Annotated in this window: 65 protein-coding genes and 3 pseudogenes (1 of these 68 cut by a window edge); 32 read left to right on the forward strand and 36 right to left on the reverse strand. The window is 40.2% G+C overall.

Features of this window, described 5'->3' with window-relative positions:
• Position 1 precedes the first annotated feature (1 nt).
• The 3 genes and pseudogenes from C6Y03_RS00495 to C6Y03_RS00505 all read left to right on the forward strand — a co-directional run.
• The gene (locus C6Y03_RS00495) at positions 2-928 is read left to right on the forward strand and encodes an alpha/beta hydrolase fold domain-containing protein (protein WP_106038655.1); all 927 of its coding nucleotides are present in this window, start codon (positions 2-4) and stop codon (positions 926-928) included.
• Positions 929-1,150: 222 nt separating this feature from the next.
• A complete protein-coding gene (locus C6Y03_RS00500) occupies positions 1,151-1,423 on the forward strand; it encodes a DUF2651 family protein (protein WP_106038656.1) in 273 nt (90 codons plus the stop codon).
• Between the two features lie 17 nt (positions 1,424-1,440).
• Positions 1,441-1,677 (forward strand): annotated as a pseudogene (locus C6Y03_RS00505) (cytidine/deoxycytidylate deaminase family protein); the annotation flags it as partial.
• Between the two features lie 41 nt (positions 1,678-1,718).
• Here the strand turns inward: C6Y03_RS00505 and C6Y03_RS00510 are convergent.
• Positions 1,719-2,486, reverse strand: coding sequence for a pentapeptide repeat-containing protein (locus C6Y03_RS00510; RefSeq protein ID WP_106038657.1), 768 nt, complete (start codon positions 2,484-2,486; stop codon positions 1,719-1,721).
• Positions 2,487-2,787: 301 nt separating this feature from the next.
• Here C6Y03_RS00510 and C6Y03_RS19255 point away from each other — a divergent pair, with 301 nt between their 5' ends.
• From C6Y03_RS19255 to C6Y03_RS00525, 4 genes and pseudogenes are all read left to right on the forward strand, one after another.
• Positions 2,788-2,997: a TetR/AcrR family transcriptional regulator gene (locus tag C6Y03_RS19255; protein WP_223260719.1), complete on the forward strand. Its 210-nt coding sequence runs from the start codon at positions 2,788-2,790 to the stop codon at positions 2,995-2,997.
• Positions 2,998-3,030: 33 nt separating this feature from the next.
• Complete coding sequence (locus C6Y03_RS19260) at positions 3,031-3,384, forward strand: hypothetical protein (RefSeq protein ID WP_223260708.1); 354 nt, start codon at positions 3,031-3,033, stop codon at positions 3,382-3,384.
• A gap of 104 nt (positions 3,385-3,488) precedes the next feature.
• Entirely contained in the window at positions 3,489-4,634 is a 1,146-nt protein-coding gene (locus C6Y03_RS00520; protein ID WP_106038658.1) for an alpha/beta hydrolase, read from the forward strand.
• Between the two features lie 397 nt (positions 4,635-5,031).
• Positions 5,032-5,124: pseudogene (locus C6Y03_RS00525) on the forward strand (arsenate reductase); the annotation flags it as partial.
• A gap of 242 nt (positions 5,125-5,366) precedes the next feature.
• Here the strand turns inward: C6Y03_RS00525 and C6Y03_RS00530 are convergent.
• A complete protein-coding gene (locus C6Y03_RS00530) occupies positions 5,367-5,567 on the reverse strand; it encodes a hypothetical protein (RefSeq protein ID WP_106038659.1) in 201 nt (66 codons plus the stop codon).
• Positions 5,568-5,834: 267 nt separating this feature from the next.
• Between C6Y03_RS00530 and C6Y03_RS00535 the strand changes: the two genes are divergently transcribed.
• From C6Y03_RS00535 to C6Y03_RS00585, 10 genes are all read left to right on the forward strand, one after another.
• A complete protein-coding gene (locus C6Y03_RS00535) occupies positions 5,835-7,004 on the forward strand; it encodes an FAD-dependent oxidoreductase (RefSeq protein ID WP_106038660.1) in 1,170 nt (389 codons plus the stop codon).
• A 42-nt stretch (positions 7,005-7,046) separates the two neighbouring features.
• The gene (locus tag C6Y03_RS00540) at positions 7,047-7,727 is read left to right on the forward strand and encodes a TetR/AcrR family transcriptional regulator (protein WP_189318300.1); all 681 of its coding nucleotides are present in this window, start codon (positions 7,047-7,049) and stop codon (positions 7,725-7,727) included.
• A 162-nt stretch (positions 7,728-7,889) separates the two neighbouring features.
• Complete coding sequence (locus C6Y03_RS00545; RefSeq protein WP_106038661.1) at positions 7,890-8,540, forward strand: helix-turn-helix transcriptional regulator; 651 nt, start codon at positions 7,890-7,892, stop codon at positions 8,538-8,540.
• Positions 8,541-8,551: 11 nt separating this feature from the next.
• Entirely contained in the window at positions 8,552-8,926 is a 375-nt protein-coding gene (locus C6Y03_RS00550; protein ID WP_041109273.1) for a RidA family protein, read from the forward strand.
• A gap of 72 nt (positions 8,927-8,998) precedes the next feature.
• Positions 8,999-10,102, forward strand: coding sequence for a threonine synthase (locus tag C6Y03_RS00555; RefSeq protein WP_060596447.1), 1,104 nt, complete (start codon positions 8,999-9,001; stop codon positions 10,100-10,102).
• Positions 10,103-10,659: 557 nt separating this feature from the next.
• Positions 10,660-11,007, forward strand: coding sequence for an ArsR/SmtB family transcription factor (locus C6Y03_RS00560; protein ID WP_034660794.1), 348 nt, complete (start codon positions 10,660-10,662; stop codon positions 11,005-11,007).
• Positions 11,008-11,013: 6 nt separating this feature from the next.
• Complete coding sequence (locus C6Y03_RS00565; RefSeq protein WP_411266082.1) at positions 11,014-12,318, forward strand: arsenic transporter; 1,305 nt, start codon at positions 11,014-11,016, stop codon at positions 12,316-12,318.
• Positions 12,319-12,332: 14 nt separating this feature from the next.
• On the forward strand, positions 12,333-12,752 hold the full coding sequence (arsC, locus tag C6Y03_RS00570) for an arsenate reductase (thioredoxin) (protein ID WP_034660792.1): 420 nt from the start codon (positions 12,333-12,335) through the stop codon (positions 12,750-12,752).
• A gap of 215 nt (positions 12,753-12,967) precedes the next feature.
• Positions 12,968-13,276 (forward strand): ParB N-terminal domain-containing protein, encoded by a 309-nt coding sequence (locus C6Y03_RS00580; RefSeq protein ID WP_095285219.1) that lies wholly within the window; start codon positions 12,968-12,970, stop codon positions 13,274-13,276.
• A gap of 110 nt (positions 13,277-13,386) precedes the next feature.
• Positions 13,387-13,968 (forward strand): GNAT family N-acetyltransferase, encoded by a 582-nt coding sequence (locus C6Y03_RS00585; protein ID WP_189318301.1) that lies wholly within the window; start codon positions 13,387-13,389, stop codon positions 13,966-13,968.
• 353 nt (positions 13,969-14,321) lie between these two features.
• On the opposite strand, the pseudogene C6Y03_RS19265 reads toward C6Y03_RS00585, so the two are convergent.
• A pseudogene (locus C6Y03_RS19265) lies at positions 14,322-14,856 on the reverse strand (sugar O-acetyltransferase).
• A 319-nt stretch (positions 14,857-15,175) separates the two neighbouring features.
• On the opposite strand from C6Y03_RS19265, the gene C6Y03_RS00595 reads away from it, so the two are divergent.
• The 3 genes from C6Y03_RS00595 (at position 15,176) to C6Y03_RS19455 (ending at position 17,047) form a co-directional block, all read left to right on the forward strand.
• Complete coding sequence (locus C6Y03_RS00595; RefSeq protein WP_106038664.1) at positions 15,176-16,348, forward strand: MFS transporter; 1,173 nt, start codon at positions 15,176-15,178, stop codon at positions 16,346-16,348.
• Between the two features lie 194 nt (positions 16,349-16,542).
• Positions 16,543-16,878: a hypothetical protein gene (locus tag C6Y03_RS00600; RefSeq protein WP_034660789.1), complete on the forward strand. Its 336-nt coding sequence runs from the start codon at positions 16,543-16,545 to the stop codon at positions 16,876-16,878.
• A 43-nt stretch (positions 16,879-16,921) separates the two neighbouring features.
• The gene (locus tag C6Y03_RS19455; protein ID WP_008343787.1) at positions 16,922-17,047 is read left to right on the forward strand and encodes a hypothetical protein; all 126 of its coding nucleotides are present in this window, start codon (positions 16,922-16,924) and stop codon (positions 17,045-17,047) included.
• Between the two features lie 53 nt (positions 17,048-17,100).
• Here the strand turns inward: C6Y03_RS19455 and parC are convergent, their stop codons facing one another.
• The 3 genes from parC to C6Y03_RS00620 form a co-directional block, all read right to left on the reverse strand.
• Positions 17,101-19,539, reverse strand: a complete 2,439-nt coding sequence (parC, locus tag C6Y03_RS00605) for a DNA topoisomerase IV subunit A (RefSeq protein WP_106038665.1) — start codon at positions 19,537-19,539, stop codon at positions 17,101-17,103.
• A 2-nt stretch (positions 19,540-19,541) separates the two neighbouring features.
• Entirely contained in the window at positions 19,542-21,509 is a 1,968-nt protein-coding gene (parE, locus tag C6Y03_RS00610; RefSeq protein WP_106037731.1) for a DNA topoisomerase IV subunit B, read from the reverse strand.
• A 416-nt stretch (positions 21,510-21,925) separates the two neighbouring features.
• Entirely contained in the window at positions 21,926-22,339 is a 414-nt protein-coding gene (locus C6Y03_RS00620; protein WP_106038667.1) for a CoA-binding protein, read from the reverse strand.
• A 154-nt stretch (positions 22,340-22,493) separates the two neighbouring features.
• Here C6Y03_RS00620 and plsY point away from each other — a divergent pair, with 154 nt between their 5' ends.
• Together plsY and C6Y03_RS00630 are read left to right on the forward strand one after the other, a co-directional pair.
• Positions 22,494-23,075, forward strand: a complete 582-nt coding sequence (gene plsY / locus C6Y03_RS00625; protein WP_060596428.1) for a glycerol-3-phosphate 1-O-acyltransferase PlsY — start codon at positions 22,494-22,496, stop codon at positions 23,073-23,075.
• 98 nt (positions 23,076-23,173) lie between these two features.
• On the forward strand, positions 23,174-23,461 hold the full coding sequence (locus C6Y03_RS00630; RefSeq protein WP_003210876.1) for a HesB/YadR/YfhF family protein: 288 nt from the start codon (positions 23,174-23,176) through the stop codon (positions 23,459-23,461).
• Positions 23,462-23,500: 39 nt separating this feature from the next.
• Here the strand turns inward: C6Y03_RS00630 and C6Y03_RS00635 are convergent, their stop codons facing one another.
• The 7 genes from C6Y03_RS00635 to acnA form a co-directional block, all read right to left on the reverse strand.
• Complete coding sequence (locus C6Y03_RS00635) at positions 23,501-23,812, reverse strand: hypothetical protein (protein WP_034660782.1); 312 nt, start codon at positions 23,810-23,812, stop codon at positions 23,501-23,503.
• A 3-nt stretch (positions 23,813-23,815) separates the two neighbouring features.
• Positions 23,816-24,238 carry an acyl-CoA thioesterase gene (locus C6Y03_RS00640; protein ID WP_034660781.1) on the reverse strand — a complete coding sequence of 141 codons (423 nt, stop codon included), beginning with the start codon at positions 24,236-24,238 and terminating at the stop codon, positions 23,816-23,818.
• A gap of 103 nt (positions 24,239-24,341) precedes the next feature.
• Complete coding sequence (gene tlp, locus C6Y03_RS00645) at positions 24,342-24,584, reverse strand: small acid-soluble spore protein Tlp (protein ID WP_106038668.1); 243 nt, start codon at positions 24,582-24,584, stop codon at positions 24,342-24,344.
• Positions 24,585-24,597: 13 nt separating this feature from the next.
• Positions 24,598-24,741 (reverse strand): acid-soluble spore protein N, encoded by a 144-nt coding sequence (locus C6Y03_RS00650; protein WP_008357830.1) that lies wholly within the window; start codon positions 24,739-24,741, stop codon positions 24,598-24,600.
• A gap of 51 nt (positions 24,742-24,792) precedes the next feature.
• Positions 24,793-24,918, reverse strand: a complete 126-nt coding sequence (locus C6Y03_RS00655; protein ID WP_003211002.1) for an FbpB family small basic protein — start codon at positions 24,916-24,918, stop codon at positions 24,793-24,795.
• 71 nt (positions 24,919-24,989) lie between these two features.
• Positions 24,990-25,493, reverse strand: coding sequence for a TlpA family protein disulfide reductase (locus tag C6Y03_RS00660; RefSeq protein WP_106030942.1), 504 nt, complete (start codon positions 25,491-25,493; stop codon positions 24,990-24,992).
• A gap of 72 nt (positions 25,494-25,565) precedes the next feature.
• Positions 25,566-28,295 carry an aconitate hydratase AcnA gene (gene acnA, locus C6Y03_RS00665; protein ID WP_034660778.1) on the reverse strand — a complete coding sequence of 910 codons (2,730 nt, stop codon included), beginning with the start codon at positions 28,293-28,295 and terminating at the stop codon, positions 25,566-25,568.
• A gap of 220 nt (positions 28,296-28,515) precedes the next feature.
• Between acnA and sspO the strand changes: the two genes are divergently transcribed.
• The 4 genes from sspO to C6Y03_RS00685 all read left to right on the forward strand — a co-directional run bounded on the left by sspO (position 28,516) and on the right by C6Y03_RS00685 (position 30,017).
• On the forward strand, positions 28,516-28,662 hold the full coding sequence (gene sspO, locus C6Y03_RS00670; protein WP_003210995.1) for a small acid-soluble spore protein SspO: 147 nt from the start codon (positions 28,516-28,518) through the stop codon (positions 28,660-28,662).
• A gap of 16 nt (positions 28,663-28,678) precedes the next feature.
• Positions 28,679-28,825 carry a small acid-soluble spore protein P gene (locus tag C6Y03_RS00675; protein WP_012010105.1) on the forward strand — a complete coding sequence of 49 codons (147 nt, stop codon included), beginning with the start codon at positions 28,679-28,681 and terminating at the stop codon, positions 28,823-28,825.
• A 102-nt stretch (positions 28,826-28,927) separates the two neighbouring features.
• Positions 28,928-29,329, forward strand: coding sequence for an Hsp20/alpha crystallin family protein (locus tag C6Y03_RS00680; protein WP_034660776.1), 402 nt, complete (start codon positions 28,928-28,930; stop codon positions 29,327-29,329).
• Between the two features lie 259 nt (positions 29,330-29,588).
• A complete protein-coding gene (locus C6Y03_RS00685; protein ID WP_034660775.1) occupies positions 29,589-30,017 on the forward strand; it encodes a DUF2621 domain-containing protein in 429 nt (142 codons plus the stop codon).
• 21 nt (positions 30,018-30,038) lie between these two features.
• On the opposite strand, the gene C6Y03_RS00690 is transcribed toward C6Y03_RS00685, so the two are convergent.
• Positions 30,039-30,521, reverse strand: a complete 483-nt coding sequence (locus C6Y03_RS00690; protein WP_034660774.1) for a CcdC family protein — start codon at positions 30,519-30,521, stop codon at positions 30,039-30,041.
• A gap of 94 nt (positions 30,522-30,615) precedes the next feature.
• Positions 30,616-31,323 carry a cytochrome c biogenesis CcdA family protein gene (locus C6Y03_RS00695; protein ID WP_106038669.1) on the reverse strand — a complete coding sequence of 236 codons (708 nt, stop codon included), beginning with the start codon at positions 31,321-31,323 and terminating at the stop codon, positions 30,616-30,618.
• 208 nt (positions 31,324-31,531) lie between these two features.
• On the opposite strand from C6Y03_RS00695, the gene C6Y03_RS00700 reads away from it, so the two are divergent.
• Positions 31,532-31,705: an aspartyl-phosphate phosphatase Spo0E family protein gene (locus tag C6Y03_RS00700; protein ID WP_369810454.1), complete on the forward strand. Its 174-nt coding sequence runs from the start codon at positions 31,532-31,534 to the stop codon at positions 31,703-31,705.
• Positions 31,706-31,966: 261 nt separating this feature from the next.
• Here C6Y03_RS00700 and C6Y03_RS00705 read toward each other — a convergent pair whose 3' ends face one another.
• The 6 genes from C6Y03_RS00705 to yneA form a co-directional block, all read right to left on the reverse strand.
• Positions 31,967-32,185 carry a YneF family protein gene (locus tag C6Y03_RS00705; RefSeq protein WP_003212379.1) on the reverse strand — a complete coding sequence of 73 codons (219 nt, stop codon included), beginning with the start codon at positions 32,183-32,185 and terminating at the stop codon, positions 31,967-31,969.
• Positions 32,186-32,269: 84 nt separating this feature from the next.
• Entirely contained in the window at positions 32,270-32,716 is a 447-nt protein-coding gene (sirA, locus tag C6Y03_RS00710) for a sporulation inhibitor of replication protein SirA (RefSeq protein ID WP_012010100.1), read from the reverse strand.
• A gap of 197 nt (positions 32,717-32,913) precedes the next feature.
• Complete coding sequence (gene tkt / locus C6Y03_RS00715) at positions 32,914-34,917, reverse strand: transketolase (protein ID WP_060596422.1); 2,004 nt, start codon at positions 34,915-34,917, stop codon at positions 32,914-32,916.
• Between the two features lie 187 nt (positions 34,918-35,104).
• Positions 35,105-35,335: a DUF896 domain-containing protein gene (locus C6Y03_RS00720; protein ID WP_034660771.1), complete on the reverse strand. Its 231-nt coding sequence runs from the start codon at positions 35,333-35,335 to the stop codon at positions 35,105-35,107.
• Between the two features lie 69 nt (positions 35,336-35,404).
• Positions 35,405-36,052 carry a YneB family resolvase-like protein gene (locus C6Y03_RS00725; RefSeq protein WP_003211322.1) on the reverse strand — a complete coding sequence of 216 codons (648 nt, stop codon included), beginning with the start codon at positions 36,050-36,052 and terminating at the stop codon, positions 35,405-35,407.
• A 17-nt stretch (positions 36,053-36,069) separates the two neighbouring features.
• Complete coding sequence (gene yneA / locus C6Y03_RS00730) at positions 36,070-36,381, reverse strand: cell division suppressor protein YneA (RefSeq protein ID WP_003211955.1); 312 nt, start codon at positions 36,379-36,381, stop codon at positions 36,070-36,072.
• A gap of 159 nt (positions 36,382-36,540) precedes the next feature.
• Between yneA and lexA the strand changes: the two genes are divergently transcribed.
• Positions 36,541-37,161: a transcriptional repressor LexA gene (gene lexA / locus C6Y03_RS00735; RefSeq protein ID WP_003212311.1), complete on the forward strand. Its 621-nt coding sequence runs from the start codon at positions 36,541-36,543 to the stop codon at positions 37,159-37,161.
• Between the two features lie 47 nt (positions 37,162-37,208).
• Here lexA and C6Y03_RS00740 read toward each other — a convergent pair whose 3' ends face one another.
• Complete coding sequence (locus C6Y03_RS00740) at positions 37,209-37,646, reverse strand: hypothetical protein (RefSeq protein ID WP_034660769.1); 438 nt, start codon at positions 37,644-37,646, stop codon at positions 37,209-37,211.
• 292 nt (positions 37,647-37,938) lie between these two features.
• Here C6Y03_RS00740 and C6Y03_RS00745 point away from each other — a divergent pair, with 292 nt between their 5' ends.
• Complete coding sequence (locus C6Y03_RS00745) at positions 37,939-38,481, forward strand: IseA DL-endopeptidase inhibitor family protein (RefSeq protein ID WP_034660768.1); 543 nt, start codon at positions 37,939-37,941, stop codon at positions 38,479-38,481.
• Between the two features lie 33 nt (positions 38,482-38,514).
• On the opposite strand, the gene C6Y03_RS00750 is transcribed toward C6Y03_RS00745, so the two are convergent.
• From C6Y03_RS00750 to C6Y03_RS00780, 6 genes are all read right to left on the reverse strand, one after another.
• Positions 38,515-39,363 carry an STAS domain-containing protein gene (locus tag C6Y03_RS00750; protein ID WP_060596420.1) on the reverse strand — a complete coding sequence of 283 codons (849 nt, stop codon included), beginning with the start codon at positions 39,361-39,363 and terminating at the stop codon, positions 38,515-38,517.
• 147 nt (positions 39,364-39,510) lie between these two features.
• Complete coding sequence (locus C6Y03_RS00755) at positions 39,511-39,891, reverse strand: NucA/NucB deoxyribonuclease domain-containing protein (RefSeq protein ID WP_045210079.1); 381 nt, start codon at positions 39,889-39,891, stop codon at positions 39,511-39,513.
• Positions 39,892-40,159: 268 nt separating this feature from the next.
• Positions 40,160-41,068, reverse strand: coding sequence for a trypsin-like serine peptidase (locus tag C6Y03_RS00760; RefSeq protein ID WP_066030857.1), 909 nt, complete (start codon positions 41,066-41,068; stop codon positions 40,160-40,162).
• Positions 41,069-41,256: 188 nt separating this feature from the next.
• Positions 41,257-44,400: a bifunctional cytochrome P450/NADPH--P450 reductase gene (locus C6Y03_RS00765; protein ID WP_106038670.1), complete on the reverse strand. Its 3,144-nt coding sequence runs from the start codon at positions 44,398-44,400 to the stop codon at positions 41,257-41,259.
• Positions 44,401-44,421: 21 nt separating this feature from the next.
• Positions 44,422-44,967: a TetR/AcrR family transcriptional regulator gene (locus C6Y03_RS00770; RefSeq protein ID WP_249114887.1), complete on the reverse strand. Its 546-nt coding sequence runs from the start codon at positions 44,965-44,967 to the stop codon at positions 44,422-44,424.
• 456 nt (positions 44,968-45,423) lie between these two features.
• Positions 45,424-47,640: an RNA ligase gene (locus C6Y03_RS00780; RefSeq protein ID WP_106038671.1), complete on the reverse strand. Its 2,217-nt coding sequence runs from the start codon at positions 47,638-47,640 to the stop codon at positions 45,424-45,426.
• Between the two features lie 110 nt (positions 47,641-47,750).
• Between C6Y03_RS00780 and C6Y03_RS00785 the strand changes: the two genes are divergently transcribed.
• Complete coding sequence (locus C6Y03_RS00785) at positions 47,751-47,942, forward strand: hypothetical protein (protein WP_060596417.1); 192 nt, start codon at positions 47,751-47,753, stop codon at positions 47,940-47,942.
• Between the two features lie 12 nt (positions 47,943-47,954).
• Here the strand turns inward: C6Y03_RS00785 and C6Y03_RS00790 are convergent, their stop codons facing one another.
• The 7 genes from C6Y03_RS00790 to C6Y03_RS00820 all read right to left on the reverse strand — a co-directional run bounded on the left by C6Y03_RS00790 (position 47,955) and on the right by C6Y03_RS00820 (position 53,996).
• Positions 47,955-48,863, reverse strand: coding sequence for a DMT family transporter (locus tag C6Y03_RS00790; protein ID WP_066030861.1), 909 nt, complete (start codon positions 48,861-48,863; stop codon positions 47,955-47,957).
• 144 nt (positions 48,864-49,007) lie between these two features.
• Positions 49,008-49,730, reverse strand: coding sequence for a LutC/YkgG family protein (locus tag C6Y03_RS00795; RefSeq protein ID WP_060596416.1), 723 nt, complete (start codon positions 49,728-49,730; stop codon positions 49,008-49,010).
• Positions 49,730-51,151, reverse strand: coding sequence for a LutB/LldF family L-lactate oxidation iron-sulfur protein (locus C6Y03_RS00800; protein WP_106038672.1), 1,422 nt, complete (start codon positions 51,149-51,151; stop codon positions 49,730-49,732). The genes C6Y03_RS00795 and C6Y03_RS00800 overlap by 1 nt, the downstream gene beginning before the upstream one ends.
• Positions 51,152-51,172: 21 nt before the next feature.
• The gene (locus tag C6Y03_RS00805; RefSeq protein WP_066031759.1) at positions 51,173-51,889 is read right to left on the reverse strand and encodes a (Fe-S)-binding protein; all 717 of its coding nucleotides are present in this window, start codon (positions 51,887-51,889) and stop codon (positions 51,173-51,175) included.
• Between the two features lie 190 nt (positions 51,890-52,079).
• Entirely contained in the window at positions 52,080-52,931 is an 852-nt protein-coding gene (locus tag C6Y03_RS00810) for an SDR family oxidoreductase (protein WP_106030933.1), read from the reverse strand.
• 129 nt (positions 52,932-53,060) lie between these two features.
• Positions 53,061-53,474, reverse strand: a complete 414-nt coding sequence (locus C6Y03_RS00815) for an Rrf2 family transcriptional regulator (protein WP_106038673.1) — start codon at positions 53,472-53,474, stop codon at positions 53,061-53,063.
• A 48-nt stretch (positions 53,475-53,522) separates the two neighbouring features.
• Positions 53,523-53,996 (reverse strand): VOC family protein, encoded by a 474-nt coding sequence (locus tag C6Y03_RS00820; RefSeq protein ID WP_060596412.1) that lies wholly within the window; start codon positions 53,994-53,996, stop codon positions 53,523-53,525.
• Between the two features lie 160 nt (positions 53,997-54,156).
• Here C6Y03_RS00820 and C6Y03_RS00825 point away from each other — a divergent pair, with 160 nt between their 5' ends.
• A complete protein-coding gene (locus C6Y03_RS00825; protein ID WP_106038674.1) occupies positions 54,157-54,600 on the forward strand; it encodes a DUF2188 domain-containing protein in 444 nt (147 codons plus the stop codon).
• A gap of 178 nt (positions 54,601-54,778) precedes the next feature.
• Here the strand turns inward: C6Y03_RS00825 and ku are convergent, their stop codons facing one another.
• Entirely contained in the window at positions 54,779-55,627 is an 849-nt protein-coding gene (gene ku / locus C6Y03_RS00835) for a non-homologous end joining protein Ku (protein ID WP_048240214.1), read from the reverse strand.
• A 114-nt stretch (positions 55,628-55,741) separates the two neighbouring features.
• On the opposite strand from ku, the gene C6Y03_RS00840 reads away from it, so the two are divergent.
• Positions 55,742-56,664 carry the start of a DNA ligase D gene (locus tag C6Y03_RS00840; RefSeq protein ID WP_106038836.1) on the forward strand. The gene runs 943 nt beyond the window's last position, so the window shows 923 of its 1,866 coding nt (coding positions 1-923); the start codon lies at positions 55,742-55,744; the stop codon falls past the right edge of the window.

Below are 56,664 nucleotides of genomic sequence, written 5' to 3' on the forward strand. Positions count from 1 at the left end.
AATGAGTGTGGAAATTGTTAATGGAGAACGTTCTGAAGAAAGTATTCAATTTGAAAAATTATTCGCTTCCCAAAGTAATAAAGAGAGTTTTTCTAGTATTGAAAACACAAAAAAATTTCTTGATCAAAAAGGAATAGAAAATACGAAGCCTTATGCCATTGGGGATGATGTGAAGTTAATTAGTGAGATAAAAGAGCAGACATTCGAAGGCATGCAAGTTTTCACTTTGAATGACCAAACGTCACAAAAACAAAAAGTCATTCTATATATACATGGCGGCGCGTGGACAAATCAGCCTTTGAATTTCCATTGGTGGTTCATGGATAAGATGGCGCAATCACTCAATGCGAAAGTGGTGGCTCCTATTTACCCAAAAGTGCCTCATTATAGCTGCCAGGATACCTATCCGAAAATCCTAAACCTATATAAAGACCTTCTGAAAACTGTTGAAAGTGCCAATCAATTGACGATCATGGGAGATTCAGCTGGCGGAAATATCTCACTTGGTCTGGCGCACCTTTTAAAGAAGGAAGGTCTGCCGCAGCCGAAGGATATTATTTTATTATCTGCATGTGTTGACATGAGCTTAAGCAATCCTCTAATGTTTGAATATGCAAAAAAGGACCCGATTCTAGGTCCTGAAGGAATGGAAGTCATTTCAAAGATTTGGACAGCTGATAAAAATGTAACTGACCCATTGATCAGTCCCATTTACGGTGACTTTAAAGGACTTGGGAAGATTACTCATTTTATTGGAACACATGATATGTTATATCCAGATGCCATAAAGCTTGATGAAAAACTAACAGAACAAGGAATTGACATAAAAACCTTTGTTTATCCTGAAATGCTTCATGTATTTGTTGTCATGCCAATCCCTGAGGCACAAGATGCTCAGGAGAAAATCATTCAGGTGATCAATCGATAGGGGTTGAGTTTACACCACAAAAAGGTAGAATGATTTGATTAAAATAGTCGAAATTTAGTGAATGGGCTGCTTACTTGAAAGCAGCCTTTTTCAATTCACTACATATTAAAATTTCCTTAAATACCATTTTTTGTTTACAACATACATATTCCCTATTAATATAATATTGTTCGCTTCTTCATTGGATTTATACAAATGGCGGTTAGTAAAGGAGAGTGAATGATGAGTGTTTCCTTTCTTCAACCTATGGCTCTGATCTTATTTACATTGCCTTTATTATCTTTGATCTGGGGGATTGTCGGCTACTTCGTCTTTAAGCGGGTCTATGTCGTTCTAATGATCACATTTGCAGCTTCAACCGTTTTCATCTTTGCCTATACGGGGTTCGACATGTCGAACTTATATTGGGTAGTCGCTATGACCTTTCTATGCATGTGTACCTCTGTCATCACAAAAATCATCCGATATATGATTCATCGCTATAAAAAAGCATAATGAAGAAGCTTATGCCTATTGCGATTGGCAGTGCTTTATCGAATGGACATAAGGATTTTGAAACAATTGTCGCAGTAAGACATCCCTATTCAGATGAAGAAGATCGAAGGATAAAGGTAGTGAGTCCTTGCGGTATTTGCAGAGAGCTCATTTCAGATTTCGGACCCGCATGTTTAGTCATCATCGAGATGAATGGCGAGCTAGTCAAGGTAAAAATTGAAGAACTCATTCCACTCAAATATACTCGAAGTTGATGCAGCACTTAGATATGAAGTAGAAAGAGATGCAGCAAACATCAAGCATTGTCCTTGCTGCATTCCAGATAACTGAAAAATCGCTCAACAAAAGCAGCCCCATGTATTTTCTTCATATGCGCCGTGTTAAAAATATATTGTTCCATATGCTCAAGCTTGCGCAGACTACGCACCATTATTTTCCGATCATCGTCAGAAAGAGTAGGGTCAACGTCTATCTTCTCCAAGGCATTTTTCACATGTGCAGATAACTTTTCAACATATAGATGGTTTTTAGATGTTGGCGGAATACATGCCGAAAGGTCACAGCCCGTAAAACGAACACCGTCAAGGGTGCAGTTTTCAAAATTGGCGATCAGCTTTTGTTTGCCATTTCCTTCAAACGTTATATCCACTAGCTTACCTGTAAAGGAACAATTGACGATATTCGCTGCCTGTAAAACGCGGTCATTGAATCTACATTGATAAAAAGTGCAATCGATAAACGTAGCATTCTCCAATGTCATACCTCTCATATCACACGAGGAAAATTCGCAATTAGTGAAAATAGCTTCGTTTCTGGCAATACCGACAGAGCGCAAGTCGGAACGAATAAAGGTACAATGATCAATCGTACTACCGTCAAAAAACCTCGCATTCGTCAGATCACACGTATCAAATACAAGATGATGTAAGTGACAGCTCCAAAATATAGGTAAACGAACATTCGAGTTGATGATCGTCGTTCTGCTTATCGTTTCGTGTTCATACCTGACAATATCAGAAAATAATTCGTTGTCTACTGATATACCAGACTCAAGTCTTCTCATCGCTATCACCCTATCATTTCTTCAGAATCTTTTACAATGATGAATACCTTTCACCAAGTTCACTCCGAATCACTTAGCGGTTGACCTTGACTAGTTATTATATCACAAAGCTATATTCATCGAATGGGGTGAAATCCGTCCGAGCAAAGAGCGGGTATCTATTTCAATACAGCTTGACATGTGAATCAATTATCGATATGGTGTGAATGGATTCACACTTTACATAAAGGAGTCATTTATGCCAAAAAATACTTTCTTTCGATTGGATGAAGCAAGGCGTGAGGACATATGTAATCGTGCTATGCATCTTTTTGTTGATCATCTTTACGAGGATATAACGATGAAGATGGTTTTGGATCGTTTGTCCATGCATCCCGGAACTTTTTATCGGTATTTTGAAGACAAAGATGACCTTTATTGTCTCTTAATACGACATGTGACCAAGAAAAGAGCTGCGTATTTTCATAACAACAATGAAGATTCTCTTTTTCAATTTTTCCTTACTGGCTAATTTGACAACACTAATGGCATTGCGACTGAGCCATTGAATGAACTGGAAATCAAACTCGTTGAAACATTTTTACACATTCCAGAGAACACCTTACTAAAAGTATATTTGAATGTGCTAAAGGGCGAGTCATTCCCCTTAATCAAGGACATGTTACGCCGCATGAGGGTTGATGGATATCTACGACCTGATATTGATGACGACCTCATTTCTTTTATGTTTGAATCTATGCAGTTTAATTTAGTCATGTTTTTTAGGGAATTCGATATTAAGGATTCTAACCTGCAGCATAAGATGAGCAAGTACTTTGCTGACTTTATGGGTCATGGGCTGCTTAGAGATGATAAATATGCTGAAGTTGTTAGCGATCTCAAGAAAGCCAATGAATAAGGATATGAACTGAAGATTGGATGTAACCATTTTACAGTTTTGAAAGCTATATCGCCATGTGTATTTCACATTCGCACTTTCATTTATTAAGGGGGAACAAAAGGATGAAAAGGTATGACACATTCCCAGAACCAATCGGCAGCTATACCGCCGCTCGTACCCAGATGGATTTTGAGTACACAGCATCAGATGACTCAAAAAGAGAATTGACCGCGTTTGTGTACTATCCGTCCGATAGCAGCGAAGGGAAGACTCCATCAACGTACATGTTTCCTGAAGTCTACGAAATGCTTCATGAGCAGCCACTTGTCACTGAGTATCTGAAAGAGAAGAATTTTTTCTCTATCGATATCAAGACTCATTGTTACGACGACCTTGCTCTTTCTGGGAAGAAAAAGCGCTATCCAGTGTTATTTTATGTTTGCGGCGGGGGCGGTTCACCGGAATGGGGGACAGCCATCTGTACAGACCTGGCAAGCCTGGGTTATGTTGTCGTCAGTATCGGCCATCAGAATAGCACAATGTATAAACGGAAAGATGGGAAGCTGTTGAATGTATCAAAGGATTTTTCGGATGTCATTATGGCGTTTTCTGAAGATCCGGAGATGATCGAGCTGGCTGGCAAGATGAAGATGCGGCCTGACGATGAAACGGCTATTGAGATGTGCCGTAACGTCCTGGCTCTGCCAATCATTAATCAGTTAACATTATATAGTGAACGACAGGCAGAAGATGTAAGGTACGTAGCCGATCATCTTCACAAACTAAACTCTGAAGAATTGGATTCTATCTTTCGTGACAGACTGATGCTTGACGTCGGCATGGGCATCGTCGGACATTCTTATGGAGGAGCTACGGCAGCGGTTGTTTGCCGGGATGACGACCGGTTTTCCTGCGGAATTGGCTTGGACAGCGGGGCATTCGGCCTTCTCGATAGCGACCTGAATAAACCTTTTCTGCTGTTGTTTTCTGAACCTAACTATCATATGAATGCGCTCATTGGCGTGAACAACAGCATGGAAACCTTTTATTTCTCTGTTGATCGCGCTGCACATTTAGATTACTGCGACATCGTGTTTACCGGTGTAGATGAGGAACTCAGAGGCACAAGGGATGCATTAGATATGCGAAATCTTATGACGGATTATACGAAGACCTTTTGTGATCATTACATTCTGCAAAAGGATGCACGTGTGGAAAGCCTGTCATATGATGGCGTGGACTTAATCAAGAAAACGAGCAACAAGTAATAACGGAGAAGCTGCTGATCAAAGCCGTTTCAAGCGTCAGCTTAAAGTTGAATATCTCAGCTTTTCCGTTAAATACCGAATGCTGATTGTTTGGAAAAGAAGAGACCGTACTAACAGATCTGTGTTCAAAACAGCTTGTAGTGAATGAAGAGAAAAAAATCTAAAGTGGATCAATCCATCATCTTGATGATTAAATTAAAAGGGAACCATTTCAATCATTGCTCATATTAGCCTACAAATACTTCTCCCTCCGGATAACGTATTGGGCTTTTGGTTCGTTTCATAAAGAAAAATACAATGGTCAGAAAACCTACTCTGCCAATAAACATCAGAATCGAAAGAATCACCTTACCTAAAAACGTTAACTCCGGTGTTAATCCCATAGGTCAAATGAGTGCATTGGCGCTTTGATGATCCAGCAAAAGCAGAAGGAACAGAAGAAGAGAAATGGGCATTTTCCCAAAGGGTGAGAGATGAAATTGGGGGTTGATTACAGCAGTTTGCTGTGACTGAATATAGTTTTACATGATAAGCCATATTGAATCAATGGCTTATTTTTGTTTCGATCAATTGAAGACGTTCAGGTAGCGTGACTTTAAAAGACTTGATATTTAGTAATAGCACATTTACAGCCATCTTGAATGAAACAGGAAGATGATAGCAGACAAGATAAAAACATTTGATCCAACTCAAAAAGATATATAGTGAATAAACGCCGCAAAAAACGATTTTTCATTGTTCTAATGAGCGATTGAATTGTTTTCGAAAAACTAGGCATGAGACAGCAAATACTGCGAATGCGCCTGCTGATCCAGCAGCAAACTTCAGCTCAAATTGTTCTGGTTTGGATTTGAATAACAAAGGGACAGAAAGAATGAGAGCAGCACCACTAAAGCTCAATCCTAATATCAACATTGCCAATAATTTATTCATAGAAACACCTCGCAGACTCAGCATTGAAACATTAGGAACCGACTGATCTAAGAATCATGTTATGATTTGAAATCCTTTAAAATCCCTAAATCGAAGTGTCCAATTTATATCCTTTGGGTGTCGAATGATTGGGTTCATTACAATTAAAGCACACATTCATGAAATAAACCATTTTAAACGAACACTGTTCTTTAAGAACGATGTTCGTTATAATATAAATAAGATGTAGTTTTACACTACTTCCATAAAGAAGAGGAGATGCATACGATGCAGGCATTATCTAAAAAACAAAAGCAAATCGCTATCATTGGAGGAGGACCAGGAGGGCTAACACTCGCCTTAATTCTGCAAAATTACGGTATACAAACAACCATCTATGAACGGGAGATGCATGACAAGAGTCTTGAAAGAGGAGGCTCACTGGATATTCACGAAGAAACAGGTCAAAAAGCCTTAAAGGAAGCAGGAGTTTATGAGAAATTTCAAAAGAACGCTCGCTATGAAGGAGAAGATTTCCGGTTATTTGATAAAGCAGGAAGAATCTATCTAGACGAAGAAACTGAATCACATGAAAAAGGCACTCGGCCAGAAATTGATCGTGGTGTTTTGTGTAAAATGCTGTTAGATCAAATTGATGCTGAAAACATCAAATACGGATATAAACTAGATAGATGTGTTTCATTAGAAAACGGCATGACAGAACTTCATTTTGAAAACGGGGTTGTCGAGACGGTTGACCTTTTGATTGGAGCAGATGGTGCATTTTCTCGTGTACGTCCGCTGTTAACAGATATTGATATTGAATACTCCGGGCTCACGATGCTTGAACTGAATGTCCTCAACGTAGAGGTGAACCACCCTGATTTAGCTAAATTTAATAAACGTGGTAAAATGTTTGCTTTAGCTGATCACAAAGGAATTATTGGTCAGTTAAACGGAGATGGACGAATAAAAGTGTATGCAAGCCTTATGGTAGAACGCAGCTGGATCGAGACTTGTGGCATTCCATTTAATCAAGCGAATGAAGCGAAAGAACCATTATTAGAGTTATTTAGTGATTGGGATGATCAGCTGAAAAATTATATTCGTTATGCAGAAGATGTCATCATTCCAAGACGTATTTATACGCTTCCTGTCGGTTTTAAATGGAACCGTCATAAAGGAGTAACGCTTATCGGTGATGCAGCTCATCTCATGACACCATTCGCAGGTGAGGGTGTAAACATGGCGATGTTTGATGCAATGGAGCTTGCACTTGCTATTGTCCGACATCCTAATGATATTGAAAAGGCTATTGAAGAGTACGAAGAAATGATGTATGAATATTCATCGGAAAAGGCTCATGAATCGGAGAATAGTTTAAAACTGTGTTTTTCAAAAGACGCTGCGGTCAAGCTTGCAGATATGATGAATTCTTTTCAAGTAAACGGTGATTGATGCTCAATTTACTATTTTACTTTGACATGATATAAAGAGAGTATGAACAATTCAAATCGTCGTATTATAAGTCGCCGGTCTCGGCCGGCTAAAGAGCCCTTAAGCCGTGAGCTTATTGTTAAAACTGCCTATGCGCTTCTTAAGGAGCAAGGGATAGAGGGCATGAGTATGCGTAAGGTGGCTAAAGCATTGGATACGGGACCTGCATCCTTGTATGTCTACGTGAACAATTTTCAAGAACTAAGTGCTTACGTATTGGATTATGGTCTCGGCCAAATGGTTTATCCAGATTCAGTGGATGGCACATGGAAAGAAAAGTTATGTGAAATATTGCATACTTATTTCCTGCTGCTATTTGAAAAACCTGGTCTTGCTGAAATTTCTCTTTCCACCATTCCACAAGGAACGAACTTTCTTCAGTTGACCGAACATATCCTCGCTGCATTGTATGAAGGCGGGATCAAATCTACATCCGCTGCATGGGGAGTAGACCTGTTACTGTTATACGTATCTTCCGTAGCTTACGAAAAGGTCTCTTGGAAGAAACAAGGCTCTTCGCAGATTTCAGACACAAAAAAAGCATTTCATGATGCAGACAAAACGCGTTTTCCTTTCATTCATAGTGTAAAAGAAGAAATGTTTGCAGGTGATCCCGTATCAATGGAACGGTTCCGATGGGGAATTGACGTCATTTTGTATGGAATCCAGAAAGAAAGCAATTAGAAAGGAGCACAAGCAAAAAGCAGTCAATGGCTGCTTTTTTTATATGGTTATTTTCACATTTGTGATCTTGTGAGCATCATGATATATAAATAAATCTATATATTGTTTTTATATATAAAAAATTATATAATCTAGTGGAATAAAAAAATGAGGTGCTTAGGCATGGAACATATGAAGAATTTATTAGCGAGTTATATTCCTTTAGCAAAATCTACTGCAAAAATGTTTGGACCAAATTGCGAAGTGGTTATTCATGATTTAACGAACCCTCAAGCATCTGTCATGTTTACAGTAAATAACCATGTGACAGGAAGAGAAATCGGCCAATCATTTGATCATCTAGTAAAGACTGTATTACAATCAGAAGATTTTAAAGAAGATTATCTGGCTGGTTATACATTTGTAACAGAAGATAAGCGTACGATTCGTTCTTCGACTTCATTAATACGTGATTCAAAGCAAAAAGTGATTGGTGCTTTCTGTATCAATTTTGATGTTGAAGCACTAAATCAAATGCAGCAATTTATGGATACTTTTCTTTCTACACAAGTGGAAGCTCAAGAGAAAGAAACAACATCAAATGATGATCTTGAAAATGTGGAAGAAATAGTAGATCAATTGATTCAACAAATCATTCAAAACAGCGTTCACCCAGTCATGAAACGCCATGAAAAAATTGAACTAATTAAATTTATGGATGAAAAGGGCATCTTTTTAATGAAAGGATCTGTTGAGAAGGTCGCATCTATGTTAGGCATTTCCAAAGTAACCGTCTATAGCTATTTAGATGAAATCAAAAATAAATCGAGGTAAGGAGTGTCAAAATGAAAAGCATACTCGAGGTAGGAAATCTAAAATCAAACGGACACTATGCATTCGCAACCATTCATCAAAACACGGTCTATGTTTCAGGACAATTTGCCATCAATCCCGAAACGAGAGAAAAAGAGTTCGGCCACATTGAAGAAGAGACATTACAAGCGCTTAAGAATGTAGAGATGATTGTAGAGGCTGCTGGAAGTAAAAAAGAGAAGATCTTGCGCATGACATTATACATTTCGAATATTCATTTATGGGACAAAGTAGATGCTGTTTATACTAATTTTTTCGGTGAACATAAACCAGCACGTACTATTGTACCAACGAATGAATTACATTTTGGTTTCAAAATTGAAATTGATGCCATTGCATATATTTAAGATATTTTTTTGCCTACTCTATATAAAAAATTATATTTCATATAAAATAATATTCGAAGGGGTAGATGATCGATGAATCAATTGATTTGTAACCATTGCGGGAGAAAGTATGAGATGACACCAACTCTATGGAAATGTGATTGTGGTGGAGTATTAAATCTGGTGAAAGATACTCCGAAAATAGATGTTGCAGCTTGGGATCACTATCCAAACTCATTATGGCGTTATGTTGAAACCATGCCATTTTCAAAAGGTTCTAAGACTTGGGAAACTGTCACAATGGGGGAGGGTCAATCACCTTTAATCGTTCTAGATCCTAATGAGCCAAACACTTATGTAAAAGTTGATTATATGATGCCGACCTTATCCTTTAAAGACCGAGGAGCCGCTGTTTTGATGACAAAAGCTAAGGAACTCGGGGTATCAAAAGTGATTGCTGATAGTAGCGGGAATGCAGGAACGGCGATTGCAGCTTATGCAGCACGTTGTGGTATTGCCTGTGACATCTATCTAAGCGATGAAACTTCGCCTAAAAAGGTCGCTCAAATAAAAGCACATGGAGCAACGATTAAAGAAATTCGCGGTACACGAGAGGACATTGCAGCTGCGGCACAAAAGGCAGTAGACAATGAAAACGTTTTTTATGCAAGCCATGTGTATAATCCTTATTTTTTTGAAGGAACAAAAACATATGCCTACGAAATCTATGAGCAACTAAAAGGAGCACCTGATACTTTAATCATTCCGGTTGGAAACGGTACTCTCCTCCTAGGTGCATATTATGGCTTTAAAGAGTTATTTGAAAATGGGCTCATTCATAAAATACCGAAAATCGTTGCCATACAAGCGAAAAACTGTGCACCACTTGTGAAAGCTTATCAAAATGCGAAAGGATTAGCATCGCCTGTGACGAATAAAGGGACCTTAGCAGAAGGGATAGCAATTGCAGCCCCAGCTCGCTCCAAACAAATTTTAGAAGCTGTACAAGATACCAATGGTACGTTTATTGATATTAAAGAAGATGAGATTCTAAATGCACGCTCTAAACTAAGTGAGAAAGGATTTTATGTGGAAGTGACATCTGCAGTTAATTTTGCTGGCTACATGAAATATCAAAAGGAATCAGAAGAAACCATTGTCATACCTCTTTGTGGTGCAGGGATTAAATCAAAATAACCCTATTAGAATTGTCTCTCTTTGAAAATATGGAAATCCGCCATTGCGAAGCAGATTGGTCTTACACCGACTTCCATTTGAAAACTATCAAGATGACATCATTCCATTGCTGGATCTTTAGGATTCTGATAGTTACTTAATACCAGATGTGTGTAAGACCGTTGCAGTTAGATTGCGTCAACTAATCCGCACTTGGCCTGATGATGATATAGATAAAAAGAACGCTCTCTATTTGGTAGGAGGAATGGAGCTAGCGCATCAACAAAATGAGCCATTGGGATTTATATAAGAATAGGAATTGTCATATGACAGACCATTGAAAGAAATGTAGATCCATTTTATGCTTTATAAACAATAGTCAAATAAGGATTCTACAATAATCAATTTTTTTGATGAATAAAAAATAAAAGAAAAAAACATTAATCAATAATTTTAACGCGAATAAATTTTTGTTCAAATCATATAATCAATTGATTATATAAGTATTCAGTTATATAATATTGGAGGATTTGATAACAGGGACCGTCACCAATATTTAAAAGAGGGAGGGAATCATTGTGACTTCAGATGTTTCAATTGGTTTGTTACATATGTCGAATTGTTTAAAAATACTCAGTGATCAAACAAGACTCATTATGATGAAATTGTTTTTGGAGAAGGAATATTGTGTTTGTGAACTGGTAGATATGTTCGAAATGAGTCAACCAGCGATTAGTCAGCATTTACGAAAATTAAAAAAAGCTGGATTTGTTCATGAGAACAGAAAAGGGCAGTGGCGTTATTATTCAATCAATACACTGTCTCCAGAATTTGAGACGATTCGTATCATCTTAAATCAAATTGATAAAGAAGATGACCTTTTAAAAAGTATACAACATAAAGCAACAAACATTTCTTGTTCGTAAGGAGGGATGGGTTTGAGTTTTGCCGTTTTATCATTACTCATATTTTTGTTAACTTTGGTATTGGTTATTTGGCAGCCAAAAAATTTATCCATAGGGTGGTCCGCATGTGGAGGGGCCGTTTTAGCATTAATCGTAGGTGTTGTGAATGTTGACGATGTGATCACCGTGACAGGCATCGTTTGGAATGCGACTTTAGCTTTTGTTGCCATTATCGTCATTTCACTCATACTTGATCGAATCGGCTTTTTTGAATGGGCAGCATTGCATATGGCAAAGGCTGCAAAAGGCAGTGGGCTGCGTATGTTTGTGTATGTGACCATCCTTGGTGCAATCGTCGCTGCTTTATTTGCAAACGATGGTGCAGCACTTATTTTGACACCCATTGTTTTAGCCATGGTCAGAGCATTACACTTCAATGAAAAAATTGTATTCCCTTTTATTATCGCGAGTGGGTTTATTGCAGATACAACTTCGCTTCCCCTTGTCGTAAGTAATTTGGTGAACATTGTAACAGCCGACTATTTCAACATTACGTTTATTGAATATGCATCCAGAATGGTCGTTCCAAACCTTTTTTCATTGCTAGCGAGTATCACTGTACTGTACCTTTTCTTTAGAAAGAGTATACCTAAACGCTATGATCTGACTGAGTTAAAGCACCCTAGTGAAGCAATAAAAGATCCAAAGATGTTTAGATTATCTTGGTATATATTAGCTTTTTTATTGATTGGTTATTTTGCAAGCGAGTTTTTATCTATACCTGTATCGGTCATAGCTGGTGTGATTGCCATTTTATTCTTGGTCATTGCACAAAAAAGCCCTGCTGTTCAAACAAAAAGCGTTCTAAAAGAAGCACCATGGGCGATCGTATTCTTTTCCATAGGTATGTACGTTGTTGTCTATGGCATGCGGAATGCAGGGCTCACTGATGCTCTTTCAAGCGTGATCCAAGCTGTAGCAGATAAAGGTTTATTGGCAGGGACTCTTGGTATGGGTTTTATCGCAGCAATTCTTTCATCTGTCATGAATAATATGCCGACGGTCATGATCGATGCATTAGCCATATCCGGTACCGATACACAAGGAATGATGAGAGAAGCGTTAATTTACGCAAATGTCATTGGTTCAGATTTAGGACCAAAAATTACGCCCATTGGCTCCTTAGCAACACTACTGTGGCTCCACGTCCTTTCTCAAAAAGGTGTGAAGATTTCCTGGGGGACATATTTCAAAATAGGAGTCATTTTAACTGTACCAACACTATTCATCACACTTTTAGCTTTGTATTTCTGGCTATTGATTATACATTAAAGGAGACGATCAACATGTCAAAGAAAACAATTTACTTTTTATGTACCGGTAATTCTTGCCGCAGTCAAATGGCTGAAGGTTGGGCTAAAAAACATCTTGGAGATGAGTGGAAGGTCTATAGCGCTGGTATTGAAGCTCATGGATTAAACCCGAATGCTGTAAAAGCAATGAAAGAAATAGGGATTGATATATCTAATCAAACGTCTGATCTGATTGATCAGAACATATTGCAAAATGCTGACTTAGTCGTCACACTATGCGGTGATGCAGCTGATAAATGCCCGATGACTCCACCTCATGTCGAACGTGTCCATTGGGGCTTTGATGATCCAGCAAAAGCAGAAGGAACAGAAGAAGAGAAGTGGTCATTTTTCCAAAGGGTAAGAGATGAAATTGGAGATCGATTGAAACAATTTGCTGAGACTGGAGAATAATATCTTTTATATTGTGAAAGGAGACATCAATTCAGTGGATTGCGATGATCGAGTATGCAAAAATTCTATGGGATTGGCTAATAAGTCAAGCAAAGGAAAATGAGTGTGAACAATTTCATTTAGATTCTGGTGTTCATAGGCATGATGCACATAGATTCTACCTTAAAGTTGGATTAGATATTACTTGTCACCATTTTCAAATGTCTCTTTAACAAATGGAAGGTCAGCATCGATTAGGTGGAATTAAGTTATATTTAGAAGAAACAAATGCATTCATTAATGTGCCATTTTTAGCTTTTCATTATTTGGAAGATGAAGAAGAGATCAGTTTATTTGATACTATCAACACTAAAGCTAAAGGTATAGGGTCTTCTTTAAGCCAATATCTAAAAATGGACTCAGAAGATTTGAGTTGGGTGGCAGCACAACTTATTATCCAACCAGACAGTCCATTTCATGATTTAGGAACAATTGTAGGCATGAGAACAACTTCTAAATGCGTTACTTTACAAACACATTTATAATACTCTCGTCTATTTAACAAAGCAGAACAAACTATCTGAGTTGTCAAAAGAAAAATTACTTAGTTGATATATATAACCATACCAAAGAAGAAAAGGAGAGAAGAAGAATTATGGAGATAACGCCTGTAGTATTAATAGGAGATAGAGTAAAGATACAACCTATGGAAGATTATCACGTACAGGAATTATTTGATGCGGGAAACAATCCAGATATATGGGCACACATGCCAATGAGGGTTCAATCGATTGAAGATATGAAGTCCCTTGTGAATGGAGCACTTCAAGCGAGAGAGCAAGGAAGCGAATTTCCTTTTGTTATCTTCGATAAGAATTCGAGGAAAATTGTGGGAAGCACTCGTTTTCTTAATATATCCATACCAAATCGTAACTTGGAAATTGGTTGGACATGGCTGTCTCCAACTGTTTGGCGAACTAGAATAAATACAGAATGTAAGTATCTTCTTTTGAAACACTGCTTTGAAACACTTGGGACAATCCGTGTTCAGTTGAAAACAGATAGCAGAAATGTGCGGTCTCAGCAGGCAATTGAACGGTTGGGTTTGGTAAAAGAAGGGGTGCTTCGAAATCATATGGTTATGCCTGACGGTTATTTAAGAGACTCTGTGTATTACAGTGTAATCGACCAAGAATGGGTGCTAGTGAAGGACAAATTGGAGAGTATGCTACAATAATCTCGTATTTTCGAAGTGTTGCTTATAAAACTAAAGGGTGCTTTGACTTAACAAAGGAGGTAGCTGCGGCACCTCCTTTTCTTATTGAACAAACGGAGCAACTAACTTTACTTAAACAATTATGACCCTAACGAAAGAGGCAGTTGGAGATGGATAAGAGGGACTGTACAACAATGGATCCACATTTACCTTCTAGTACATATGAAGCTATGAAGACGAAATCTTATTCATTTCTTTTTATTAGTTTACATAATATATATTCTAGGAAGTTACAGCACAAATGAATTTCTCTTGTCTCAAATCTAAGTATACTTATCTTATTGAGACAAAAAAGAAAAAATCAAAATCCTTGTTTATTCGCCAGATTTTAATTCACCAAGATATTTTATGATTTTCGCAGGATTTCCGCCAACCACGACGTTTGCTGGAACACTTTTTGTCACAACGGCACCAGATGCTATGACAGCATTGTCGCCAATCCATACGTGGTTTCCAATGGTGACTGGTTTGCCGAATTCAATGCATTTTGCACGTTCTATCGGGTCAAGCGGGTGTTCAGCCGTATAATTATGTACATTCGGACCTAATAAACAGTGATGTCCAATGGTAATTTTGCAAACGTCTAATAATACTGCATCAAAATTTGCAAAAAATGCTCGCCAACCTCGATATTGTATCCGTAATCGCACTGCAGCCTTCCTTCAAAAACGACATCATTTCCGCAAGCGCCTAATAATTCCTTTAAAATGGATGTTCTTTTTTCTGGCTGATTGGTTTGCTGGTATGTAAATGTCAAATGTCTCGCTCTTTTTCGATCTGCAATTAGGGTTTGGTCACACTAGATACATAATGTTCTCCTTGGATCATTTTTTCCTTTTCACTTTTCATGTTGATCCTCTCCTCCCCTTCTATTTATCCTGATACATCATTTGGTAACCAATTGACCATTCGACATATTCCAAATGACGTCTGAACCTGTGATAGCGCTGCCTTTAAGTTTGTTTGTACATTTCTGGCTCAATCCCGTCTCCTTTCACCGACATGCTTCCTCCCCATTATGTTTATTTTAAAGAATTGGGAAGGCAAGATTTCTTTTGACTAGAATTGTTCATGTTCCTGCCTCAAGTTATTTACGAATCAGCCCATCTCATTTATAATCGAGTAGATTTGTTCAGTGACAGATACATCTTTAAATGTGAGGGATTAGATGGAATTAAAGTGGTATAAAGCGATTATAGTTATTTTCACGATGTCTGGTATTTCCATCTCTACATGGTTTTCACGGACACCGGAAGTCAGAGATTTATTACAAGCCAATACAGGAACGATGGGACTTATTTTACTTGGCTTATCCGTTGGTTCAATTGTCGGGCTTGTTCTTTCAAATGTATTTGTTCGAAAAAAAGGCGGCCGCGTGGCGATTGTGATCAGTGCTTTTTTGATGTTCCTTGGATTCACCATTCTTGCCATTGGTTCAACACTCTCTTCTATCTTTGTCGTCACTGCCGGTCTATTTCTTTTTGGAGCAGGCTCAGGTATGTGCAATGTGGCGATGAACCTAGAAGGGACAGAAATTGAATACAGTATCAAGAAAACCATTTTGCCTATATTGCACGCTTCCTTTAGCATTGGCACTTTAATTGGAGCAGGAGCTGGCATTCTTTTTATCCATCTAGGGGTCTCTGTGCTGAATCACCTACTTGTCATTGCCCTTCTTTTCTTTCTCAGCATCTTGATTTGCACACGGTTTATTCCGCACGGTACAGGAAAGGATCAGCATGAGAAGCAGTCGGATACAATAGATGATACTCAAACGCCATGGCTGAACAAACGAACGGTCTCTCTTGCGATGATCGCCTTATGTCTTGCGTTTGTCGAAGGGTCTGCCAATGATTGGATTCCACTTGCAATGGTGGATGGCTACCAGGTTTCACATTCCATGAGTACAGTCATCTATGCTTTATTTTTATGCGGGATGATTAGCGGCAGACTAATCAGCGGACGTTTGATCGATCGTTTCGGCAGGGTGTTATTGCTAAGAATTGCGATTTTATCAGCCGCCGCCGGACTATTTCTGGTCATTTTAAAGATTTCACTTGTTGTATGTATGATATCGATCTTTTTATGGGGACTTGGCGCTTCTTTAGGCTTCCCGCTAACCATTTCTGCAGCTGGTGATGATAGCCGGTACGCCGTGAAACGCGTCAGCATTGTGACCTTATCAGGTTATACAGCCTCTCTTTCTGGGCCGCCTATATTAGGGCTGCTTGCCAATCAAGTAGGACTGCTTCATGCCTTTATTTTTGTTTTATTCGCCATATGTATTGCAGGAATCTTTACAAAAGCTGTAGCAAAACCGCGTTCATTACAAGTTCACTAAAAGTGTCTGATCCTCGATCATGGCACTTTTTTTAAATTTAAAAAATAAAATTGAAACCTTTCATGAAGTGAAACAGTCCTATAAATGTCCTGATGTTTATCGCTTTTTTAAAGAGGGAAAGTAAAAAAATAAGACTTTTCAAATAACAGAAAACGTGGTAAGATCATGAAAATAAACAGGAAGGGGTGAGAAAAATGAAAAAAAATATGCTGCTAAAATTAGCTGTCTTATTTATAGCACTCGCAAGTTTTCATTTGTTCTCAATGCCTCATTCCGTTCAGGTATACCATCATGCAAAGGTGGTTGCCGATCAAGAATCACATGAAATGAAAATCGCTCAGACAATGGGCGATGAAAAGAAACAAAAACATGTGAGCGCAGTATTTGCCGCATTTACAGTACTGCTGATGATTGGCAGTATGACAGCTGGATTTGCACGCATCACTCATACTGATCAATTTGACCGGAAAAAGAAGCATTTACTTGCAGTATTCTATCAATCTTCTTATTTCCGACTATCTCGTGTTTAACCCAACCATCTAAATCAAAACAAAAATTGGGAGGTTTTACACGATGTTATTTTTCTTAAGAGTATTCATTCTAGGTCTATTCTCTGTCACTTCACTTTCTCTTTTCGTCTACCAAGGAATTGAAGTAGTGCACGCCATTACAAGCATGTTTGGCAACCACGAGAGCTAAATGACCCGTATATAAAAGAAACCCCCTGTTTATCGCAGGGGGTTTTCGTTTGCTTATTTATTGTCATCTGGCGCAGGTTGAGGTGTGACAAGGACATGTGTTACTTCTCCCTGCTCTTCCTCATCTACAATAAATGATCCATTGCTATAGCGGTCATTCGCTCTTAAAGTAGAGATATCAAGCGGAATCGTTGCACCCTTATCCGTATCAATCTCAAGTGTATCGTGCAGTGATGCAGCAATAACAGCCACAATACGGTGCGGGTTTTTCTTTAATTCTCTTAGCATCAGAACTCCGCGTTTGGCTCTAGATGTTTTATCAAATTCAGAGAGGTTCATTCGCTTCACAGCCCCTCTTTGAGTCGTCAGCACGAGGACATCGTTTTTCGGATCAATGATCTGGCCAGAGACTACTTCGTCCCCATCCTTCAAGTTGATTCCTTTGACACCAGCCGCTCTCGGACCAACAACACTTACTTCTTCTTCATCAAACCACAATCCATAGCCATTCTTCGTCGCAATAAACAATTCCTGCTGTCCTGTTGTCACATGAACATCCACGAGTTCATCGTCCCCTTTTAGGTTCAAGGCGACAAGCGGTTTCGAATAGCGCTGCGCTTTATATTGAAGAAGCTCTGTTTTCTTCACCATTCCACCTTTTGTAAAGAACAGAAGATACGACGTTTCATCAAATTCTTTAATTGGTATGGCTTTTTGAATTGATTCATCACGATCAATTGAAATGATATTCGTAATATGCTGCCCCATGTCTTTCCAGCGTATGTCTGGCAGCTGATGAACTGGACAATAAATATAGCTCCCTTTATTCGTGAACAATAGGAGGACATCCGTTGTATTCATTTCAAACTGATGAATCAGGCGGTCTGTATCCTTCATGCCAAAGTCCTTACCGTTAGATGCAGCATAGGAGCGCTGACTTGTCCGTTTGATGTACCCATCCTTCGTCACCGTGACGTAAACATCCTCTGAGGCGATCATCACTTCAAGGTTAATCTTAATTTCTTCGATTTTTTCCTCAATGACAGATCGTCTCTCATCAGCATATGTCTTTTTGAGCTTTTTCAAACTGTTTGTAATGACCTTTAGCAACTTTTTCTCGTTACCTAAAATGTCTTCAAGTTCTGTTATACGCACATCAAGCTCACTAGCTTCGTCTCTTAATTGCGTAATATCCGTATTCGTTAAACGATATAACTGGAGGGAAACAATCGCTTCTGATTGTGCTTCTGTAAAGTCATATTTCTCCATCAAGTTGTTTTTCGCATCTCGCTTATCATTAGAGGAACGGATTGTGGCAATGACTTCATCTAAGATGGAAAGCGCCTTAATTAATCCGTCTACAATATGGTGGCGTTCCTTCGCTTTTCGAAGCTCATATGCTGAGCGGTTCGTCACCACTTCTTTTTGATGGGTAATATATGCATCAAGTATAGTTGTCAGCGTCATTAAGGTTGGTCTACGATTATGTATCGCCACCATATTAAAGTTATATGGAATTTGCAGATCTGAGTTTTTATATAAGAAATTCAAGACACCATTTGCATCTGCTTCTTTTTTCAGCTCTACCACGATTCGAAGCCCAGTTCGGTCAGTCTCATCTCGAACCTCTGAAATTCCTTCAACTTTTCTTTCAATTCGGAACTCGTCCATCTTTTTGACAAGATTGGCTTTATTCACTTCATAAGGAATTTCTGTGATCACGATTTGCTGGCGTCCGCCGCGGATGGTTTCAATTTCCGCTTTTCCGCGAATCATAATCTTTCCTTTTCCTGTTTCATAAGCCTTCTTAATGCCGTCGACCCCTTGAATGATACCGCCTGTTGGGAAATCTGGACCTTTGATGACTGTCATTAAATCCTCAACCGTACAATGCGGCTGTTCGATTCGTTTAATGACACCATCAATCACTTCTCCCAGATGATGCGGCGGGATATCGGTGGCATAACCTGCTGAAATCCCTGTTGATCCATTCACGAGAAGGTTTGGAAACATCGCTGGTAAAACAACTGGCTCCTTGCTTGTATCATCAAAGTTTGCGACAAATTCGACCGTTTCCTTGTCTAAGTCCTTTAATAGCTCTGAAGCAATGGCAGAAAGCCTTGCTTCCGTATAACGCATGGCAGCAGGCGGATCTCCATCGATACTCCCGTTATTCCCATGCATCTCAATGAGCACATTTCGTACTTTCCAATTCTGACTCATTCTCACCATCGCTTCATAAACAGATGAGTCACCGTGCGGATGATAGTTACCAATCACGTTACCGACTGTTTTCGCGGCTTTACGGAAGTTTTTATCTTGCGTGTTTCCTTCTGCGTACATCGCATATAAGATTCTTCGTTGTACAGGCTTTAGTCCATCTCGCGCATCTGGAAGCGCACGGTCTTGGATAATATATTTACTATAGCGACCAAACCGGTCTCCGATCACTTCTTCTAATGGTAAATCATGAAATCGTTCTTGTTGTGCCATGTTTAAACCTCCTCAGCTAGCGACAAGTTTTCATTTTCAAGAATGTTGCTTTCCTCATCTAGTCCAAAGGCGACATTCTTTTCAATCCATTTACGTCGTGGTTCTACTTTGTCACCCATCAATGTCGTGACGCGGCGTTCCACACGTGCAGCATCGTCGATTTTGACCCTGACAAGTGTTCTCGATTCTGGATTCATTGTCGTTTCCCATAGCTGGTCGGCGTTCATTTCACCTAAACCTTTATAGCGCTGAATCGTGTACCCTTTTCCAACTTTCTTCAGTACGTCATCCATTTCTTCATCAGACCATGCGTACTCAATGATTTCTTTTTTCCCTGAGCCCTTGCTGACTTTATATAAAGGCGGTAGTGCAATAAACACTTTGCCATGCTCAATCAGCGGCTTCATATAGCGGTAGAAGAACGTCAGTAGAAGCACTTGAATATGCGCTCCATCTGTATCAGCATCTGTCATGATCACGATTTTGTCATAATTGATGTCTTCTACATTAAAATCGACACCGACGCCTCCACCGATCGCATGAATAATGGTGTTGATTTCTTCATTTTTGAAAATATCAGCAAGCTTCGCTTTTTCTGTGTTGATGACCTTTCCACGAAGCGGCAGCACCGCTTGGAATTTACGGTCACGCCCTTGCTTTGCTGATCCGCCCGCTGAGTCGCCCTCTACTAAGTACAATTCGTTTCTTGCCGGGTTTCTAGATTGAGCAGGTGTTAATTTTCCGCTCAGTGTTGCTTCGGACTTTTTCCGTTTCTTGCCGCTCCTTGCTTCTTCACGTGCTCTTCTAGCAGCTTCTCTTGCCTGCTGCGCTTTAATCGCTTTTTTCACAAGAAGAGTGGCTGTTTCCCGGTTTTCTTCAAGGAAATAAGCCAGCTTTTCAGAAATAACAGCATCAACAGCCGAGCGAGCCTCACTTGTCCCAAGCTTTCCTTTTGTCTGGCCTTCAAATTGAAGCAGTTCTTCAGGAATTCTGACAGAAATAATGGCTGACAGTCCTTCGCGAATATCAGTGCCTTCTAAATTTTTGTCTTTTTCTTTTAGAAGGGCTACTTTGCGCGCATATTCATTAAAGGCTCTCGTCATCGCCGTTTTGGCACCAGACTCATGCGTACCGCCATCTTTTGTTCTGACGTTATTGACGAAAGAAAGAATATTCTCCGAGTAGCCGTCATTGAATTGAAAAGCAAAATCTACTTCGATGGATTGATGCTCTCCTTCAAATGAGACCACTTCACTCAGAACATCTTTTTCTTCATTTAAATAAGCAACGAAGGCTTCAATGCCTGTCTCATAATAAAAGGTTTCTTGTACATCATGTCGTTCATCAATCAGCTCTATTTTTAATCCTTTTAATAAAAAGGCAGATTCTCTTAAACGTTCTGATAAAGTATCGAAGTTATAGGTCGTGACACTGAACATAGTTGGATCAGGTTTAAAATGAATCAGTGTTCCTGTTTTTTTCGTTTTTCCGACTTTTTCAAGTGATGTGGCAGGCTTTCCGCCGTTTTCAAAGCGCTGATGATAAATAAAGCCGTCGCGTTCAATTGTGACAGTGAGCCATTCTGACAGCGCGTTTACTACAGATGCCCCAACTCCGTGAAGCCCACCACTTGTTTTATATCCGCCTTGACCAAATTTTCCGCCTGCGTGAAGGACCGTTAAAATGATCTCAGGTGTCGGTTTTCCAAGCTTATGCATACCAGTAGGCATCCCGCGTCCTTTATCTTGGACGGAAATGCTGTTATCTTTATGTATTTTGACAACGATATGATCTCCATGGCCAGCGAGTACTTCATCGACAGAGTTGTCTACAATCTCATAGACAAGGTGATGAAGACCGCGTGAATCCGTAGACCCAATATACATCCCTGGACGTTTACGGACCGCTTCAAGTCCCTCTAGCACCTGAATAGAATCATCGTTATAATCTACTTGCTGCTTTTTAACCAAATGCTTAATCCCCTTTCACTAACAAACATAACCGGCAAACCATCAAATGATCTCTCTAGATTTTAATGATGATCATGCTGCTCATTACTGTCCACTTTAATAAGCTGCATCATCACCATGCATGTGTGAATCAACAAAACATGCTCTTTTGCACGGCTATGAGAAATGTTCTACATTCTGCAATCAGAACTAGAAGTCCATTATAAACAAGACTGTTTGATAAGCCAAATGCAATCATATGATGGTTTTCACAAAACAGAACAAGCGTTCTACCTTTATCTTATCGCTCTTTTTCTTGATATGCAAGGTCACCGCTATGTCCCTGTCGCCTTATTTTATCGCTTTCTTCTAGAATCGCAAATATATTTCTGCAACAAAAAAGCAAAAATCCTTGAAAACCAAGGATTTTTGACGATTTAATGAGTTTTTGTCATTGCATGAGCCACCTTGATACATAAATCCATGATGGCGACCTTGCCATTTTCCTCAATCAGCCTTTTCGCTTCCTCGTGATAGATGCCTTGCTGCGCCCAAAAAACAGGTGCGTCCATTGCAAGAAATTCTTCTGCCACCTCGGGCAAAAACTCTGAACGTCTAAAGACATTGACGATATCAACAGGATCTTTGATGTCCTTTAAAGAAGCGACTGCTTTCACACCAAGTGCTTCATCAATCGTTGGGTTCACCGGAATGATCTCATATCCGGCATCTTGCATCGCTTTAGACACCATATAAGACGTTCGGTGCGGCTGATCTGATAATCCAACAACAGCAATTCGTTTACTGCTCTTTAATATACGGCCAATTTCTTGTTTCGTAGGATGATTCATCCAAACACCCCTTTTCCTCTATTTTAGCGAACTTCTGCTTAAAAACAAAGCTGAATCCATCTGCTTTTGATTTTTTCAAAAAAAGATCCCCATGTTTTTCATAAGATCATGTTAAAATGTAAGACAAGAGGGAGAATATAAAGGAGTTATGCAGATGTTAATTGCTTTGATGTTTATTTTGGCTTATCTTCTCGGCAGTATTCCATCCGGTCTCATTGTCGGGAAAGCTGCAAAGGGTATCGATATCCGTGAACATGGCAGCGGAAACCTAGGTGCAACGAATGCATTTCGTACACTTGGCGTAAAAGCAGGGTCTATCGTGATTTCAGCTGATATTTTAAAGGGAACCCTTGCTTCTGCTTTACCGTTTTTCATGCAACTGGACATTCATCCCTTATTAGCAGGAGTTGCTGCTGTTATCGGTCACAGCTTTCCTGTCTTTGCAAAATTTAAAGGGGGAAAAGCAGTCGCTACATCTGGCGGCGTGTTATTATTTTATGCCCCATTCTTATTTATCACGATGATCGCTGCTTTTTTCTTATTTTTATACATTAGTAAATATGTTTCACTATCATCTATGCTGACCGGTATCTATACATTCATTTACAGCATTTTCACCAAAGACGTATTCTTAATCATTGTTGTTGCCGTTCTAGCTGGTTTTGTGATCTACAGACACATCGCCAACCTCAAACGAATCCTCAACAAAACTGAACCGAAAATCAAATGGCTCTAGCCGTTTCATAAGTTTCATTATGTGGTAAAAGGAAAGAAAAGCTGTTTTTGCATCCTGCATTTAAAAAAACAGCATGACTTCAAAAAGGGGCGATCACATTGAAATTAACGATAAAAGAAGATGCACTCAATTGGTACAAGGATGAACTAGATTTAGAAAAAGGTGATCAAGTTCGCTTTTTTGTGAGATATGGCGGGTGCAGTAATGTACAAAAAGGCTTTTCTCTCGGCGTCGCAAAAGATGAACCTCAAAATGCCGGCGCAACCGCTGAAATAGAAGGTATTACTTTCTTTGTTGAAGAAAGTGATATTTGGTATTTTGACAACCATGATCTGCATATTGATTATAACGAGTCCGTGAAAGAACCAGAGTTTCATTATGAATAAACAAAAAAGATACCTCATCCCTCGGGTATCTTTTTTGTTTTATCCTTCAATATATAGCCCATACTCATGAATGTTTCCTAAAGACCGCTCCTTTTGCAGGATTCTTTTTTGTGGTTCACCAATCAAGTCAAAGTGTGGAAACCCTGCGCGGTCATGAATCCATTCTTTTTTGAGTCCATGTTTTTCTCCCCACTCAATTAACTGCTTCATATCCTGACAGGCTGCTTTAGTGACGGTATTGGCATGCGGGAAACGGTCATCAAGCCAATAATGGGTTAAAAAGGCCAGTTCTCCTTGCTGGACAGCTGATTTCCACGCATTTAGATCGCTTCTTTTAATACCAAACGCCATGAATTAAACCTGCTTCTTCGACTGTTCGTATACTTTGTGCCAGGCAGGAAAAGCTTTTCTAAATTGAATAGGTCTAAAGGTTTCTTTGTCTACACAAATATGTGAGGTTGTCCCTGTAATCGCTGTTTGCCCATCAGGCTTTTGAATTTCGTAGCCATACACCGTTTTGAGTCCATTGTATTCTTCAATCCACGTATGAACTGTCGCTGTTTCACCGTACAGCAATGGTTTTTTATATTGCACCTGTAAATCTATAACGGGTGCAAGAGCGCCGTCTGCTTCTAGCTGCGCATAGGAAAATCCTAATTCTTTAATCAGTGCTGTTCTGCCGACTTCCATCCAGATTAAATAATTGGCATGATACACGATGCCCATTTGGTCTGTTTCTGCATAACGGACTTCTATTTCTTTTTTAGATACATACACGTTTTCATCGCTCTCCTATCAAAACCTAAGGTCTCTGCCATTTTACCACAATCGAAATGGTTCTTCTAAAAGGAGGCAATAAAATAAACCAGGAATCCCTGGTTTATTCGGTATAGCCATTTTTTCTTGCTGCTTCTTCGTCCTTGATCTCAGAACGCATGGCATCAATACTCATTTTTCTATTTTCATTTTTTTGCTTGATCATCTGTTTTTCTTGATCTGTCGAAAAGGCCATCGCTGCTTCAGATTCATCGATATTGTCAAGGGTGTTTTCGATCATATCTTGCAGCTTTTCAACATTATCAGAACGATCATCTGGATTGGATTGATATGACTTTCCATTCATCATGATTCCCTCCTTATTCGCCCTTCGTCTGTATGACATCAGGCTGTTCATTTGATTTATTATGCATCTTTTTTCCTTTATTACGTTTGTATGCTACAGGTTTTGTCCCTAAATGGTCTGGTGTAAACTGCGCTTGTTTATCATGCTCTCTGCCCATCATTCATCCCTCCCTCTTCTTTAGGATGAACGAAAAAGGATAATTCATAACTTATTTCTGTCTAAAACGCTCTTCCAACTTTTCTTCAAGCTGGTTTAAAAATTCCTCATTGCTTAATAATTCTTTTTTATTTTCAAGTACAAGCTCTTCAAATGTACGTCGTTTTCTTCTTCTCATTGTACTCACCTCCAGTGTTTGTATTTCATTTTCGCCAAAACATTTAGAAAATAAGCAAAAAAGCTGAATCATTATAGACCCAGCTCTTGCTCAATTTCTTTTTTTGTCAGCATTTGATGCTTTACAGACACGATTCGTCCTTTTTCATCTAATATGTATGTCGTGGGGTATGAAAGCACCTGATATCGTGCTTGAATGCCTTTTTGATCCAATAAAATAGGAAAGCTCAGCTTTAATTCATCTGCAAATGCTGCAACATGATCTACACTTTTTTCAGTGGTCGTCAAATTCACCGCAAGTACTTCGACCTGATCATATTCGCTTCTAATTGCGTCTAGATCCGGCATTTCTGTCCTGCATGGCTTACACCATGTCGCCCAAAAATTGACGAGCACCTTTTTCCCTTGATAATCAGATAACGAGGCCGTTTGACCATCTAGGGTTTTAAGTTCAAAATCAGGGGCTTGATCCCCTTTTTCAAGACCGATTGCGGGCTCTTTTGGTTCGAGTAAATTCCACACAAGTAAACCAATCAACACAAGTAAAACAGCGCTTGCCATTCCTTTTTTCCACATGATTGATCCTCCACTATTTTAAAAAAGAAGAGAAAGCTGTCTAGGCGCCTTCTCTTCTTTGCTGTATGAGTATTAGTTGCTTGCCAATTTTTCACGAAGTACCATTTGAAGGATACCGCCATGACGATAGTAGTCAATTTCGACTTCACTATCAAAACGAACAACCACTTCAAATATTTTCTCATTGCCATCTGTATCAATTGCTTTCACAGTGACAAGATCACGTGGACGAACTGTTTCATCAACATGAACTTCAAATGTTTCTGTTCCTGTTAGACCATGAGTTTCTGCACTTTCTCCGTCTTTAAACTGTAAAGGAAGTACGCCCATGAAGACAAGGTTACTTCTATGGATACGCTCAAAGCTTTCAGCTAGAACGAATTTAATTCCAAGAAGGTTTGTTCCTTTTGCAGCCCAGTCACGCGAAGAACCCATTCCGTAGTCTTTACCTGCTAAGATCGCAAGACCTGTTCCATCTTCTTTATAACGCATGCATGCATCATAAATGGATGTCACTTCACCAGTTGGCCAATAAGTTGTATATCCGCCTTCAGTTCCTGGTGCAATTTGGTTCTTAATACGGATGTTTGCAAAAGTACCTCTCATCATGACATGGTGGTTACCACGGCGAGATCCGTATGAGTTAAAGTCTCTAGGCGATACGCCTCTTTCTTGCAAGTATTTACCCGCAGGTGTGTCTTTGCCAATCGCTCCAGCAGGAGAAATATGGTCAGTTGTCACAGAGTCACCGAACTTGGCAACGACGCGCAAGCCTTTAAGCGGTTCAACTTTACCAGGTTCAACTGATAGGTTTTCAAAGAATGGCGGGTTATCAATGTATGTGGAATTTTCATCCCATTTATACAGTGCATCATCTGTCGTTTTAATTTCATTCCAGCGGTCATTGTTGTCAAAAACAGTTTCATACTCTGAACGGAATAACTCAGGTGTGACAGTGCTTTTGACGACGCTGTTGATTTCGTCCATTGATGGCCAAATATCATCGAAATAAACGTTCTCACCATTTTTATCCACACCGATAGGGTCTTTTGTTAAATCAATATTCACCGTACCAGCAAGTGCATACGCCACAACTAATGGTGGAGATGCAAGGTAGTTTCCTTTCACAAGCGGATGGATACGCCCTTCAAAGTTACGGTTACCTGATAAAACAGAAGTGATCAGCAGATCATTTTCAGAGACAGCATCCTCAATTTCTTGCGCAAGCGGTCCTGAGTTTCCGATACATGTTGTACAGCCATACCCAACGATGTTAAATCCGAGGTCTCTTAAGTATGGAAGAAGTCCTGAGTTCACGAGGTATCCTGTCACAACCTTAGAACCTGGTGCTAGTGACGTTTTCACGTAGTTTGGCACCTTCATACCAAGCTCACTTGCTTTCTTCGCAACAAGACCTGCTCCGATTAAGACGTATGGGTTCGATGTATTCGTACAGCTCGTAATCGCTGCAATCGCAATCGCACCTGTCTTCATCACAGCTTTTTCACCATTTGCTAGATCAAATTCAATTTGTTTATCCAGCTCTGATTTTTCTAAGCCAAACCCTTGGTTACCAGCTGGGCTTTCAATGTGCTGATGGAACGTCTCTTTCATTTCAGAAAGTGGAATCAAATCTTGTGGACGCTTTGGACCAGATAAGTTTGATTCAATTTGAGAAAGGTCAATTTCCACAACATCCGTAAAAATTGGCTCTTCTGCATCTGGCGTATAGAATAAGCCATTTGCGCGAGAATATTCTTCAACGATATTAATTTGCTCTTCATCACGTCCAGTAAGGCGAAGGTAAGCAAGAGCTTCCTCATCTACTGGGAAGAATCCGCAAGTAGCACCGTATTCAGGCGCCATATTCGCAATCGTTGCACGATCCGCTAACGGCAGCTGTGCAACTCCAGGTCCGAAGAATTCAACGAATTTGTTCACTACGCCTTTTTCACGCAGAACTTGTGTCACTTTTAATGCAAGGTCAGTTGCAGTCGTTCCGTTTGGAAGCTCTCCAACTAATTTAGCACCAATGACTTCTGGTACTGGGAAGTATGAAGGCTGACCGAGCATACCAGCTTCCGCTTCAATACCGCCAACGCCCCATCCAAGTACGCCGATACCGTTGATCATGGTTGTATGTGAGTCGGTACCAACCAATGTATCTGGGTAAGTGATGATCTCGCCATCTTCTTCAATCGCATGAACAACACTTGCAAGGTACTCTAAGTTTACTTGGTGAACAATCCCTGTTGCAGGCGGAACAGCTTGATAGTTATTAAACGCTTTCTTTGCCCAGCTAAGGAAGTTATAACGCTCTGCGTTACGTTCGAATTCTAAATCCATGTTAATGTTTAAAGCATCTTCAGTTCCAGCTTTATCAACTTGTACTGAGTGGTCAATGACAAGGTCAACTGGAATTTCAGGGTTGATTTTATCCGGGTCCCCGCCTACATCTGCCATTGCTTTTCTTAAAGAAGCAAGGTCAACGACGGCTGGTACACCCGTGAAGTCTTGTAAAATAACACGAGAAGGTTTAAATGGAACATCAATTTCTTTGACCTCGGCAGTTCCCCATTTTGCCAAGTTTTCAACGTGTTCCTTCTTGATCACTCTACCGTCTACTTGGCGAAGCACTGATTCTAAAAGTACCTTAATGGAATAAGGCAGCTTAGAAACATTTCCGATTCCTTGTTTCTCTAGTGCTTCTAACGAATAATAGTGATACGTTTTCCCATTTGTCGAAAACGTTTTTCTAGATTGAAAAGCGTCTTGTTTAGCGACTTGCTGCTGTTTCGACATGTCCAAAATCCCCCTTTTGATGATCAAGATCAATTTCAATTCTCAGAAAAATCGTCGTATTTCACCACAATTTTCTCACAATTTCATCTTAAAACAAATTCATACATAAGTAAATAACAATGCTTTTATTAAATTCAATAAGTTTATCTTATCATTAGGAAATGATTACTCTTCATAATCCAAGCAGAGCGGGTTCATACTACAATTGAGGTGATAGAACATGACAAAACGTAAAGCAAATCATGTGATTGACGGCATGAACGCAGCCAAAAGCCAAGGAAATGGTGCAGGCTATATTGAAAATGATCAACTCGTTTTAACAGAAGAACAAAGACAAAATAATAAAAAACGTAAAAAAAACCAATAAGAAAGGAGCAAACATTATGACGAATAAAAACACAGGAAAAGACATCCGTCAAAACTCGCCTAAGGAACATCAAAGCGGACAGCCGGAGCCATTATCAGGCAGTAAAAAAGTAAAAAACCGCAACCATACAAGACAAAAGCACAATTCTCATCATGATATGTAAACACCCTCCTCTCATCCCGTGGCAAAGCGGGATGTTTTAGGTCTTTCACACATTTCAGTTCTCAACATATCATTTATTATGAGATGTGATGGAGGAGTGTTTATGGAGAATGAAAAGCAATCGAATTCCTCTGATTTTCTAGAAATAGATGATTGGCTCAATGTTTTAATGGATGATCCATTTGCCTGGTATGATGAACACCTCCCAATTGACCTTTATGAAACAAGCCGTGATTATATTATTGAGATTGATGTATCCACCCTATCGATCACTGATGTAAAGCTGACCTTCGCTGGACATGAGCTGACTCTCGCTTACACGGTACAAAAGCCAAATGATGAAGGCGAACAGCCAATTGAAAAAAGTGTCATGCTCCCTTTTTATTTGAACGACAAAGATATTGAAACAGAATACGAAAACCGAATCATTTCGATAAGAATTAAAAAAAGTTCTGACCATCCAAGCGGGGCATTTTCCTTTCAAATCCCGCACTTCAAACATTAAGAGCCCACCTTCATTTGGTGGGCTCTATTCCGTTCGTGTCAAGTCAATACCTTTTGCGAACCACCATGGCCAAATAGTAGAGTCGCTATATGATAAGGTATTCTCTTTCTACTAGATGGTTTGGGTCTTTCTAGTAAATGGGCAGTTATTAATGAAAAAAGGCGTTCATAGAGATGAGAGACATACATTTTTGTTATTTTCTTCTATCATCTCTTCATGTAAAATAAGATAAGAGACGAGGGGTATAAGGAGTGAGAACATGTTAAGCGGCTGGTTTTTGTGGTTCATTTTATTTTGGGGTACGGTGATGATCGGATTACTCGCAATCGGTGGCTTTTTTATGTTTCGCAAATTTTTAAAACGATTGCCGAAGGAAGATGGGAAATCAGAGCTTGATTGGCAGGATGAATATATTCAAAAGAGCCTCCACCTATGGCGGGAAGAAGACAAAAAGCTTTTAAATGAACTCGTATTACCTGTTCCAGAGCTGTTTAGAGATGTAGCCAAAGAAAAAATTGCGGGAAAGATTGGCGAGCTGGCTTTAAAAGAACAAGCTGCCAGCATTAATTTAGATTTAATCATTCGCGGCTATATTATCGCTACCCCAAAGCGGGATCATAAGTTTTTACTGAAGCGCCTTCAAGAAAAAGACATCGATCACACGCCATATGAATCGTTATTAAAATAACCTCCTTTATCAAAAGGAGGTTTAATTCATTTGAACCTGCTGCGGATCTAATTGCTTAGACAGCTTTCTAAACGACAAATACATAGCAACGCGCCAAGGTACGATCATGCCAAAGGCAAGAATCCAAAACATCCCGCTTAGAGAACCATAATCAATAGAAGAACTCAGGATGGTCTTCATCCCGATACGAAGAACAAGAAGTCCAATGAGAATAAACACAAATGCTTTTGATCGCTTTAAATAAATGTCATTCCCTCTAATTTCAAACTTCGATGTTTTGATTAAAAAGATGGAGAAAAACATCCCCACTGTGATCGCCTCTAGAAATTCAGCCCCAGTTACTCGAAACATAGGAACAAAAAACATTAGTGCCCCAGTGCTCATGAAAATAGGAGGTAATATAATTTTTTTTGCGGTTGCAGGTTTTGCAGATGACTTAATGCGAATAAACATGACGGCTACCGCCATACATATCGCAATTATAGAAGAGATCAAGACCATCATATCAAATCATTCCTTTATTCTTTAAGGTCAGCCTATGTATAATATACTCCAATTGACGAAAAAAAACCATTCGCCGCGACTGTAGAAAACGATTTCAAAAGCCTGTAAATCCGCCGACCAATGAGGAGAACATGATGATAATCCATGTCAGAAGATCAAAGAACAGCAATATCCCTACCACAATCATAATGATCCCGCCAATTCTCATGATAAGCTGCTGGCGCTTTCTGATCCACGTCATTTTCGTGATGAAAAAGGATAGAACAAAAAACGGAACGGCAAATCCGAATACATACGCAATCATATATGTGACAGCCGACTCCGGATTGTTACCAGCAAGTGTGATAACAGCAGATAAAATAGGTCCTGTACAAGGTGTCCATCCAGCGGCAAAGCCCATTCCGATGAGAATTGACCCAAAAAAACCAGCAGGACGATTTTTGAACTGCATTCTCTTTTCCCCCATAAGGAAAGAAGGCTGGAAGACACCAAGAATCATAAAACCAAAGAAAATAATGAGAATGGCTCCAACCTGGCGAATTGCTTGATGGTAATCATAAAAAAACTTCCCAACATACGATGTCCCAAAGCCAATCGCAATAAATATAATAGAGAATCCAACTAAAAAGAATAAGGTATGAAGCAGACTTCTTCTTCTCAGCATCACCTTCTCAGATTTCACTTCATCTATACTAACGCCCGTAATATACGATAAAAAGGCTGGATAAAGCGGCAGACAGCATGGTGAGATAAAAGAAAGAAACCCTGCTCCAAAAGCTAAAAAGTAATTCAAATCTGTCAAAAGAACACCCCCTTCTTACAATATACAATAAGAGATGACAAAATCATTTCATTTTTTTTACATCCTCTCAATAAAGATGGTCTATTCTCTTAAAACCTTATATAATTTAATTTGACATCAAGATAACGAATCCTTTAAATTTGAAAATAAACCTTAAAATGGATATAATAAAATCGATTCTTTTTATCAAGATTTGCATGAAAGGAACATGACTTTGGTAAAAACATCATTATTAACTCAAATCGAAGAAAAAAGAGAAGAGCTGATGAAAGTTGTCTTGCATAATGGGATGACATCAACAGTGACCATCGAACATAGCCAGCAGCTAGATCATCTTCTCTTACAATATCAACGACACTTACACTCAAACTCAGCCAACTAATCATATCTCATGATATCTATCATGCTGCACGATTTTTAGAACAGTTGATATGTGACCATAAACGAAACAAAAACCTCTGATGACAGGGGTTTTTTGTTTTTAACAGGAGGCTGACGCAAAAATAAAAACCACCTTCCCTGCTTCATTCATGCAAGTACAGTGGTTTTAAAGCGTCTGATGAAGGTGAATTCAATAAAGATAGGACAACGCTTGTCCATTCTTTATAACCATGTTCCATCTATGATCATAATATCGTACGTATTATTTCGCTTGGTTGTTCATGGCTTTCATCATTTGATTGATTTTCTTCTGGGACGGTTTCATGCCCATTTGCATCATCATCATTCGAAGCATTTGTTCATTAATTGGTGGATTCTTTTTCAAGTAGCTCATCATATACTTACGAGCAATAAAGAATCCGAGTGCAACTCCTGCAAGCAGTGCAACAACGCCTACAAGGATGACAACCCATAAATCCATAATTCTTCCTCCTTCATGTTGTCTCGTATAAAGTGTACTAAACAAAAGGCTATTATACAACATTTCACGTTCAATTTTATTTTTTTAAACAAAATTCCTCACTTTTACCGGATTGAGCCACCCATGCTTCTTTGAACCAAAGTCCATCGCAAGAAAGCAAGGACTAATTTTTCTCAGCACTTCAAAAAACACCGCTTCTGCCTCGTAACTGCCGGTGGCAGACATTTGGATATAACGGTCTTTTATAATAAATGCAGCCGTTCCTTTTCCATCAGGTAAGGAAGCGCTGTATATCGAGCCAATTTGTGTATAGTGAATGTTCGTTAAGTTGTTCATTAATCGCTGGTGCATATGAAAAGCAGGGATTCGTTTCGTCACGTAATCCACTTGTTTCACAAGCATCACCAATTCATCTTCCGTGCGGTTCGTCCAGTGTAACGACTCAAACAAATGAAACAAAATCGATTCTCTGCCAAAATAATGATGTGCAAATTCATCCTCAATCCAATAAATATAATAATGGCGTTCCATGTCTATCCCTTCCTTTCACATTTCGTCAATCTCGTATATTGCTTGTATTATACAAAAATGCGAAAGAAAGAATTGTCTATATATGAAGCAAGAAGAAACTAGTTTTGTCAAAAAAACAAGAAAAAAGAAAAAAGTTTGCAGAGCGGATGAAAATGCTCTGCAAACAGATGGAAAAAAGCATGATGCTTGGAGACTGGTTATTTGTTCAGCTTTGCTTTCACACGGCTGACCACATTGCTGACAGTAAATCCGTATTTCTCAATAATGGTTTCACCTGGTGCAGAAGCGCCAAATTTATCAATGGCAATCACGTCACCATCAAGACCAGTGTAACGCTCCCAGCCAAGTGAAGCTCCCATTTCAATCGCAATACGAGCCCGCACTGCTGTAGGAAGGACTGATTCTTTGTATTCATCTGACTGCTGATCGAAACGATCCCATGCAGGAAGACTGACAACAGACGCGCGGATCCCTTCTTTTTCAAGTGCTTTTTGCGCTTCAATCGCTAAACCGACTTCAGATCCAGAAGCGAGTAGAAGTGCTTCGGGCTGTGCATCAGCAGCTTCAACGACGACGTATCCACCTTTTTCTACTCCCTCATACGCCTTCTCTGGTGCTTGGTCAATCGTTGGAAGGTTTTGACGAGTCAGAACTAGTGCTGTCGGTTTATCCGTTGAAGATACCGCAAGTTTCCACGCTGCAGCTGTTTCGTTTCCATCCGCTGGGCGAATAACAGAAAGATTAGGCATCGCACGTAATGAAGCAAGCTGTTCAACCGGCTCATGTGTCGGACCATCTTCACCAACAGCGATACTGTCATGAGTAAAAACATATGTGACTGGAAGTCCCATTAAGGCAGCAAGACGAATAGCTGGTCTTAAGTAATCTGAGAAAACAAAGAACGTTCCGCCGAATACACGAAGGCCGCCGTGAAGTGCCATACCGTTTAACGCGGCACCCATTGCAAATTCTCTGACACCGAACCAAATATTCTTGCCGGCATAATTATCTTTACCAAAATCGTCTGTGTTTTTAATCGTTGTTTTGTTTGAACCTGCAAGGTCAGCAGACCCACCAATAAAGAAAGGTACTTGCTTCGCAATGCCATTTAATACTTCGCCTGAAGAAGCGCGGGAGGCAAGACTTGAACCTGCTTCATAAACAGGAACCTCTTGATCCCAATTCTCAGGAAGCTTTCCTTCAATCGCAAGCTTCAGTTGAGCTGCAAGCTCAGGGTATTCTTTTTCATATTGTTCAAATAGTTCATTCCAAGCTGCTTCTTTTTTCTGACCAGCGTCTTTTACAGCTTCTTTGAAATGATCGTACACTTCAGAAGGTACATGGAAATCTTCTTCAAACGTCCAAGAGTAAGCTTCCTTCGTCAGCTTGGCTTCATCGCTGCCAAGCGGTGCACCATGCACACCAGACGTTCCTGCACGGTTAGGCGATCCGAAACCAATCGTTGTTTTCACTTCAATCAGTGTAGGTCTGTCTGTGCTTTGTTTAGCCTTTTCGATAGCAGCCGTCACTTCTTCAATGTTGTTGCCGTCTTTCACATAGAGAACTTCCCAGTTCATCGCTTCAAAACGATTCTTCACATTTTCAGAGAATGAACGATCTAGGTCGCCATCTAATGAAATATCATTTGAATCATAAAGAACAATTAAACGGCCTAAGCCTAAATGACCAGCAAGTGAAGCAGCTTCAGAGGAAATTCCCTCCATTAAGTCCCCATCTCCGCAAATGCTGTATGTATAGTGATCTACAACATCAAAGTTGTCTTTGTTATACGTTTCCGCAAGATGTCTTTCTGCAAGTGCCATACCAACTGCCATGGCAATCCCCTGCCCTAAAGGACCTGTTGTGGCATCTACGCCCTCTGTGTGTCCAAATTCAGGATGTCCAGGTGTTTTGCTACCCCATTGGCGGAATTGTTTTAGATCATCGATGCTCAGGTTGTATCCGCTTAAATGAAGCATGCTATATAGAAGCATAGAACCATGCCCCGCAGATAAAACAAAACGGTCTCTGTTAAACCAATTAGGGTTTTGCGGACTTACGTTTAAGTGATTCGTCCATAAAGCGTATGCCATTGGTGCAGCACCCATTGGCATTCCAGGGTGACCGGAATTCGCTTTTTCAATTGCGTCTATGGAGAGAGTACGTATTGTTGCAATAGATTTCAATTCAATCGTTTCCATATAAATCCCCTTCCGTATCTTGTGTACACCATTATCATAAATCTACTGTCCTTTTTTCACAACTATTTCACGCTGAAAAAGAGTGATTTTGTCACATTTAGTTTATCGATCACCTAAAAAGTTATGCAAATATGAAAAAAGATGAGAATATACTTCCCATCTTTTCAAAATTTAAGAAATCACAGACTTAGTGAAGGTTTTGATCTCTTTCTCTTTTTAATTTTTCTGGTGTGACATCGTTTCCTTCAGGATCAACGATTTTCACGGTTTTAAGTGTATTTTTCATAGAAGAACGAAAAGCTTTTAAATACTCTTCTCTCAATAGCTTTTGTTCTGTTTTTTCAGCGTCTGATAAACCGGTCTCTTTCGACTTTTTTGAAAGCTCATTGATTCTTGCAAGCTGCTTTTTAGAAATCATGACAAACTCCTTTAAAACATTTTCTCTACATACTACTAAATATCAATCATTTTGACAACAAATCAAGCTTTAGGTGGTCAGACCTTTTTCATATTCTTGATACCTTCTATGGACCGTTGCTTTTGAAATGTCAAAACCTAGCGCCTGAAGAGTTGCTGCAATTTCTGCGAATGTCATGTTGTTTTTTCTTAATCGAACAATTTCTGAAATCGGCACTTCAATACGCTCACGGCCAGGCGCATGATCCTGCTGTTTTAAATTCAGTTCGGGCTGATACCCGCGCTCAACAGCTCTTCTCATTCCCCGCTTGATTTTCAGGTTATGAATTTTTCGTTGATACTCTTCAACTACTCCTACGATCTCAATAACCATTTCATCTGCTTCTGAAAGCTCAAGCTCGCCTCTATGAAACGTACTGTACACCTTTACGTTCTCTTTAAAAAGACAATGAAGAAGCGCAATTTTTGCTTGTCCTCTTCCGAGACGCGTTTCATCTTGGATAAGAACGGCATCAATTGACTCTTCTTTTAGTGTAGCTAGCATATCAAACACACCATCACGATCTAGATCATATCCGCTTGCTTTTTCTTTGATGACTTTCACCACATTCATCTTGTGCATAGCAGCTAAAGCCAGCAGTTCTTCTTCTTGTCTCTTCAGCGAGGTTTCCTGCTCTTCTTTGACAGTGCTTACTCTCGCATAGATGATTGCATTCATGACTTCAATCGACCTTTCTATTGTACTGTTGCAAGTTGATATACGACTGGATGCTCTTTTTTGACTGGTATGACAAGAATGTCACCAGGCTGAATTTCCGTTGAAGCAAGATCATTGTGCTGAGTGACCCAGTCAATAAACGCATTTTTGTCGATTGATTTGCTGTCGTTTACTTGATCAGCTAACCCCCAAAGAGTATCACCTGATTGAACCTCTATTTTAACATACTGATTTGGATCATTATGGCTTGTGACTGCAATAAGTGAGAGAAATATGCCAACGATGAATGAGAATACCCCAATAAAAATAATAGATTCTTTTAACCTCATAATGTCATCTCTCCTAACAGAATATGTGTTCGCTCTTTCTGTCACTCATTATAAATACGAACAAACGTTTCTGTCAAACGTTTTTTTCGAACCTATGTTTGTACTGTTAGGAAAAACATGCTATAATTTCTTTAAAATTGACGTTTTGAGGTGCAAAAGATGACGAAGCTATCAAAAAGACAACTCGATATCCTGACATTCATCAAAGAAGAAGTAAAAAGTAAGGGCTATCCCCCATCCGTTCGCGAAATTGGAGAAGCTGTCGGTCTAGCATCCAGTTCAACGGTTCATGGACATTTAGCTAGACTAGAAACAAAGGGCTTAATTAGAAGAGACCCGACAAAACCTAGAGCGATCGAAGTACTAGATGAAGAGGAAATGAATATTCCTAAGAGTGCTGTAATGAACGTACCAGTCATCGGAAAAGTAACAGCAGGCCTGCCTATTACGGCTGTTGAGAATGTAGAAGAATACTTCCCTCTTCCAGAGACTTTTGCAGCACCAGATGAACAAGTATTTATGCTTGAAATTATGGGAGAAAGTATGATTGATGCAGGAATTTTGGACAAGGACTATGTCATTGTGCGTCAGCAAAGCACCGCTAACAATGGAGATATTGTCGTCGCCATGACAGAGGAAGATGAAGCGACAGTGAAACGTTTCTATAAAGAAGATACACACTTTAGATTACAGCCAGAGAACCCATCTATGGAACCGATTATTTTACAGAATGTAAGTATACTAGGTAAAGTGATTGGCGTATTTAGAAATATTCACTAAAAAAAGCCGGTATTTCATCAGCTGCTGATGAGAACCGGCTTTTTCTTTTATGAACAAGAATATGCTAGAATACGCGAGCTTGGGAAGGAACCAAATGTAAAGTTTGGCCAAATAAAGCCAGTTGTTCTCCCGAAAGGCTGTGAGGATAGGACATACATTAAAAACACTTGACCGTTTCTCATGAACACAATCGTCCATCTTCTATTACATCCCGCTGCAAATTGAACAGATTGCTGGCCTCCACCTGTTTGCCCTGAAATAAGTGACTGCATGCTTTGAGGCTGTGATAATGCTTGCTGATACTGCGAAATGATATGCTGCGGCGGAGCTGGCGGAGCTGATCCGCTTGATCCGGGTCCAGTGCCTCCTCCTCCGATTGGAAACCCTGGAAATCCTCCAACTTGAGGAATAGGGAGTGATGGCCATCCTTGCATCTGCCTGTCATATGAGTACCCATTCCACATACCTTCATACGGATAATACATATTCAACACCACTTTCTTAGACATTCATCACGATAGTATATGTCATAAATGAAAAAGCGTGTTGAACGTCCAAACAAAAATTTTTCCAAAAAACGTTTTGTTCTTCTTTAGAACGGTTAAATAGTAGATATAAAGAAAAAATAAAAAAATGAAAACTTTTTGTCTCCCTCAAACGTTATATATAGAAAGAAAAGAAATAAAAAACATTTAGATTTAATACTTGTAATATCAATGTAATTGTTGTAACATTTGTAACATAAGAAGTTTTCATTGAGAAAAGGAGGCAATCGCCTTGAAAAAATTATTCGTTTTATTAACTGCTATTATGCTTATGATCTCATTACAATCTACAACATTGGCCGCTTCTAAAAAACCAGCCGCTTTGACAAATAAAGAAGCGTTACATATTGCCCTTGACGCACGAGAACACTTTTGGAGTGCGATGTCAGGCTACAAAATTAATGAACATTCCGATTACAAATTAAAATCATTTAGCTATAAAGACATGACATACAACTATCTTTCTAAAACATTTGATACAAAGAAAAAACTAAACAGCTACCTATCTCAAGTTTTCACAAAAGATGCCATCAATCAAGGTTTAAAAGACTACCAGTTCATTGTTCATAAAGGCAAAATGGCTGTTCCAGTCGGTGACGGAGACAACATGCTTAATTGGGATAAAGCCACACCTAAACTTGTCTCTAAAAAACAAACGGTCCGCACATATGAATTCACCGTCCCAACACTTGATGGACGCAAAGTAAAACGAACTGTTACGTACGAAAAAGTACAAAAAGATTGGAAAGTCACAAAAATTGACGCTGTCATCTAAATAAGAAACCAGGCCATTCAATCGGCCTGGTTTTTATATTGGAGAAAATTCAGTCATGCGATCCAGCGCGTGAGCAAGTGATGATGCCGTGCGAAATTCATTAAAAGGAAGCCCAAGCTGCACGGCTGTTTGGGCAATTTCTGGTCTGATTCCTGAAATGGTCGTCTCTACTCCAATTAACCGAAGTGATGTGACAAGATCAAAGATTTGATGAGCCACCATTGTATCAATAATGACAACGCCCGATAAATCAATACATAAATGCTGTACGCCTTTTTGCGAGCACTGTTTCAGCGTATTTTCTAAAATCATCTTTGCTCTCGCTGTATCAATGTCACCTACTAACGGCAATAACGCAATATGATTTTTTAAGACAATGACAGGTGAGCTCAGCTCGTAAATCATGTCTCTTTGTGCCACGAGCTTCTTCGTTGTATTTTTCACATATTGCTGGATGAACACATGAATTGAAATATTAAACGCCTCTGAAATTAAATCATACCAATAAAAGATGCGGTCAATATCAATTTCATCTTGACGCTGCTTAATAAATTCTTTTAAGTAATGAAGGACCACTCTTTGATTGGACATGTATTCTCTCACAACATAATCTAATGGTGTGTTTAAATGCTTTGGGTCACTGGCTAAGTCTTCAGACCACTTTTTAAACTCAGTATGTAAATACGTCTTGTCTTCAATAAGAGCACGTATAAAATGCTGGTAATAATCTTGATTTTGCCGTTTCAGCTCTGCTATAATGCTGGAATCTGTTGAACGATATATTGATTCTGGATCATTATCCTCAATTGATTCATACCAAGTTTCAGTCAGTTTCTCTGCATGTTGCATGAAAAAATCGTATAATGCACGGTTCTTATCCATAAGCATATGTCCCTTCACATTTTCTTCTTGTCAGTCTTTGTACCTTATAGATCCATTGTACCACTGAATCTTTTGTCCCTGCCAGCTCCAATACGCTCTGATCATCAACAAAAAAGGCACCTACTCACAGGTGCCTCTCTTCCAGTTTTATTTCACAATAAATAAAATTCTTTTCCCATCAGGATAACCGCTAATCTGGTGTCCAACCCATGAGCCTGCTCCCCTATTATCAGATGGGCTGACATATTGAACACTCGCACCTTTTCCTCCCTCAAGACAAACCGCCATCGGCCACTCATCCCGGTCAAAGCCAGGTTTAGTCGGAATTCCTTTTAATGATTCTTGCCTGCGGGCATCTGCTCCATTTCGGTCTATCGTACACACATCTGAATGCCCTTTTCGAATGGCTTCTTGAATATGGCTGCCTGTTTCAGGGTACCGTTCCTTTGGAAATTGAATGACATGATCATATCGATCCGCACCTTTTGCCGCATGTTTCTCCCCAAATCCACCTAACAACGTGCCCATCCATATCACAAAGCATAGGGCGACACCAGTGATCCAGCCTCTTCTCATTTTCAAAAGTGTGAGACCTCCTCATTTTTCTCAAGCAGAATCTTGACTTAAAGGAAATGTGTCATTTTAATGTATGAGCGGTTCACGAATGACATGTGAAAAAAATGATGAGGCTGAGAACTCAATGAATCTCTCAAGCGTAGACAGATAGAAACCAGTGATTCTATCCATATAAAAAAGCTTGTCCCCTATGAAGGAAACAAGCTTTGTGCTCTAGCTTTTATTGCGCTTTTGCATAGTTGATAAATTCAACAAAGGCAGCTGTCGCTTTTGGACCGCCATTAATCGTTCCGTTTGAATACCCTGCGTTGTGAACCCCAACGATTTGCTGATTTTGATCTAGCATCGCTGAGCCTGAATTTCCGCTAAATGTATCAATCGTATAGTATGCGAGATTTGTATCTTCTCTTGTCACAGAACCTGACATCTCCCACTGCGACACCTTGCCAGTCGATCTCATTTTATCACCTGGGTATCCAGAAATTTTAATCGTTGTCCCAGTTAAGTTTGTCACCTGACGGATAGAGCGGTAACCGACCGTATTGCCAATGTTCGTATCTGTTTTGATCACGGCAAAATCATATTGGCTCGCGCCTGTATTGATATATCCGCTTGGTACATAGAACTCCGTCATGTTTGCTGAGCCATTCACCGCAGTACTATCGTTCATGCCTGGATACACCGATCCTTTTGCACTATAACTTCTCGATGCTGTATTGTACACGCAGTGCCCGTTTGTCAAAATTTTGTTAGGGGCAATGAGTGTCCCCGTGCAGCTTGAGCCGCCAAATGTAATATAAGCAATTGAATTATATGGTGCCACTCTTGTGTTTGTTACTTTTGTTCTACCATCGTCTCCAATGACGACTTTTGTTTGAAAGTCTTTTAAATATTTTGATAGTGGTTTTACTTTTTCGCCAACAGTAGAAGAAAGATCATCCACTTTGTCAAAGGATGAGGGGGATTTCGTATCATTGTGGAAATCACTTGAAGAGATCACCTTTCCATCAGAAGTCACCATGTCATAATCAGACGTTAGTACTGAATCCGATGTGGCATGGGCAAAACTAGGCACACTTAAAGCACCAAAAACGAGTAGAGAAGGCAGTAACATTTTCACCTTTTTCATCATATTCCTCCTTTATGTCCTATATCAAAAATCATACGATTGTTTCATATTGGAGTAAATGAGAGAATATTCTTATTTTTTACAAAATATTTCATTTTTAAATTAGGTGTTTTGTATCTTTCCAACCTTCATTCTATTGATCTCTCTGAAATAGAAAAAACCGCCTAATTGGCGGTCTTCCTAATTTTTCAGCTCCACACATCTTTTACATATCTATTGTCATTTGCAAGGGTTGTCAGCCAATTTTCAGCTGTTTCCTTCGAGCAATGTTTCTCGTTTTGATAGAGGTCGATAAGCGTAGCCTCTACGTCTGGTGCCATAACTTTTCCGTCCCCGCACACGTAAAGATACCCACCTTGGTCAAGTAACTTGATCAGCATGTCGCCGTCTTCTTTCAACAAATGCTGGACATATACTTTTTGCTCTTTGTGACGAGAATAAGCCCGGTGGATGTGAACAACTCCTTTTTGCGCTGCAAGCTGCATTTCCTCAAAATACAGATCATCTTCAAGAGGGTGACGGCAGCCAAAATATAGGTGAGCTTCGCCTAGTGGTTTTCCTTCCTTCTGCCACACTTCTCTTGCCTGAACAAACCCTCTAAATGGAGCGATTCCTGTACCCGGTCCGATCATGATCATCGGTACTTCAGATGAAGGTGGCAGCTGGAATCCTGCCTGCGCTTCGTGGAGGAAGCAGGCGACTTCTTCTCCTGCCTGCAGACCGCATAAATAGTTTGATGCGACTCCGGCATATTCTCCGCGGCCGCTCCACGCTTTACCTTTCACAACCGCCACTGTGATACTGACTCTTTTTTCTTCGACCTTTGGTGAGCTAGAAATTGAGTAATAGCGCGGCTTCAAACCTGGTAAAAGTGCTAAAAAGTGCACAAACGGCAGCTCACACGCTTCATATTGATCTAATAAGTCCAGCATGGTTACTCGTTTCTTTAAAACGGCTTCTTGATATGCTTCACCAGCCATTTGCTCAAGCTCCACGCGGTGAGGCGGACAAACTGTATATGCTGCGAGCTCTCTTAGCTGCGTACGTGTTGCAGGCTCTTGAAGCTCAACATGTGACGCAAGTAATTCTCTCATTTGAATCGGCTGATCTAAAGGTAAATGACTTGCTTCTTTCTGAGAAGAAAGCTTGATGTGCTGCTTAGGATCAAGATTGAAGCGATTGATCACCCGCTGCACGAGTGCATCACTATTTTTCGGAACAATTCCGATATGATCCCCTTCTTTGTATTGTTTCTCTTCAGGCAATTGCAGTTCAATATGTCTTGTTTGCCGCTCACTTTTTTCAGATTGTAATTCCTCATTTTTCAGTACAACAGCTGAAAAAGCACCATACGTTTTCGCCACAGGACGTTCTACTAGCTCATTTGTATAAACAACTGATAATTTTGGATTTTCCTTACCTTTCTCTTGGAAGGTGAGCTTAAATTCTTTTGCAAGCTGCTTAAAGACCGTTTTCTGGAATGTTTCTTTATCCTCATCCATATCTCCGCCTGCATCGCCTTCTCCTAAATCAGCTACACGCTTTGCACCTTTACTTTCAAGTGCTTCATCAATGAGACGCGGAATACGCTGGTACGTACTCGCCCAATTTCGATCTCCGCATCCAAAAACAGCAAATGTCACGTTTGATAAATCCTGCTCTTCATCCTGCGTGACCCAATCCACAAATTTTTTCGCATGGTCAGGCGGATGTCCATTGTATGAAGCGGTCACGATTAAGACTGCACCTTTATCTGGTAATTGGCGTGTATAGTCATCAAGCGGAGCAGTGGTCACGTCAAACCCTTTTGCTTTCCCGTCTTCAGCAAATTCGTTTGCGATTTGCTGCGCTGTGCCAAGATTTGATCCATATAGAACAAGCAGTGGTGTACCGTGACTGGCCACTTTTGACTCATCAGATTTTGTGCTTTTTTTCGCCTCTTCTTTCGGTGGTGCCATAAAGAGTTTCTGCTTCCGTGGCCGCACTTTGATTTTAAAATCGTTTGGCTTAATCGTCAGAGATTCTTTTAAATCAAGTTCATATGATGTGTGATCAATCAATTCCAGATTGTGCAGAACCATCGCTAGCACCATTGTGGCTTCATGAAGGGCGAATTGCATGCCGATACATGCACGCTGCCCATTCCCAAAAGGCTTGTAGGCATGCTGCGGGATCTTTTCAGGGTGCAGAAACCGCTCTGGTTTAAATTCTTCCGCATCCTCTCCCCATACCGCTTGATCACGATGTAACTTAGGGAGAAGCACGGAGACACTTTGATTCTTTTCAATCGAATATTTCCCTCCGATGACGGTGTCCTCTTTCGCATAAAGAGAGAACGTAGGCGCTGTTGGCCAGAGGCGAAGTGATTCATTTAAAACCATACGAGTGTAATTTAGTTTTTGTACCTGCTTAAATGTTGGCAGTCCGCCTTGCAGCACATCATCTGCTTCTTGGACGGCTTTCTTTAATTTTTCTGGATTCTTTAATAAGAAATAAATCGCAAAGGATAGCAGCCCGCTTGTTGTTTCGTGCCCAGCTATTAAGAAGGTAATGATTTGATAGCGGATATTTTCATCTGACAGGCGCTCTCCTGTTTCAGGGTCCTTTGCATGCAGCATGAGGGACAGTAAATCATCGCCCGTTTTATCTTGTTTTTTTCGTTCTTGAATAATGTCATCTACTAATTGCTTCATAAAATCGACATTTTGGTCAAATTTTTTTCTTCTTTTGATCATTAGCTTATCTGCAACCGGCAACCGGCTCGCCTGATCCATCGCTTCGTTTAAACCATTCAGCATACTTTCGATGAATGGATGCTGATTTTCTTTATAAAAGCTGTTAAATCGAAAATCAAAACCGCAAAGTCCGATCGTATCTAAAGTAAGCTTTGTCATATCCTCTGCTACTTCAATTTCTTCATCACGGCCTGTTCTTTGCCATTTTTGTACAAGCTGTGTGGCAATATCGAGCATCATCTCATGATAGCCCTTCATGGCCTGCTGGCTAAACGCCGGCATCAAGATGTGGTGAGCCTTTCTCCAGTTCGGTTCTTCTGTCCAGCTCGTAAATAACCCATCTCCTGCAAATGCTCTTACTTTATTGAGACTGCTCCCAATGTATTTATCAAAACGGCTCTCATCACATATTTCTTGGACAAGTTCATGGCTGGAAACAAAAATACTTGTTGCTTTTGAAAATTCAAACTGAAAGATCGGTCCTAATTCATCTGCAAGACGCCAAAAGGTTTGAGAAAGCTCCCCCTTTTTGATATGGGGAATATTTTTAAAAGGTCCGTATGTTTTTGGTTTTGGAATGATTGATGTTTGTTGCATGTGCCCACTCCCTTTATATCATTAAGAAGCAACGCTAATGGCGCGCCATAAACATTGCTCAATGTCCTCTAGAAATTCAATCGTTGGCTCTATTTCTTCTGCAAGAATTTGTTTATGCAGCTGTACAAAGGCACCAAATACAATCGATAAAATGGTTCTACCTGAGAGATTTGGATGAATCCCATCCTTTTTCCCTTCTTCAAAGATAAGGAATAGCTCATGTAACAAAAGCTGCATTTTCTCTTTGCTCGTCTCGTCTAAGTAATGGGATCGTTTATCAATTTCTAAGAAATATAGCCCGCTTGGATTCTCCTTTGTAAATAAAACCAAGCAATAAAATACATGCTTAAAGTACGCCCGAATACTTGCCTTTGGATCTGGACTGTTTGTGTTCATTTTTTCGATAAATGCAGAAAGGCTGCGCTGGTACAAAATATTAACGAGGGCCTCTTTACTGTCGAAATAACGGTAAATGGTTCCTGCTCCGACGTTTGCTCTTTTTGATATCATCGGCATCGTGGTCCCATCAAAGCCCCGTTCAATAAATAAATCTAGTGAAGCCTTCATAATCTGTTCTTGTTTATCAGTCACTGCTGGCACTTCATCCCCTCCTCATTTCAGGAATGAATGTTCATTCCGCATGCGGTATATTATATTAATATTTTAATTTCTTCTATATATACTTAAACACACTTATTTTTCTCCGTCATCACATTTTCTGAAAATAATAATAATTGAGAAATGATGCCTAGTCAGACAGCATCCAAAGGACTTAGAAATCTTGGCAGATATGTGTCATGTGGGTGACCTCTGCACTACACGTTCATTCTTGATCAATCGGAGACTGAATATGGCCGTCATATGTATCAATATGTTTGCTTTCCAAGAAGACGTGCTCCACCAAATAAAATCGCAAAAGCAAACATCGTTCGAAGAATCACTTCAATATGATCAGGCATATATGGGTCTACCTTTCAATTGCATCAAAAAAAGCCTTTTCCTTAGAAAAGACTCATGTTTAGACTATGCATTTATTTCATCATTATTCAATTGGGCAGCATCGCTTTGCTCAAATTGTGTTCGCAGCTCAATAATTGAGCTATTCCTGACATCATTGGCATCTTGCTCAAGAAGCCACGTATAAAATCTAGCTTGCTCCGCTGTTTGCAAAGCCTGCATATATTTTTGTGTGGAACGTTTCTCGGCGACGCGCTGCTTAATAGCACGCATTTGCTTCCAGAATTGATAATAAGGAAGCTTGAGCTTGATCATAAAGCCTCTGTCATCCTCAATGACATATCCCTCTTCTTTAATAGAGTCGTCATGAGATACTGCCTGATACCATTTATAAAAAGACGTCCAATCATGGAACACAGCCACTTCCTGCTTGCAGGACATTCCAAGCTGTTCGCTTAACCTTTTCACTTCAGTGAATGGTGCTTTTTCATAGCTTAGCTGACGCTTCACAATATCAAGCAAAATGAGTTGATCTTGATCATATGTGATAATATGTGGGTCTTTCTCTGGTAAAATGACTTCAAACACAAGAGATACATTGTTGTCACGTACGTATGATTTGATGTAGTCGACCTGCACATCGTCAAAGGTTGCATAAAATAGCTCTTCGACCCAGGAAGCATGCGGGTTTTGCTTCACATGTGATGTATACGATTTGGACGTAAACACCAATTCATTTTCCATTTCGTTATACCCAACCGTTCCTAAATATCCATTTGCTTTATCATAGACGGTAACAGGGAATTGAAGATGGTTCACTAGATGATGCATTTTTGTCTCCGGACGCTCGTCAATATTAAAAAATTTGTTGTAGCTTCTTGAAACAATCTGCTTTGACACCATATTGACAAACAAACCTCTTGCCTTCACATTCACATCATCCCACTGCCGTTCACTAAAAGCTTTTTTCGTAAAATTAAAAGATGAAATATGGTGAGGAAGCTTTAATTCCTGTACATATTCATGCTGATCTAAGTGAGCTAAAAAGTCATCCAGTGAGATATCTGGTTGAAGAGCACCCGATGGTTTTTTCTCAGAAGCTCTATAGACTGGGTTGTCAATTTCATGAGTCTCAATCCCGTCTGCTGTGATTTTCAAGACCCTCAGCTGCCCCCCGAATTCAACCTGGCCTTCTAGATTATAAGACCTTTCCGATGCTTGAATAGGCAGCCTGTATAAATTGCGATGCCCGTGAATTTGAATGACATCTAATCCAGCGGTGTTTTGAACAAACAAGTGGTCAATGTCATCTGAATATTCACCTACACCATGAATGAGCTGCTGTGTTGAGACATGCAGAAGCTCTTCTGGCATATGAGCAAGCCCCCCGTGGGTAACAAGAAATGTCTTGCCATGGTACGTAAAATAAGTAAGCTGATGAAATGTTCTGACAAACTTCCGTACTTCTTTTAAATCAAAGTCTGCTGCTTCGATTTCAGGTGCAGTATGCCGGTTAAACATATTGCTTCTTACTTTTTCACCATGTGCAAACCGGTATAAATGCTGATCATGATTGCCCTCAATCACGATGACATTCCGGCATTCTCTATGTGCGAGCATCCATTCTAATACTTCCTTGTTTTCTATTCCTCTATCAAGCAAATCACCTGCAAAGATATAAAGTTCGTTTTCTTTAATATCTCCTTGTAAATAGGTGGTCAGAGCGGTATGACAGCCGTGAATATCTCCAAAGACATGAATGGCCTCATATTGATCGAAGGATCGAGGCTGATAGGTCATCACTTGCGGATATTCCTCAGGCTGCAAAACAGTCACCCATGATGGGACCTTTTCTGTTTTTAACCGCTCGTTCATTTGATATAAAACAGACTCCCGCACAACTTTGTGAGGTTCCCGTGAGCGATTTTGCAGAAGGGCTGTTTCAAGCGGCACCTGCGTGAAATCGACGACATACACCCTGTAACGATACGTAGTAGCTAACGACTTATATTGAGAAATCGACTTGCTTGTGACATGTGTCGCATCAATCACAGTAAAATCTCCACGTTCCATTCGGGCTGTGAGTAAATCAAATAATAAAGACCACACTTTATGATCATGCTTGCTCGTAATTTCCGGTTTCCCATTGACAGATAACTGCGGCGGCTGGGTCAAAAGACGGATCTGATCAGCTGATAAAGTATATGGCTCTAAGCCTTGCTCTTTGATCCATGTTGATTTACCTACGCCTGGGAGACCTCGTAAAAGGACTAAAGTTCTCATATTGGTTCTCCTTTAATGAGTGATATTTTACCTATTATAGATAAATTATGGATAAATCTCAATCTTTTATTGATTATGGTAATATATAGATAGAAAGGGAGTTTTTACGTATGTCTAATGGAGAGAATATGGCATTCAATCTTGGAGATTTTTTATTTCAAGTGTTCTCTCTTCTATTCATTGCTGTTATCGTGACTATGATTGTCACCTCTTTTCGAATGATCAGAAGAAGACGAATGGAATTGAAGAAGGTTGAGGAAAGATTGAACAAAGTGATTGAAAAAAATGATTTAAAAGAGTAAAAAATCCGGGATTTAACCGGATTTTTTTGGTTTCATCACAATTCCTTGACGCTGCTGCATCAAAAAGAAAAAGACGCCTAAAAGGACAAGAAGACCTCCAAGCATTTGAAACAGCGTGACTTTCTCTCCAAGTAGCCATACAGCAAGAATCGTGGCCCCAACAGGTTCGCCAAGTATACTCATTGAAATCGTTGTGGCATTGACATAGGTTAAAAGCCAATTATTAATGACATGAGACATGGTGGGAATGATGGCAAGCAATAAAAAAATCCCCCACTCTTTACCCGGATAGCCTGTAAAAGGAGTTTGCTGCATTAGGTTGAATAGAATTAAAAAAAGACCAGCAAAACCAAACACACAAAAACTATAAATCCAATGAGATATTTTCCTTACAGCCTGTTGACCTATTAATAAATAACAAACAACCGCGATCACACTTAAAAAGGATAAAATGTCTCCTAGGATGGCTTCCTGGCTATGACCTATGTCTCCCCATCCAATCATGAGTGCACCAGCAATCGCTGCACACATCGTCAAGAGTGCGGGCAGCGTGGTTCGTTCACGGAAAATGAGAAAGCCGCCTAATAAGGAGACCATCGGCTGAAGGGCGATAATAATAGTAGAGCTTGCCACAGTCGTCAGCTTCAGTGAGCCAAACCACAACACAAAATGGAGTCCTAAAAAGAAGCCTGACATACATAAGAAAAACCAGTCTCTGCGCTTTATTGAAAGAAATTCTTTTTTACGTGGCAGGATAAACGGCAGCATAAAAGCCGCGGCAAAGATCATTCGATACATGCTTAAAATAGCAGCAGGTGCATTTGACCATTTCACAATGATAGCAGAAAACGAAATGGCAATAATTGAAATCACAAGCGGTAGTGCAATTGATTTTTTTTGAGCAGTTGACTTCATTTCCATAAGCAGCTTCCTTTACATCAGCAGTAGATGAGAAGTTCATCTTGTATGTCGTCATCTTACTATGTCCAATCCGCTAGAGGCAAGATGATTTTAAAACTTGTGTGAGCTTTTTTGCATGAAAAAAAGGCTTTCATCTCGAAAGCCCTACTCATCATCTATCAATAGATAAACGGCCCGAACTGGACCATGAACACCTACCACTAAATTCATCTCAATATCCGCAGAGTTACTCGGACCTGATATGAAATGAATAGCACCTTTCGCCTGCTCCCCCTCTTCTACGGAGCGATTAAGAGCCGAAACTGCCTGAATCATCCGCGGAACCACCGTGCTTTTTTCGATACACACGATATACATCATCGGTAAAAAATGCAGCGCTCTGCCTTGGCCCTGATGGGATGAAAGGACGACTGTACCTGATTCTGCTAGGGTGTAATCACTGAATACAACCGAATATGTCGCTTGTTCTGCCAGCCTGATATTTTCTTCCCTTGATGCCTCAGCATTCCAGCTGGTGACTGCGAATCCTTCGTGCTGCAAGCTGTCAAACATCGGATGAAATCCATATTGTTCAAAACGATGATCGACAGGCGTCATCACAGAACCCTCTCCATACTCTGTCATCAATAATCTTAATACAGAGGGCGCTTCCTCTGGTGTTGTTTCGACCACTCTTGTGTGAATTCGTTGACATTGCTTCTTCAGTTGCTCGACTAGTTCTTCTTTAGACAAAAGTCCGTTTGTTTCCCACTGGACTTGATGCTTCCAAGCTGGACGCTGAATAGATGCAGACGGGGAGGAATCTTTACCTAATTGCTTACGGATATGAGCTAAAAACGACTCTCGGTGAGAAATGGTTCCCTTCATCACTGCTCCTCCTTCTGTCTCTTTTTAAACCAATCCCTGAATCTTTCTTTACTTGGAGCTGGCAGGTCACGAATATCTGTCCAATTCTTTAAAGGACCTATTCCTTTTGAAATCTGTCCGTTTGAAGCCATACGATTCATCAATACAGGGGCTGCTTTTGTTCCGAATTGATACATTCCGGGAGTCGATGCGCCCATACCGAACATTTTCATCGCCATCATTTCAGTTTTAGACGCTCTCCCCTCTTTTTCAACGATGACTTGTCGATGTTTAATTAATAACTCGTGAAGCGGGATCTTTACTGGACAAGCATCTGTGCAGGCTGCGCAAAGGCTTGATGCAAAGGGGAGCTCTTGGTAGTCATCATAGCCTCCAAGAAGCGGCGAAAGAACAGCGCCAATTGGCCCCGGATAAATCGATCCGTATGAATGTCCGCCCACATGCCGGTAAACTGGGCACACATTAATACAGGCTGCGCACCGGATACATTGGAGAACAGGCTGAAAGGCAGTACCTAATATATTGGACCGCCCATTGTCCACAATGACCAAGTGAAATTCTTCTGGTCCATCCGCTTCTTCTTCTCCTTTTGGCCCGACGACAGAAATATAACTTGTTAATTTCTGACCAACTGCACTTCTGCACAAAAGACCAACAAGGACATCCAGTTCCTCCATCGTTGGAACAATCCGTTCCATGCCCATAACGGCGATATGTGTCTTCGGGATAGCCGTGACAAGATCCGCATTCCCTTCATTTGTCACAAGGCAGATGGAGCCTGTATTGGCGACAGCAAAATTACAGCCAGTGACACCAATATCAGCTTCGAGGAACTTTTCACGTAATATGGCTCTCACAAAACTCGTCATGTCTTCAGGTGTCTCTGACATCTCATATCCGAGCTTTTCGTGAAAGACTTCTCGTATTTGTTCTTTCGTCATATGAAGAGCAGGTGCCACAATATGTGAAGGAGGTTCATGATCATCTACTTGTAGAATATACTCGCCAAGATCGCTTTCCACCACCTCACAGCCGATCTCTTCAAGCACTTGATTCATTTCAATTTCTTCTGTGACCATTGATTTTGATTTAACGATCTTTTTGGCCGCTTTTTTCTGTGCCACATTTTGTATATACGCCGATGCCTCTTCCTTTGTTTTTGCAAAAAAGACATGTCCTCCACGTGCACTAACGCTTTCACTTAATTGGTATAAGTAGTCATCAAGATGCGTCAGCGTATGCTGCCGGATTTCCTCGCCAAGTTCTCGCCACTTTTCCCAGTTGCCAAGCTCTTCGCTCGCAGCTAGCCGCCTTTCATACAGGCGTTCCTGCGCTGAGGATACAGCACCTCTCATGACAGGATCTTCTAACCCTTCCCCGATTCGTTCTTTAAAGCCCTTCTCTCCAATTTTCATACTCATTTGCCGTTCCCCCTCTTAAAGTCAGCGGCTATTTAATACTTCTGCGATATGCATCACTTGAATGGGCTTATCAAGACGATTCAGCCTCCCGCCAATATTGAGCAGACAGCCGCAGTCAGCACCAATGATGTATTCAGCGCCTGTCTCCTCTATGCTTTGGACTTTCTCATCGACCATTTGCTCAGAAATAGGTGTCATTTTTACTGAAAAGGTTCCTCCAAAACCACAGCAATTTTCTGCGCGCGGCAATGGTGTCATCGTCAAATCTTTGACATTTGACAACAGTGTGAAAGGTGCTTCCTTAATTCGCAGCAGTCTCGTCATATGACAGGATGTGTGATAGGTTGCGTTTCCTTTCAGACTCGCCCCTACATCTGTGACGTGTAATATATCAACAATAAACTCGGTTAATTCATATGTTTTCTCAGCAAGTGCCTCAGCTTTTGCAGTCCACACTGGATCTTCTTTTAAAAGATGAGGATATTCTAAAAACATCGCCTTACAAGAACCTGACGGTGTCACGACATATTCAGCTGATTCAAAGGCTTTGATCATGTTTTTTGCTGCTTTGATGGTTTCTTTTGTATAGCCGCTGTTAAAGGCTGGCTGTCCGCAGCACACTTGTGCCTCTGGAAATTCCACTTCTACACCGAGCCTTTCTAGTACTTTCACTGTCGCCTTTCCTACATTTGGCTGCATGGTGTCAATTAAACAGGTAACGAATAAATGGACTTTCATCGGCGAACTTCCCTTCTTTGCTGCAATTTGATTCATCATTTTGGTCATCTGATGACGAAATAACAGGCCTTATTTTCATTTTAATCCCAAATTTCTGAAATTTCAACGAAGTGATTTGTCTAAATTTGGACATATGGCATGTGTAGCTTGAATGAAAAAAACGCCCTTTTGATAGGGCGCTTGAGAAGATTTATTTTGAAATCAATTCACGAATTCTTTCTTCGATAGGTGTTAAGGGCCGGCCTAATAATGTTTCGAAATCACGGCTTTCAACAGCTAAGGCACCATCGCGAATGCCGCTTTGAATGGCTTTGACAAATGGCACAGCTTCTTTTGGTACACCATTTGAAGCTAAAAATTCTCCAAATGTGTCGACATCAATTTGCTCGACTTTGATCTCTTTTCCGCTTACCTCACTGACAATGTGTGCAAGTTCAGTATGCGTCCGAAGAGGTCCTGACAGCTCATATATCTCCTGGTCATGTACAGGAAGTGTTAACGCATTTGCGGCCGCTTCTGCGTAGTCATTTCTTGTTGCCCAGCCAACCTTGCCATCACCAATTGGACTTAAAAATGGTGCGCCGCTAACGGCTGCTAGAATCGTATCTTTTTCGTTTTCTACATACCAATTGTTTCTTAAAAACACATGAGGAATGCCAGAGGCCACAATCGCTTCTTCTGTTTTTGCATGGTCATGTGCAAGGACAAGCTGACTCTCTCTTGCACTCACAACGCTTGTATAAGCAATAAAGGATACACCAGCTGCTTTCGCCGCTTGGATGGCAGCCGTATGCTGCTGCACGCGGTCTCCTTCTGCAGTTGAAATGATCAAAAGACGGTCAATGCCTTGAAAGGCTGCCTTAAGGATGTCTGGCTGAGTAAAGTCTCCGTGGCGTACATCCACCCCAGCTTCCTTCAAATGTGCTGCTTTTTGCGGGTTTCGAACACTGACCGCAATTTGTTCAGCCGGTACCTTTGTAAGCAAATGCTGGACGACGAGCGATCCAAGTTGTCCTGTTGCGCCTGTTACTAATAACTTCATTTGTTTGACCTCCTCATTTTGTGATTCGACGGTGAAGTTTTTACAGCTTTACGTATCCGTTTATTCGTTATAACCATATCGATTACAACAACTGGTGTAAAAAAAGCTCAAGTTCAGCCTGAGCTTCTTTTATTCTGACTCTGTCAACAATTGCTGGATGGTCACTTGTTTGAGGTGATTTTCAAGCGCTGCCTGAGCTTCTTTTAGTTCACTCCTCAGTCTTGTATCCATTGCTTGACCAATCGGACATGCGATGACTGGCTGATGGAAGTTAAATAATTCTTCATCCTCGCTTACATCGACAGCACGGTACACATCTAACAGCGTGATTTCCTCTGCCGGTCTTTTTAAATAAGCCCCGCCTACTCCACGGCGAATCTCAATAAGACCCGCCCGTTTGAGCATTGCCATCATTTTTCGAACAATGGCTGGATTTGAATTCACACTTTCCGCAATAAAATCCCCTGTACACTCTTTTGGAACACCTGCAATAAATGACAAAATATGAACAGCAATTGGATACCTGCTGCTAATTTGTTTCACAATCTTTCACCACCGTTGTAATCAATATAGTTACAATGAGTGATTTTGTCAATCAATAAACGGATTTTTCTTTCGATCCCAGTCCTCATATGTCATGATATCGTAGTCTTCTGCTGTATCAAGTTCAAGCGGGGCAATGCATTCAAGCAAATTCTCATCTGGGTCAAGAAAATAGATCGCTGCATGAAATTGCGGCGGATTATCCAGAACTAAAGGCTGTTCCTCTTCTGAAAAGCCAAACATTGGGTGAATACTGATGCCTTTTTCAACCAGCCAAGCCTTGATCTGTTCGATACTGGACGTTGTAATTTGAAAGGCAACGTGCCGAGTTGATGGATGGTATGGATAGGCGTTCATATCTACTTTCCACAAGCCAAGCCAGCTCTTTCCTTTCTCAATCCATAAAAAAGCAACTCGTTCATTTTCGTGAGCAAGTGTCAATTCCAATTTTTCATAAAACGCAATAGATGCCTTCAAATCACTCACAGGTAAATGGGCTTCATACAAACCTTTTATCATCATCAAAACCACTCCTTTTCTCCCTTCTATTCTGCTGGATTTGATGAGATTCCGCCTCAGCAAAACGATGTATTTTATCCCCTTCATTGGTTTGAGAAGAATGATATGTTTGATCCATTGCAGATGGGGGAAGGTGTTCAAATAAAAGAAAGGAGCGTTTCATATGCCTTGGACGATGAATGATTATCCGGCTTCATTTCAATCGTTAGATAACGTCATTCGAAAAAAAGCGCTTGAGATTGCCAACAAAATGATACAGGAAGGCTATGACGAAAATAGAGCCATCCCAATTGCGATCAGTCAAGCGAAAGAGTGGAAAAAGAATGCAACGAAGAATGAGATAGAGAATTTCTCAGCTCATGGTTCAGTCACTCCTTCTAAAAACAGCAGCTCCGCAAGACCAGAGCTCATGGATCATGCGCAGCATGTCGTCAAGCACGAAGAAGGCTGGGCGGTTCAAACAGAGAAAGCAAAACGAGCAAGTGAGGTCAAAGAAACGAAACAAGAAGCAATTGACAGGGCAAAGGAGATTGCTTCTAATAAAGGGACTTCTGTTGTTATCCACAGAAAAGATGGAACAATTCAGGACGTGTTAAAGCCGCAATAAGACCGCCCGTAAGCGGTCTCAGCGTGTAGGCAAACCCTCGCATTCGTTGTCAGGTCTGCGCTTCGGTGCTCACGAATGTCAAATTCGCTCCGCTCCGGTGGTCGTCCTTCCTAGACTTCAAAGGTTTTCTATCACGCTGAAAAGAAGAAAGTGAAGACCGCCCATAAGCGGTCTTTTCTTATGCATTCTTTTCTTTTTTCGCTGGTGTTTTTCTTTTTTTAGGTGCTGCTTTTTTCGCTTTGGCTGGTTTTGATCGATCGATTGAAGCCTGTAGAGCCGCCATTAAATCAGTCACATTGGATGCCGGATCTTTTTTGCCTGTCGTTTCTGGCTGAACCGTATGTTCTCCAGATATTTTATCGCCAATTAAATTCATCAGCTGTTCTCTGTATTCATCTTGATATGCCGCTGGATCGAATGTCGTGGTCAGCTGCTCGATTAAAAGGAGCGCTGTATCTAACTCCTTTTTCACAATGTTTTCCTCTTGAGGGATATTCGGTACATCTGATACCTGTCTAATTTCATCGGGGAAATGAATGGTTTCCATCAGCAAAATATGTTCATAGCACCTAACGATTGCTAATTGCTCCTTTGAGCGGATCATAATCTTCGCCACACCAATTTTCCCAGATTCCTCTAAAGCTTTTCTTAATAATGAATAAGCCTTTGCTCCGCCAGTATCCGGGGATAAGAAGTAACTTCTTTCATAATAGATTGGATCAATCTCTTCAATCTTCACAAAATCAATGATTTCAACGGCTTTTTCTTCATTTTCTTTTCGCAGTTTTTCTAGCTCTTCATCGTCTAATTCAATGAATTTATTTTTCGCATACTCGTACGCTTTGACGATTTGTTCTGGTGCCACCTCTTCCCCGCAGTTGGCACAAACCTTTTTATAGTTAATGGGCGTGTGACACTCTTTATGCAGCTGTCTTAACTTAATATCTTTGTTCTCTGTAGCGGTAAACAGCTTAACTGGAATATTGACTAGTCCAAAGCTAATGCCGCCTTTCCAAACTGTATGCATCGCGTCGCCTCCGTTCTTTTCTCCTTACTATGTAATGTTTTCGTTAGACTTATGTATGCGAATGAAAATTTCATCCCACTCTAAGAACACATCATATGAGGAAGTGACATGACAATGAAACCTATGCGATTAACGGCGGCACATGATATTCCTACCGGTTCAGACTGGGTGTATGAATTAAAATATGATGGCTTTCGGACCATCCTGATGTGGGAGGAAAACGAGATTCATTTAGAAAGTAGATCCGGAAAACGATTAAACGAACAGTTTCCTGAGGTTATTGAACAGTGCGAACAATTAAGGGACCAGTTTGCTCCTTTTTTACCACTTACGTTTGATGGGGAATTGGTCTTTTTACTGGATGAACAGCAAAGCGATTTTGCGAGGGTTCAGCAAAGAGGCAGGCTGAAAAACAAAGAGGCTATTAAGCTGCAGGCTGAGCGGTTTCCATGTCATTTGATTGCATTTGATCTATTAAGATGCACAGGGAGATCCCTTGTTGATTTACCGTTGATGGATAGGAAAAAACAGTTACAGCAAGTTTTCCAAGAAGCAAAACTTCCGCCAACTGTTCAGCTGGAGCACCCTTCCCTTCTTCAACTTATTCATACAGACACAAATCATGAATATATGAAAAAGCTGATGACGACGTATTTAGCAGAAGGACTCGTTGCGAAAAAAAAGACGAGTAAATGGCACGACAATACCCGGTCAAAAGAATGGCTGAAAGTCAAAAACTGGCGCTATGTCTCTGTCATTGTGACTCGTTTTGATAAAGAAAATGGCTATTTCCAAGGCTGTATTTATCAAGATCATCATCTCACCGAGGTTGTCCAATTCAAGCATGGGTTTTCTAAAGAAGAAGAACAAACGCTGCGTACACTCTTTCAAACAAAAGGCCAGCTAAAAGGAGCATCAGGATATGAAATCCCTCCTTCTATCGTCGCCAGCATTGCTTGTATATCCTTTGATGGATCCGCCTTAAGAGAGCCGCGTTTTTCTTCCTTTTTACTAGATACTGACCCAGCAGCATGTAC

Origin of the sequence: Bacillus sp. LNXM65, assembly GCF_002998575.1 — a bacterium.
Taxonomy (GTDB): domain Bacteria; phylum Bacillota; class Bacilli; order Bacillales; family Bacillaceae; genus Bacillus.

Coding starts and splice junctions, on each gene's coding strand:
- C6Y03_RS00805 (WP_066031759.1), bottom strand. CDS start 51,889: ATGAAAGTCCATTTATTCGTTACCTGTTTAATTGACACCATGCAGCCA.
- C6Y03_RS00495 (WP_106038655.1), top strand. CDS start 2: ATGAGTGTGGAAATTGTTAATGGAGAACGTTCTGAAGAAAGTATTCAA.
- C6Y03_RS00510 (WP_106038657.1), bottom strand. CDS start 2,486: ATGAGAAGACTTGAGTCTGGTATATCAGTAGACAACGAATTATTTTCT.
- parC (WP_106038665.1), bottom strand. CDS start 19,539: ATGGCACAACAAGAACGATTTCATGATTTACCATTAGAAGAAGTGATC.
- C6Y03_RS00750 (WP_060596420.1), bottom strand. CDS start 39,363: ATGGATAAGAACCGTGCATTATACGATTTTTTCATGCAACATGCAGAG.
- C6Y03_RS00720 (WP_034660771.1), bottom strand. CDS start 35,335: ATGATTTCTAAAAAGCAGCTTGCAAGAATCAATGAGCTTTCAAAAAAG.
- C6Y03_RS00800 (WP_106038672.1), bottom strand. CDS start 51,151: ATGAGTATGAAAATTGGAGAGAAGGGCTTTAAAGAACGAATCGGGGAA.
- C6Y03_RS19255 (WP_223260719.1), top strand. CDS start 2,788: ATGCATCTTTTTGTTGATCATCTTTACGAGGATATAACGATGAAGATG.
- tkt (WP_060596422.1), bottom strand. CDS start 34,917: ATGGAAACGATTGAATTGAAATCTATTGCAACAATACGTACTCTCTCC.
- C6Y03_RS19455 (WP_008343787.1), top strand. CDS start 16,922: ATGTTATTTTTCTTAAGAGTATTCATTCTAGGTCTATTCTCTGTCACT.
- C6Y03_RS00500 (WP_106038656.1), top strand. CDS start 1,151: ATGAGTGTTTCCTTTCTTCAACCTATGGCTCTGATCTTATTTACATTG.
- C6Y03_RS00770 (WP_249114887.1), bottom strand. CDS start 44,967: ATGAAGGCTTCACTAGATTTATTTATTGAACGGGGCTTTGATGGGACC.
- C6Y03_RS00820 (WP_060596412.1), bottom strand. CDS start 53,996: ATGATGATAAAAGGTTTGTATGAAGCCCATTTACCTGTGAGTGATTTG.
- C6Y03_RS00545 (WP_106038661.1), top strand. CDS start 7,890: ATGGAACATATGAAGAATTTATTAGCGAGTTATATTCCTTTAGCAAAA.
- C6Y03_RS00765 (WP_106038670.1), bottom strand. CDS start 44,400: ATGCAACAAACATCAATCATTCCAAAACCAAAAACATACGGACCTTTT.
- C6Y03_RS00725 (WP_003211322.1), bottom strand. CDS start 36,052: ATGAATGCAATCATCTATGCGAGAGTAAGCACTGTCAAAGAAGAGCAG.
- yneA (WP_003211955.1), bottom strand. CDS start 36,381: ATGAGGTTAAAAGAATCTATTATTTTTATTGGGGTATTCTCATTCATC.
- C6Y03_RS00620 (WP_106038667.1), bottom strand. CDS start 22,339: ATGAATCATCCTACGAAACAAGAAATTGGCCGTATATTAAAGAGCAGT.
- C6Y03_RS00535 (WP_106038660.1), top strand. CDS start 5,835: ATGCAGGCATTATCTAAAAAACAAAAGCAAATCGCTATCATTGGAGGA.
- C6Y03_RS00705 (WP_003212379.1), bottom strand. CDS start 32,185: ATGGATTTATGGGTTGTCATCCTTGTAGGCGTTGTTGCACTGCTTGCA.
- C6Y03_RS00790 (WP_066030861.1), bottom strand. CDS start 48,863: ATGGAAATGAAGTCAACTGCTCAAAAAAAATCAATTGCACTACCGCTT.
- plsY (WP_060596428.1), top strand. CDS start 22,494: ATGTTAATTGCTTTGATGTTTATTTTGGCTTATCTTCTCGGCAGTATT.
- acnA (WP_034660778.1), bottom strand. CDS start 28,295: ATGTCGAAACAGCAGCAAGTCGCTAAACAAGACGCTTTTCAATCTAGA.
- C6Y03_RS00690 (WP_034660774.1), bottom strand. CDS start 30,521: ATGATGGTCTTGATCTCTTCTATAATTGCGATATGTATGGCGGTAGCC.
- C6Y03_RS00660 (WP_106030942.1), bottom strand. CDS start 25,493: ATGTGGAAAAAAGGAATGGCAAGCGCTGTTTTACTTGTGTTGATTGGT.
- C6Y03_RS00555 (WP_060596447.1), top strand. CDS start 8,999: ATGAATCAATTGATTTGTAACCATTGCGGGAGAAAGTATGAGATGACA.
- C6Y03_RS00780 (WP_106038671.1), bottom strand. CDS start 47,640: ATGAGAACTTTAGTCCTTTTACGAGGTCTCCCAGGCGTAGGTAAATCA.
- C6Y03_RS00540 (WP_189318300.1), top strand. CDS start 7,047: ATGAACAATTCAAATCGTCGTATTATAAGTCGCCGGTCTCGGCCGGCT.
- C6Y03_RS00600 (WP_034660789.1), top strand. CDS start 16,543: ATGAAAAAAAATATGCTGCTAAAATTAGCTGTCTTATTTATAGCACTC.
- C6Y03_RS00635 (WP_034660782.1), bottom strand. CDS start 23,812: ATGGCGTTTGGTATTAAAAGAAGCGATCTAAATGCGTGGAAATCAGCT.
- C6Y03_RS00825 (WP_106038674.1), top strand. CDS start 54,157: ATGCCTTGGACGATGAATGATTATCCGGCTTCATTTCAATCGTTAGAT.
- C6Y03_RS00520 (WP_106038658.1), top strand. CDS start 3,489: ATGAAAAGGTATGACACATTCCCAGAACCAATCGGCAGCTATACCGCC.
- C6Y03_RS00685 (WP_034660775.1), top strand. CDS start 29,589: ATGTTAAGCGGCTGGTTTTTGTGGTTCATTTTATTTTGGGGTACGGTG.
- lexA (WP_003212311.1), top strand. CDS start 36,541: ATGACGAAGCTATCAAAAAGACAACTCGATATCCTGACATTCATCAAA.
- C6Y03_RS00785 (WP_060596417.1), top strand. CDS start 47,751: ATGTCTAATGGAGAGAATATGGCATTCAATCTTGGAGATTTTTTATTT.
- C6Y03_RS00595 (WP_106038664.1), top strand. CDS start 15,176: ATGGAATTAAAGTGGTATAAAGCGATTATAGTTATTTTCACGATGTCT.
- C6Y03_RS00550 (WP_041109273.1), top strand. CDS start 8,552: ATGAAAAGCATACTCGAGGTAGGAAATCTAAAATCAAACGGACACTAT.
- sirA (WP_012010100.1), bottom strand. CDS start 32,716: ATGGAACGCCATTATTATATTTATTGGATTGAGGATGAATTTGCACAT.
- C6Y03_RS00675 (WP_012010105.1), top strand. CDS start 28,679: ATGACGAATAAAAACACAGGAAAAGACATCCGTCAAAACTCGCCTAAG.
- C6Y03_RS00530 (WP_106038659.1), bottom strand. CDS start 5,567: ATGAATAAATTATTGGCAATGTTGATATTAGGATTGAGCTTTAGTGGT.
- sspO (WP_003210995.1), top strand. CDS start 28,516: ATGACAAAACGTAAAGCAAATCATGTGATTGACGGCATGAACGCAGCC.
- C6Y03_RS00565 (WP_411266082.1), top strand. CDS start 11,014: ATGGGTTTGAGTTTTGCCGTTTTATCATTACTCATATTTTTGTTAACT.
- tlp (WP_106038668.1), bottom strand. CDS start 24,584: ATGAATGGAAAGTCATATCAATCCAATCCAGATGATCGTTCTGATAAT.
- C6Y03_RS00650 (WP_008357830.1), bottom strand. CDS start 24,741: ATGGGCAGAGAGCATGATAAACAAGCGCAGTTTACACCAGACCATTTA.
- C6Y03_RS00585 (WP_189318301.1), top strand. CDS start 13,387: ATGGAGATAACGCCTGTAGTATTAATAGGAGATAGAGTAAAGATACAA.
- C6Y03_RS00760 (WP_066030857.1), bottom strand. CDS start 41,068: ATGAAAAAGGTGAAAATGTTACTGCCTTCTCTACTCGTTTTTGGTGCT.
- C6Y03_RS00655 (WP_003211002.1), bottom strand. CDS start 24,918: ATGAGAAGAAGAAAACGACGTACATTTGAAGAGCTTGTACTTGAAAAT.
- ku (WP_048240214.1), bottom strand. CDS start 55,627: ATGCATACAGTTTGGAAAGGCGGCATTAGCTTTGGACTAGTCAATATT.
- C6Y03_RS00700 (WP_369810454.1), top strand. CDS start 31,532: ATGACTTTGGTAAAAACATCATTATTAACTCAAATCGAAGAAAAAAGA.
- C6Y03_RS00680 (WP_034660776.1), top strand. CDS start 28,928: ATGGAGAATGAAAAGCAATCGAATTCCTCTGATTTTCTAGAAATAGAT.
- arsC (WP_034660792.1), top strand. CDS start 12,333: ATGTCAAAGAAAACAATTTACTTTTTATGTACCGGTAATTCTTGCCGC.
- C6Y03_RS00580 (WP_095285219.1), top strand. CDS start 12,968: ATGGAAGGTCAGCATCGATTAGGTGGAATTAAGTTATATTTAGAAGAA.
- C6Y03_RS00740 (WP_034660769.1), bottom strand. CDS start 37,646: ATGTATTATCCGTATGAAGGTATGTGGAATGGGTACTCATATGACAGG.
- C6Y03_RS00810 (WP_106030933.1), bottom strand. CDS start 52,931: ATGAAGTTATTAGTAACAGGCGCAACAGGACAACTTGGATCGCTCGTC.
- C6Y03_RS00755 (WP_045210079.1), bottom strand. CDS start 39,891: ATGGGCACGTTGTTAGGTGGATTTGGGGAGAAACATGCGGCAAAAGGT.
- C6Y03_RS00795 (WP_060596416.1), bottom strand. CDS start 49,730: ATGAAGGGAACCATTTCTCACCGAGAGTCGTTTTTAGCTCATATCCGT.